The organism is Mesorhizobium sp. LNHC252B00 (genome assembly GCF_000502955.1).
GTDB lineage: Bacteria > Pseudomonadota > Alphaproteobacteria > Rhizobiales > Rhizobiaceae > Mesorhizobium.
This window is the reverse complement of sequence record NZ_AYWO01000032.1, coordinates 1-45177: the sequence shown is the minus strand read 5'-3', so window position 1 is coordinate 45177 and position 45177 is coordinate 1. Positions and strand designations below refer to the sequence as shown.

42 protein-coding genes and 6 pseudogenes are annotated in these 45177 nt (G+C 63.2%); 17 read left to right on the top strand and 31 right to left on the bottom strand.

Annotated elements, in window-relative coordinates; all coding sequences use genetic code 11:
• Nucleotides 1–49 precede the first annotated feature (49 nt).
• The gene (locus X744_RS143895; RefSeq protein WP_023762154.1) at nucleotides 50–394 is read right to left on the bottom strand and encodes a RidA family protein; all 345 of its coding nucleotides are present in this window, start codon (nucleotides 392–394) and stop codon (nucleotides 50–52) included.
• 227 nt (nucleotides 395–621) lie between these two features.
• Here X744_RS143895 and aztA point away from each other — a divergent pair, with 227 nt between their 5' ends.
• The 4 genes from aztA to X744_RS143915 all read left to right on the top strand — a co-directional run bounded on the left by aztA (nucleotide 622) and on the right by X744_RS143915 (nucleotide 3777).
• Nucleotides 622–1443: a zinc ABC transporter ATP-binding protein AztA gene (aztA, locus tag X744_RS143900; RefSeq protein WP_023762153.1), complete on the top strand. Its 822-nt coding sequence runs from the start codon at nucleotides 622–624 to the stop codon at nucleotides 1441–1443.
• Nucleotides 1443–2318 carry a zinc ABC transporter permease AztB gene (gene aztB / locus X744_RS143905; protein WP_023762152.1) on the top strand — a complete coding sequence of 292 codons (876 nt, stop codon included), beginning with the start codon at nucleotides 1443–1445 and terminating at the stop codon, nucleotides 2316–2318. Before aztA ends, aztB begins: the two co-directional genes overlap by 1 nt.
• Nucleotides 2319–2346: 28 nt before the next feature.
• The gene (gene aztC, locus X744_RS143910) at nucleotides 2347–3288 is read left to right on the top strand and encodes a zinc ABC transporter substrate-binding protein AztC (RefSeq protein ID WP_031261049.1); all 942 of its coding nucleotides are present in this window, start codon (nucleotides 2347–2349) and stop codon (nucleotides 3286–3288) included.
• A 150-nt stretch (nucleotides 3289–3438) separates the two neighbouring features.
• Nucleotides 3439–3777, top strand: coding sequence for a TIGR01244 family sulfur transferase (locus X744_RS143915; RefSeq protein WP_023762150.1), 339 nt, complete (start codon nucleotides 3439–3441; stop codon nucleotides 3775–3777).
• 29 nt (nucleotides 3778–3806) lie between these two features.
• Here the strand turns inward: X744_RS143915 and X744_RS143920 are convergent, their stop codons facing one another.
• Nucleotides 3807–4274: an Lrp/AsnC family transcriptional regulator gene (locus X744_RS143920; protein WP_023762149.1), complete on the bottom strand. Its 468-nt coding sequence runs from the start codon at nucleotides 4272–4274 to the stop codon at nucleotides 3807–3809.
• A gap of 137 nt (nucleotides 4275–4411) precedes the next feature.
• Between X744_RS143920 and hppD the strand changes: the two genes are divergently transcribed.
• Nucleotides 4412–5527: a 4-hydroxyphenylpyruvate dioxygenase gene (gene hppD / locus X744_RS143925; RefSeq protein WP_023762148.1), complete on the top strand. Its 1116-nt coding sequence runs from the start codon at nucleotides 4412–4414 to the stop codon at nucleotides 5525–5527.
• Nucleotides 5528–5591: 64 nt separating this feature from the next.
• Nucleotides 5592–5777, top strand: a complete 186-nt coding sequence (locus tag X744_RS1000000172680; RefSeq protein WP_084025672.1) for a type II toxin-antitoxin system prevent-host-death family antitoxin — start codon at nucleotides 5592–5594, stop codon at nucleotides 5775–5777.
• Between the two features lie 169 nt (nucleotides 5778–5946).
• On the opposite strand, the gene X744_RS143930 is transcribed toward X744_RS1000000172680, so the two are convergent.
• From X744_RS143930 to hmgA, 4 genes are all read right to left on the bottom strand, one after another.
• Nucleotides 5947–6234, bottom strand: coding sequence for a hypothetical protein (locus X744_RS143930; protein ID WP_023762146.1), 288 nt, complete (start codon nucleotides 6232–6234; stop codon nucleotides 5947–5949).
• A 4-nt stretch (nucleotides 6235–6238) separates the two neighbouring features.
• Nucleotides 6239–7252, bottom strand: coding sequence for a fumarylacetoacetate hydrolase family protein (locus X744_RS143935; protein WP_031261047.1), 1014 nt, complete (start codon nucleotides 7250–7252; stop codon nucleotides 6239–6241).
• Between the two features lie 92 nt (nucleotides 7253–7344).
• Complete coding sequence (locus tag X744_RS1000000175495) at nucleotides 7345–7581, bottom strand: hypothetical protein (protein WP_023762144.1); 237 nt, start codon at nucleotides 7579–7581, stop codon at nucleotides 7345–7347.
• A 588-nt stretch (nucleotides 7582–8169) separates the two neighbouring features.
• Complete coding sequence (gene hmgA, locus X744_RS143940; protein WP_023762142.1) at nucleotides 8170–9483, bottom strand: homogentisate 1,2-dioxygenase; 1314 nt, start codon at nucleotides 9481–9483, stop codon at nucleotides 8170–8172.
• A gap of 88 nt (nucleotides 9484–9571) precedes the next feature.
• Between hmgA and X744_RS143945 the strand changes: the two genes are divergently transcribed.
• Complete coding sequence (locus X744_RS143945; RefSeq protein ID WP_031261044.1) at nucleotides 9572–10066, top strand: MarR family transcriptional regulator; 495 nt, start codon at nucleotides 9572–9574, stop codon at nucleotides 10064–10066.
• A gap of 94 nt (nucleotides 10067–10160) precedes the next feature.
• Here X744_RS143945 and X744_RS143950 read toward each other — a convergent pair whose 3' ends face one another.
• From X744_RS143950 to X744_RS143965, 5 genes are all read right to left on the bottom strand, one after another.
• On the bottom strand, nucleotides 10161–11294 hold the full coding sequence (locus X744_RS143950; protein ID WP_023762140.1) for a substrate-binding protein: 1134 nt from the start codon (nucleotides 11292–11294) through the stop codon (nucleotides 10161–10163).
• Nucleotides 11295–11360: 66 nt separating this feature from the next.
• On the bottom strand, nucleotides 11361–11633 hold the full coding sequence (locus tag X744_RS0138220; RefSeq protein ID WP_031261042.1) for a hypothetical protein: 273 nt from the start codon (nucleotides 11631–11633) through the stop codon (nucleotides 11361–11363).
• 90 nt (nucleotides 11634–11723) lie between these two features.
• Complete coding sequence (locus tag X744_RS143955) at nucleotides 11724–13307, bottom strand: HD domain-containing phosphohydrolase (protein ID WP_023762138.1); 1584 nt, start codon at nucleotides 13305–13307, stop codon at nucleotides 11724–11726.
• Between the two features lie 109 nt (nucleotides 13308–13416).
• Nucleotides 13417–14451, bottom strand: a complete 1035-nt coding sequence (gene tdh, locus X744_RS143960) for an L-threonine 3-dehydrogenase (protein ID WP_023762137.1) — start codon at nucleotides 14449–14451, stop codon at nucleotides 13417–13419.
• Between the two features lie 51 nt (nucleotides 14452–14502).
• A complete protein-coding gene (locus X744_RS143965) occupies nucleotides 14503–15690 on the bottom strand; it encodes a glycine C-acetyltransferase (RefSeq protein WP_023762136.1) in 1188 nt (395 codons plus the stop codon).
• 304 nt (nucleotides 15691–15994) lie between these two features.
• Between X744_RS143965 and X744_RS143970 the strand changes: the two genes are divergently transcribed.
• Nucleotides 15995–18061, top strand: a complete 2067-nt coding sequence (locus tag X744_RS143970; protein ID WP_023762135.1) for an EAL domain-containing protein — start codon at nucleotides 15995–15997, stop codon at nucleotides 18059–18061.
• 210 nt (nucleotides 18062–18271) lie between these two features.
• Here the strand turns inward: X744_RS143970 and X744_RS143975 are convergent, their stop codons facing one another.
• Entirely contained in the window at nucleotides 18272–18700 is a 429-nt protein-coding gene (locus X744_RS143975) for a MarR family winged helix-turn-helix transcriptional regulator (protein ID WP_031261040.1), read from the bottom strand.
• Nucleotides 18701–18821: 121 nt separating this feature from the next.
• Between X744_RS143975 and X744_RS143980 the strand changes: the two genes are divergently transcribed.
• Nucleotides 18822–19229, top strand: a complete 408-nt coding sequence (locus tag X744_RS143980; RefSeq protein WP_031261038.1) for a hypothetical protein — start codon at nucleotides 18822–18824, stop codon at nucleotides 19227–19229.
• Between the two features lie 133 nt (nucleotides 19230–19362).
• Here the strand turns inward: X744_RS143980 and X744_RS143985 are convergent, their stop codons facing one another.
• The gene (locus X744_RS143985) at nucleotides 19363–21408 is read right to left on the bottom strand and encodes an NADH:flavin oxidoreductase (RefSeq protein WP_023762132.1); all 2046 of its coding nucleotides are present in this window, start codon (nucleotides 21406–21408) and stop codon (nucleotides 19363–19365) included.
• Nucleotides 21409–21505: 97 nt separating this feature from the next.
• Here X744_RS143985 and queF point away from each other — a divergent pair, with 97 nt between their 5' ends.
• Complete coding sequence (gene queF / locus X744_RS143990; protein ID WP_023762131.1) at nucleotides 21506–21967, top strand: preQ(1) synthase; 462 nt, start codon at nucleotides 21506–21508, stop codon at nucleotides 21965–21967.
• A gap of 8 nt (nucleotides 21968–21975) precedes the next feature.
• Here queF and X744_RS143995 read toward each other — a convergent pair whose 3' ends face one another.
• The 4 genes and pseudogenes from X744_RS143995 to X744_RS04600 all read right to left on the bottom strand — a co-directional run bounded on the left by X744_RS143995 (nucleotide 21976) and on the right by X744_RS04600 (nucleotide 26415).
• Nucleotides 21976–22590 (bottom strand): hypothetical protein, encoded by a 615-nt coding sequence (locus X744_RS143995; RefSeq protein ID WP_023762130.1) that lies wholly within the window; start codon nucleotides 22588–22590, stop codon nucleotides 21976–21978.
• Between the two features lie 4 nt (nucleotides 22591–22594).
• Nucleotides 22595–23074 (bottom strand): DUF3828 domain-containing protein, encoded by a 480-nt coding sequence (locus tag X744_RS144000; protein WP_023762129.1) that lies wholly within the window; start codon nucleotides 23072–23074, stop codon nucleotides 22595–22597.
• Between the two features lie 95 nt (nucleotides 23075–23169).
• On the bottom strand, nucleotides 23170–24819 hold the full coding sequence (locus tag X744_RS144005; protein WP_031261037.1) for an ABC transporter substrate-binding protein: 1650 nt from the start codon (nucleotides 24817–24819) through the stop codon (nucleotides 23170–23172).
• Nucleotides 24820–24859: 40 nt separating this feature from the next.
• A pseudogene (locus X744_RS04600) lies at nucleotides 24860–26415 on the bottom strand (trimethylamine methyltransferase family protein).
• Nucleotides 26416–26507: 92 nt separating this feature from the next.
• On the opposite strand from X744_RS04600, the pseudogene X744_RS04605 reads away from it, so the two are divergent.
• Both X744_RS04605 and mutL read left to right on the top strand, forming a co-directional pair.
• A pseudogene (locus X744_RS04605) lies at nucleotides 26508–27409 on the top strand (LysR substrate-binding domain-containing protein).
• 107 nt (nucleotides 27410–27516) lie between these two features.
• A complete protein-coding gene (gene mutL, locus X744_RS144010) occupies nucleotides 27517–29385 on the top strand; it encodes a DNA mismatch repair endonuclease MutL (RefSeq protein WP_023762124.1) in 1869 nt (622 codons plus the stop codon).
• Between the two features lie 294 nt (nucleotides 29386–29679).
• Here mutL and X744_RS144015 read toward each other — a convergent pair whose 3' ends face one another.
• The 3 genes and pseudogenes from X744_RS144015 to X744_RS144020 all read right to left on the bottom strand — a co-directional run bounded on the left by X744_RS144015 (nucleotide 29680) and on the right by X744_RS144020 (nucleotide 31982).
• Nucleotides 29680–30006, bottom strand: coding sequence for a hypothetical protein (locus tag X744_RS144015; protein ID WP_023762123.1), 327 nt, complete (start codon nucleotides 30004–30006; stop codon nucleotides 29680–29682).
• A gap of 58 nt (nucleotides 30007–30064) precedes the next feature.
• Nucleotides 30065–30941: pseudogene (locus X744_RS01000000170245) on the bottom strand (alpha/beta hydrolase).
• 147 nt (nucleotides 30942–31088) lie between these two features.
• Complete coding sequence (locus X744_RS144020; RefSeq protein ID WP_023762120.1) at nucleotides 31089–31982, bottom strand: DMT family transporter; 894 nt, start codon at nucleotides 31980–31982, stop codon at nucleotides 31089–31091.
• A gap of 91 nt (nucleotides 31983–32073) precedes the next feature.
• Here X744_RS144020 and X744_RS144025 point away from each other — a divergent pair, with 91 nt between their 5' ends.
• The gene (locus X744_RS144025; RefSeq protein ID WP_031261035.1) at nucleotides 32074–33000 is read left to right on the top strand and encodes a LysR family transcriptional regulator; all 927 of its coding nucleotides are present in this window, start codon (nucleotides 32074–32076) and stop codon (nucleotides 32998–33000) included.
• On the opposite strand, the gene X744_RS144030 is transcribed toward X744_RS144025, so the two are convergent.
• Nucleotides 32997–33590 (bottom strand): hypothetical protein, encoded by a 594-nt coding sequence (locus X744_RS144030; protein ID WP_031261033.1) that lies wholly within the window; start codon nucleotides 33588–33590, stop codon nucleotides 32997–32999. The two genes, X744_RS144025 and X744_RS144030, sit on opposite strands and share 4 nt — an antisense overlap.
• Nucleotides 33591–33715: 125 nt before the next feature.
• Between X744_RS144030 and X744_RS144035 the strand changes: the two genes are divergently transcribed.
• Entirely contained in the window at nucleotides 33716–33952 is a 237-nt protein-coding gene (locus tag X744_RS144035; RefSeq protein ID WP_031261032.1) for a DUF2093 domain-containing protein, read from the top strand.
• On the opposite strand, the gene lpxK is transcribed toward X744_RS144035, so the two are convergent.
• The 6 genes and pseudogenes from lpxK to X744_RS01000000170240 form a co-directional block, all read right to left on the bottom strand.
• A complete protein-coding gene (gene lpxK / locus X744_RS144040; protein ID WP_023762116.1) occupies nucleotides 33949–34974 on the bottom strand; it encodes a tetraacyldisaccharide 4'-kinase in 1026 nt (341 codons plus the stop codon). The two genes, X744_RS144035 and lpxK, sit on opposite strands and share 4 nt — an antisense overlap.
• 1 nt (nucleotide 34975) lies before the next feature.
• On the bottom strand, nucleotides 34976–36292 hold the full coding sequence (waaA, locus tag X744_RS144045) for a lipid IV(A) 3-deoxy-D-manno-octulosonic acid transferase (protein WP_023762115.1): 1317 nt from the start codon (nucleotides 36290–36292) through the stop codon (nucleotides 34976–34978).
• Nucleotides 36289–37080, bottom strand: a complete 792-nt coding sequence (locus X744_RS144050) for a lysophospholipid acyltransferase family protein (protein WP_031261028.1) — start codon at nucleotides 37078–37080, stop codon at nucleotides 36289–36291. Before X744_RS144050 ends, waaA begins: the two co-directional genes overlap by 4 nt.
• A gap of 5 nt (nucleotides 37081–37085) precedes the next feature.
• Nucleotides 37086–37331, bottom strand: a complete 246-nt coding sequence (locus X744_RS144055) for a DUF4170 domain-containing protein (RefSeq protein WP_013532345.1) — start codon at nucleotides 37329–37331, stop codon at nucleotides 37086–37088.
• A gap of 102 nt (nucleotides 37332–37433) precedes the next feature.
• On the bottom strand, nucleotides 37434–38237 hold the full coding sequence (locus tag X744_RS144060; protein WP_023762113.1) for a 3'(2'),5'-bisphosphate nucleotidase CysQ: 804 nt from the start codon (nucleotides 38235–38237) through the stop codon (nucleotides 37434–37436).
• Nucleotides 38224–39571: pseudogene (locus X744_RS01000000170240) on the bottom strand (TldD/PmbA family protein). The gene X744_RS144060 and the pseudogene X744_RS01000000170240 overlap by 14 nt, the downstream one beginning before the upstream one ends.
• Nucleotides 39572–39738: 167 nt before the next feature.
• Here X744_RS01000000170240 and X744_RS144065 point away from each other — a divergent pair.
• Nucleotides 39739–40155 carry a VOC family protein gene (locus tag X744_RS144065; RefSeq protein WP_023762110.1) on the top strand — a complete coding sequence of 139 codons (417 nt, stop codon included), beginning with the start codon at nucleotides 39739–39741 and terminating at the stop codon, nucleotides 40153–40155.
• 27 nt (nucleotides 40156–40182) lie between these two features.
• On the opposite strand, the gene epmA is transcribed toward X744_RS144065, so the two are convergent.
• Nucleotides 40183–41229, bottom strand: coding sequence for an EF-P lysine aminoacylase EpmA (epmA, locus tag X744_RS144070; RefSeq protein ID WP_023762109.1), 1047 nt, complete (start codon nucleotides 41227–41229; stop codon nucleotides 40183–40185).
• A 114-nt stretch (nucleotides 41230–41343) separates the two neighbouring features.
• Between epmA and efp the strand changes: the two genes are divergently transcribed.
• Nucleotides 41344–41913 (top strand): elongation factor P, encoded by a 570-nt coding sequence (efp, locus tag X744_RS144075; protein WP_023762108.1) that lies wholly within the window; start codon nucleotides 41344–41346, stop codon nucleotides 41911–41913.
• A gap of 52 nt (nucleotides 41914–41965) precedes the next feature.
• On the opposite strand, the gene X744_RS144080 is transcribed toward efp, so the two are convergent.
• Nucleotides 41966–43060 carry an alkene reductase gene (locus X744_RS144080; protein WP_023762107.1) on the bottom strand — a complete coding sequence of 365 codons (1095 nt, stop codon included), beginning with the start codon at nucleotides 43058–43060 and terminating at the stop codon, nucleotides 41966–41968.
• A 58-nt stretch (nucleotides 43061–43118) separates the two neighbouring features.
• Nucleotides 43119–43910 carry an SDR family oxidoreductase gene (locus X744_RS144085; protein ID WP_023762106.1) on the bottom strand — a complete coding sequence of 264 codons (792 nt, stop codon included), beginning with the start codon at nucleotides 43908–43910 and terminating at the stop codon, nucleotides 43119–43121.
• Here X744_RS144085 and X744_RS01000000170235 point away from each other — a divergent pair.
• Nucleotides 43875–44151, top strand: a pseudogene (locus tag X744_RS01000000170235) (TetR/AcrR family transcriptional regulator); the annotation flags it as partial. The gene X744_RS144085 and the pseudogene X744_RS01000000170235 overlap by 36 nt on opposite strands.
• Before the next feature lie 195 nt (nucleotides 44152–44346).
• Here X744_RS01000000170235 and X744_RS1000000172675 read toward each other — a convergent pair.
• Nucleotides 44347–44696: pseudogene (locus tag X744_RS1000000172675) on the bottom strand (adenylate/guanylate cyclase domain-containing protein); the annotation flags it as partial.
• Nucleotides 44697–45177 lie beyond the last annotated feature (481 nt).

Here is a 45177-nt window from a genome sequence, read left to right as displayed (position 1 = left end):
ACCCCGCTGCTTCGCAGCGACCCTCCCCACAAGGGGGAGGGTGAAAAACTCAGATCGCGGCGGTAATAATGATCTCGACCAGATATTCCGGTCCGGCGAGCTTTGCTTCGCCGGTGGCGCGGGCCGGCGTGTTGCCTTGCGGCACCCACTTGTCCCATTCCGCGTTCATCTCGGCAAAGGTGCTCATGTCGGCAAGCCAGACGATCGCCTGCAGGATCTTGGTCTTGTCGCTACCGGCCTTGGCCAGCAGTTGGTCGATTGCCGCCAGGATGTCCCTGGTCTGCGAAGCGACGTTGCCGGTCGGCTGACCGACCTGACCGGCCAGATAGACGGTGTTGCCGTGGATGACGATCTGGCTCATGCGCGGGCCAACGTCGATGCGACGAATGCTCATTGGATGGTTCCTTGCTGTGTCGGTCGTGCCTCTTTAGAGTTGCGGCCGGCCTCGGGCAAGGTCGCCCGGGCAATTCGCCTTGGACCAGCGGCGTGAGACATCCTTACACGGCGAGTTGATCCGGCAGTCGCAATTCCGCCGGATTGGCTTGTTGACTAATGTAATAACATCACATATCCAATCGGCCGCTGACAGCAGCCGGATTTCGCCGCCCCACGGATCGCAGAATGACAAACACATGCCTGACATTCCGCGACCTGACGCTTGGCTACGGCAGCCATCCCGCAATCCATCATCTTGACGGTACCATCCGCAAGGGCTCGCTGACGGCCGTCGTCGGCGCCAACGGCTCCGGCAAATCGACGCTGATGAAAGGCATTGTCGGCGTGTTGAAACCAATGGCCGGCGAGGTCGTCCGCGCGCCTGGCGTTCGCGCCGCCTACCTGCCGCAGCAGTCGGAACTCGACCGCTCCTTTCCGGCACGAGTGGTGGATCTGGTCTCGCTTGGCCTGTGGCCACGGCGTGGCCTGCTCGGCCGCTACACCAGGCAAGATCGCGATGATGTCGCCAAAGCACTGATGGCGGTCGGCCTCGGCGGCTTCGAGAAGCGGCCGATCGATACGCTGTCGGGGGGCCAGTTGCAGCGCACGCTGTTTGCGCGCGTGCTGTTGCAGGACGCTGAGCTCATCCTGCTCGATGAGCCGTTCAACGCGGTCGACGCCAAGACGGTTGGCGACCTCATCGCACTGATCAAACACTGGCACGGCGAGGAACGCACCATCATGGTGGTCGTCCACGATCTCGATCTGGTGCGGCAGAATTTCCCCGAAACGCTGCTTCTCGCCCGCCAGCCGATCGCCTGGGGCGAAACCAGGGAAACGCTGAAGCCGGAGAACCTTTTACGCGCCCGCCGCTTCCACGAAGCCTGGGAAGAGAATGCGCCCTGGTGCGAGCCGGGTGAGGACGCTCATGCCCATGGGCACGATCATCATGGCCATCATGATCACGGGCACGATCATGACCACGGCGTCGGGCCGAGGGCTGCCTGATGGACGCGCTTTACGGTCTTTTCATCGCGCCTTTCGCCGATTTCGGCTTCATGCAGCGGGCGCTAATCGGTTCGCTGATGCTGTCGCTCGGCGCCTGCCCCATCGGCGTCTTCCTGATGCTGCGACGGATGAGCCTGTCTGGCGACGCCATGGCGCATGCCATCCTGCCGGGTGCGGCCGCCGGCTTCCTGTTCTATGGGCTGGAGATCCTGCCGATGACCATCGGCGGCCTGATCGCCGGCGTCATCGTCGCGCTCGGCGCCGGCGCCGTCTCGCGCTTCACCATCCAGCGCGAGGACGCCTCGATGGCGGCGTTCTATCTGATCTCGCTCGCCATCGGCGTGCTGATGGTGTCGATCCGCGGTTCCAGCGTCGATCTCATGCATGTGCTGTTCGGCACCGTGCTTGCGCTCAACAATGAAGCGCTGATGCTGATCGGCGGCATCGTTGCGGTGACATTGGTCAGCCTTGCCATCTTCTGGCGGGCATTGGTCGCCGAATGCCTCGATCCGCTGTTCCTGCGCTCGGTCAGCCGGCTGGGCAGCCCGGTGCATTTCATCTTCCTCGGCCTTGTCGTGCTCAACCTCGTCGGCGGCTTCCAGGCACTCGGTACCTTGCTGTCGGTGGGGCTGATGATGCTGCCGGCCGCCGCCGCCCGCTTCTGGACGGTGCGCGTCGAGCCGATGTGCGTGCTGGCGGTGCTGATCGGCTTTGCCTCCTGCGTCGCCGGGCTGCTGTTATCCTATCACGCGTCGCTGCCGTCCGGCCCGGCCATCATCCTGTCGGCAGGCGTCGTTTATTTCGCCTCGATCCTATTCGGCACGCGCGGCATTCTGCGCGCCCGCATCGTCCATCACCGTCACAGAACGGCCTGATCCCCCGCCCCCTAAAGGAGACCCGTCTATGCTGAAATCGATCCGCGCCGCCCTGGCGATGAGCGTTATAACATTAACTGCCCTTGGCGCATCGTCGGCCTTAGCGGCACCATTGAAAGTGGTCGCCAGCTTCACCGTCATCGCCGATTTCGCCAAGAATGTCGGCGGCGACCGTGTCGATGTAACCACCATCGTCGGGCCGGATGGCGATGCCCATGTCTACGAGCCGAGCCCGGCCGATGCGGTGGCCATGGCCAAGGCCGATATCGTGCTGGTCAACGGCCTGCATTTCGAAGGGTTTTTGCAGCGGCTGGTCGACGCCAGCGCCACCAAGGCCTCGATCGTCACCTTGACCAAGGGTGTTAAGCCGATCGATTTCAAGCCTGAATTCGCCGATGCGGACGCAGCCGAAGGTGCCGGCACCGGCGGCGGCAAGACCGTCACCGATCCGCACGCCTTCCAATCGATTGCCAACGCCAGGATCTATGTGAAGAACATCGCCGCAGCCTTCTGCGCGGCCGACTCCGACGGCTGCGTCAGCTACCAGACCAATGCCGCCGCCTATACCAAGAAGCTCGATGCGGTCGAAGGCGAAGTGAAAGCGGCGATCGCCTCGATCCCTGAAAACAAGCGTGTCGTCATCACCTCGCATGATGCCTTCGGCTATTTCGAACACGCATACGGCCTGACCTTCCTCGCCCCGCAAGGCATCTCGACCGATTCCGAACCGTCCGCCGCCGACGTCGCCAAGCTGGTCACCCAGGTGAAGCAGGACAGAGCGGCTGCGATCTTCGTCGAGAACATCACCAACCCGCGCCTGATCGAGCAGATCGCCAGCGAGACCGGCATCAAGGTCGGAGGCACGCTCTATTCGGATGCGCTGTCGCAACCCGACGGCCCGGCCTCGACCTATATCGACATGATGCACAACAACATCCGCCAGATCAAAGGGGCGATCCTCGGCAGCTGAGTTTGAAGGGTCATCCAACCGGGCCGCATCGGCCCGGTTGGATTTTCTGGCGCGCAATGTCTATTTGGCAGAGAATTCCTTCGGTGCGGATTGCCGCACATGTCGGGGAGTGGCAAGACTGCCGCCTGACCAGTTTGCGAGGATACTGCCATGGAATACCGCGAAATCAGTGAGGACTATTCGGTCTCGGGCCAGATACAGCCGGAAGACGTCGCCGCCATCAAGGCCGCCGGCTTCAAGAGCGTCATCTGCAACCGACCCGACGACGAGCAGCCCGGCCAGCCTTCGGCCGACACGCTCAAGGCGGCGGTGGAAGCCGAGGGCCTCGCCTTCCGCTACATCCCCGTCATCAGCGGCCAGATCACGGCCGAGAATGTCGAGGATCAGGCCGAGGCACTGGATGAGCTCGACGGCCCGGTCTTCGCCTATTGCCGTTCAGGCGCGCGCTGCACCAATCTTTATGGGCTGATCCAACAGTCGAAGGGGTAGATCGGCCGAAGGTCGAATCGGGCCAACAGTCAGATCGGCAGCGCGCCGGTTTCCTTCAGTGTCTCCAGCACGATCGCCGTTTTCACGTGCTGCACGGATTCGTGCGGCAGGAGCACACCGTTGACGAATTCCGATAGCGACTTCAAATCGGGCGTCACCACTTTCAGGATGTAGTCCATCTCGCCGGTCAGCGCGTGCGCCTCCTGCACCTCAGGCAGCCGCGCCACCAGTTCGCCGAAGCGCCGCGCATTGTCGCGGTTGTGAGTGGCCAATGTCACCGAGATGACGTTGACCAGCGAGAAGCCGAGCTTGTCGCGGTCGAGCACCGCGCGATAGCCCTTGATGAAGCCGTCTTCCTCCAACCGCTGGCGGCGGCGCGAGCATTGCGACGCCGACAGGTTGACGCGTTCCGAAAGATCATTGTTGGTCAACCGAGCATCGCCCTGCAAAAGCGCCATTATCTTGCGGTCAAACTGATCAATGCGCGTCTCATCCATGGTTTTTCCCCGCACGGTGCATATTTCGCGCATGAGATGATCATTTCAAGCGTTTGAATGCAAGCACCGTGCACCGGCTCCGCGTTATGATGACGTCAGATGGCCTTTGCAGGCCAGGCCAGACCCGGAGGAATATCATGGGCCCCTTCCCGCACGATGCCCCACCCGCCAAGATCAGCAAGGACAACCCCGCCGGCACCGATGGGTTCGAGTTCGTCGAGTTCGCGCATCCGGAGCCGCAGAAGCTGGCCGAACTGTTCACCCGCATGGGCTATGTCCCGGTGGCCAAGCACCGCACGAAGGACATAACCGTCTGGCGCCAGGGCGACATCAACTATGTCGTCAATGCCGAGCCCGGCTCGCATGCGATGAAATTCGTCGACAAGCACGGCCCCTGCGCCCCCTCCATGGGATGGCGCGTGGTCGATGCCAAACACGCTTTCGACCACGCTGTTGCCAAAGGCGCGACGCCTTACGAAGGCACCGACAAGGCGCTCGATGTGCCTGCAATCGTCGGCATCGGCGGCTCGCTGCTCTATTTCATCGAGACGTACGGCGAGAAGGGTTCGGCCTACGATGCCGAGTTCGAATGGCTGGGCGAACGTGACCCGCAGCCGCAAGGCGTCGGCTTCTACTATCTCGACCACCTGACCCACAATGTCTATCGTGGCCAGATGGACAAATGGTGGGATTTCTACCGCAACCTGTTCGGGTTCAAGCAGATCCATTTCTTCGACATCGACGGCAAGATCACCGGCCTGGTCAGCCGCGCCATCACCTCGCCCTGCGGCAAGATCCGCATTCCGCTCAACGAGTCCAAGGACGAGACCAGCCAGATCGCCGAATATCTGAAGAAGTACAATGGCGAAGGCATCCAGCACATTGCGGTCGGCACCGACGAGATTTATGCCGCCACCGACAGGCTGGCCGAAAACGGGCTGAAATTCATGCCCGGCCCGCCGGAAACCTACTACAACATGTCGTATGATCGCGTGAACGGCCATGACGAGCCGATCGAGCGGATGAAGAAGCACGGCATCCTGATCGACGGCGAAGGTGTCGTCGACGGCGGCACGACCAAGATCCTGCTGCAGGTCTTTTCGAGAACCGTGATCGGCCCGATCTTCTTCGAGTTCATCCAGCGCAAGGGCGACGAAGGCTTTGGCGAGGGCAATTTCCGCGCGCTGTTCGAATCGATCGAGCAGGACCAGATCAAGCGCGGGGTGATCAAGGTGGATGGCAAAGCGGCCTGAAACCTCAAGCTCGTTTGCGGCTCGATCGGCTTTGATCTAAGTTCCGATCACAAGAGGTCGAGCCGTGAACGTCTCCATAACCGAAGCCAGAGCTAAGCTGTCGGAACTCGTAAGGCGCGCGAAGGCCGGCGAGGAGGTCGTGATCACCCGACGCGGTAAGCCGGTGGCGCGTCTTCTCCCCCCTCCGGTGAAGGTGGGCCTTCTGCCACGCATCGGCACTACCTCAGCCGTTGATGGGCCGATTATGTAAGATGAGAATTGGCAACTGGAGCCCCCAGCCTCTCGACCTCTGCCTTCCTTAGTTTGATGTCATAAACGAGCAGGAACTCGTCTAACTGTGGCGGCTTGACCAAGGTGCCGGATAGCATCGCATGCAGGTTGCCGGACATGCGAGCAGGTGATCAGGCAGGTTCATGGTGTCATCCGATTGACCGCACCAGATACAAGCCCGCCCACATAACCACAGATCCGGCAAGAACGATCAGCAAAAGCCGGCTCATCCGCCGCCGCATGACTTGCGTTTCCAGATCCCGCGCGACGTTGATGTTGGTGATGGTGTGGAACATCATCGCCTTGCGCGGAAAGCCGCTGCGGTTGGTCAGGCCGAGCGTGCGCGCCTCGACGCGGTAGCTCAACCGGATCGCCTGGATGAAGGCCGCCAGCAAGGCGAGTGCCCAGACACCGGCCAGCAGATAGTCCCCCGTCATTCCCTCACCTCTCGTATTTCTCGACCTTCTGCTCGATGGCGCCGAAGATCGAATGACCCGTCTTGTCCTTCATTTCGATGCGCACCGTGTCGCCGAAGCGCAGGAACGGCGTCTTGGGTTCGCCTGATACAATGGTCTCGATCATGCGCAGTTCTGCGATGCAGGAATAGCCGGCGCCGCCGTCCGAGACCGGCTTGCCCGGCCCGCCGTCGAGCTTGTTGGAGACGGTGCCCGAGCCGACGATGGTGCCGGCGGCCAGCGGCCTTGTCCTGGCAGCATGCACGATCAGCGCCGGAAAATCGAAGGTCATGTCGACGCCGGCATTGGCCCGGCCGAACGGCTTGCCGTTGAGATCGGCGAGCAGCGGCAGGCTGACCTTGCCGCCATCCCAGGCGTCACCCAGTTCGTCCGGCGTGACTGCGACAGGCGAGAACGCCGAAGACGGCTTTGACTGGAAGAAGCCGAAACCCTTGGCTAGCTCCGGTCCGGTCAGCGCGCGCAGCGTGACGTCGTTGACCAGCATCACCAGCCGGATCGCGGCGCGCGCTTCATCGAGGCTTGCCCCCATCGGCACGTCGTCGACGACAACAGCGACTTCGCCCTCCATGTCGATGCCGAAGGCTTCGTCGACTACCCGGATCGGATCGCGTGGCGGAATGAAGGAGTCCGAGCCGCCCTGGTAGACCAGCGGGTCGGTCCAGAAGCTCGCCGGCATCTCGGCGCCGCGCGCTTTGCGAACCAGTTCGACGTGGTTCACATAGGCCGAGCCATCGGCCCACTGATAGGCACGCGGCAGCGGCGAATGGGCGTCATGCTCGTGGAAGCGTTCCGACGGCATCGCATTGTTCTCCAGCGATTCCGCTATCGTCGCGAGATGTGGGGCGATGCGCCGCCAGTCGTCTAGCGCCGCCTGCAGCGTGCGCGCCAGGAACGAGGCGTCGGTGAAGCGTGTCAGGTCACGCGAGACGACGACGAGTTTTCCGTCGCGCGTCCCGTCCTTCAATGTGGCAAGCTTCATGCGGTTTCCTCTCCCTGTGCGGCTTTGGCGCCGCTTTGGTTTTTTTGCCTTTCGCAGGATCTCTTCCAAAAGCCGGTTCCCACTTTTCGGGATCATGCTAGATCCACAACAAGGCCGTCGCGGGCGATCGTCAAGTCGCCGGCCCATGTTTTCCTGACAGCAGCGACCCAGTCGGCCTCACCGATCTCGGCATCGTCGGCCGGAATGAGGTGATTAAGCACCAGCCTCGTCACGCCGGCATCGCGGGCGATATGCCCGGCTTCTTCGGCAAAGCTGTGGCTGGCGAGCAGATGCTCTCTCAGCCGCCCGCCATTGCCGGTCTTCGCCACCAGCCGCTCGANTTTCCCTACACGACGCTCTTCCGATCTAAAAGGCCGTATCCGCTGAGAACACAACGCTTTTCCCGCCATGCTCGAAGCGCAGGGCAAAACAGTCGGTCACCGGAGGATGCTCGACGCGCAGCGCCGAGATCTTCAAGCCACCCTGCTCGGCCACATGGCCTTCGCCGAACTCAACGATCGAAACCAGTTCGCGAATGTCCGGCCGGCCCTCGTCGACGATGCGGATCTCGATGTCGAACTCCAACGACTGACAAAAGCGCCGCCAGTAGTGGCCCGTGCCGGGCGGGCCGAACACGTCGACGGGTGTCGCCAGCCCCGCCGTCCAGGCGGTGTGGATCAGCGGTCCCAGTTCCAACACATGGTCGGAATGCAGATGAGTGATGAAGACCAGGTCGAGCGCCTTCAGGCTGATGCCGGCATCGACCAGACCGCGCGTGACGCCGAGACCGCAGTCGACGACGATGCTGCGGCCGCCGATCTGCAGCAGCGACGAACTCGGCCACGGTCCGCCCGGCCGCAATGCCGGACCACCCTTCGAGCCCAAAAGCACCAGTCGGTCCGCCATTGGCTCAGTGCTCAAGACCAGTCGCCCTCCGGCGTGCCGTTAAAGCGCTTCTTCAGGTCGGACCAGCAGTCGATGTAATTGTCCTGCCGGGTTTCCAGTTCGGCGCCGTAGCGGGTCAGCATCTGCGGAAAGCGGGTCTCGAACATGAAGGCCATGGTGTTGTCGAGCTTGACCGGCTTCAGGCCCGCGCGCGAGGCCTTTTCGAAGCCAGGCGCATCCGGTCCATGGGCCAGCATAAGATTGTGCAAGCTGATGCCGCCGGGCACAAAACCCTCTTCCTTGGCGTCGTATTGACCGTGGATCAGCCCCATGAACTCGCTCATGATGTTGCGGTGATACCAGGGCGGCCGGAACGTATCTTCGGCAACCAGCCAGCGCGGCGGGAAGATGACGAAGTCGATGTTGGCGGTGCCCTCCTCGCCGCTCGGCGCGGTCAGCACGGTGAAGATCGACGGGTCGGGATGGTCGAACAGCAGCGCGCCGACGGGCGAAAAGGTTGCCAGATCATATTTGTAGGGCGCGTAGTTGCCGTGCCAGGCGACGACATCCAGCGGCGAGTGACCGATCTCGGTGACATGGAAATTGCCGCACCATTTGACGACTAGCCGGCACGGCGTTTCCTTCTCCTCGAACCAGGCGCAAGGTGTCTTGAAATCGCGCGGATTGGCCAGGCAGTTGGCACCGATCGGACCACGATCCGGCAGCGTCAGCTTGGCGCCGTAATTCTCGCAGACATAGCCGCGCACTTCGGCATCGACCAGCTCGACCTTGAAGACCAGCCCACGCGGCAGCACTGCGATCTCGCCGGGCCGCAGCTCGATGACGCCCATCTCGGTGACGAAGCGCAAGGCACCGACTTGCGGCACGACCAGCAACTCCCCGTCCGCGTTGAAGAAATGATCGTCCGCCATCGAGCGGTTGGCGACGTAGACATGCGCTGCCATGCCGGTCTGTCCCAGCACATCGCCCGCAGTGGTGATGCTACGCATGCCGGCAATGAAATCGGTGGGCTCTTTCGGCATCGGCACCGGATTCCAGCGGTATTGGCCGAGCGCCAGTTCGTGATCGCCGACATTGGGCGCGCTCTTCCACAAGGGATAGCTCGCCGGTTTGAAGCGGCCGGTGTGCTTGACGCTCGGCCGAATGCGGTAGAGCCACGAGCGCTCATTGGTGCCGCGCGGGGCGGTGAAGGGCGAGCCTGAAAGCTGCTCGGCGTAAAGGCCATAGGCCGGCCGCTGCGGCGAGTTACGTCCTTGCGGCAACGAGCCAGGCAGCGTCTCGGTTTCGAAGTCGTTGCCGAAACCCGGCATATAGGAAAAGGCCATTGCTTCCTCCCGGAATGGATCTCAATTGACCAAACTGGTTTCATTTGTAACCATCGAAAATGTAACCATCAATGGCGGCTTTGAAAAAATGGCGATCAAGAGCGAAGCGTCCGACGCGCCTGAAATTCTCAATCTGGAAAATTTCCTGCCCTACCGGCTCTACCGGCTTGCCGACGCCGTCAGCCGCGAATTTTCCCGAATATACAAGGACAGTCACGGCCTGACGCGGCCGGAATGGCGTACCCTTTCCGGGCTTGGGCAGCATGGAACGATGACCGCGACTGAACTCGGTAACCAATCGGCCATGCACAAGACCAAGGTATCGCGCGCCGTGGCTGAACTCGAACGGCGACACTGGCTTACCCGATCCGCTGACGAGAATGACCGCCGCGTCGAACATCTGGCGCTGACCAAGGCCGGCCTTGCCGCCTATCGCGAAATGGTGCCGCTTGCGAAGGCGTTCGAGCGGGAATTGCTGGACAAACCTAGCGCAAGCGAGCGTGCGGCGATCTCGAACGGATTGGCCGCGCTGGAGGCCGCCCTGGCGTCAACCCAGGGCCAGTTGCGGAATGACATCGAATAGGCGCAAGGAACAGCCCTTGTTGGCCCGGTTGGATGGCGAGGGCGGCATCTACTCGCCCTCGCCACTTGGAGCAACATTGATCGACGCCGCGGATTCAGTCGGCGCCGATGACTTGGCTTTCGCCGGCAAGCATCCGTTCGTTGGGATCGATCGGTCCAAGGTTCTTCACGATCCGGAAGCGACCGCTCTGTGCCTGCGCAATGTACATGTTCATGCGAACATGGTGCTGGCCGGGGACCATTTCGGCCGGGCCACCCGGTCCCTCGCTGATCCGGGCGTGGTCGAGCGCCCGGATAACCGCGTCGCGCTCGACCGAGCCGGCTTCGTTCACCGCCGCTTCCCACATTTTGATCGCCCGGTAGTGGCCGGTGCAGCCGCTGCCCGCGGTCAACATCGCGCTGCCGGGGAATCGGTCCTGGTAGCGCCGCAAGAGCGCCCGGCCAAACGGATCCTCGAGTTCCTGATAGTAATCGAGGCAACTGTAGAGGCCTTCGATCTGCTCGGACGGCACGAGATTGAAGAAGTTCTCGTCGAAATAGGTGCAGATGAACTTGCCGCCTCGCTTGCCGAAACCAGCCTTGTGCAGCTCGTCGAGAAACGGCGTCAAGCCCGGCGGAACCAGGGTGTTGAAGACCACTTCGGCGCCGCTCGCCATGATCTGCTGCACCGTCTGCCGGAAATCGACGGTATCGAGCGGAAAATACTCCTCACCGACGATCTCGCCGCCATTGGCGCGAACCACCCGGCTCGCGGCCTTGTTCAACAGATGGGGCCAGATGTAGTCGGCCGAAGGTAGATAGAACTTCTTCGCCCCGGTGCTCTTCATGAACCATGGGATCAGCGGCTCGACCTGCTGCGCGGGCACCGGGCCCGTGCAGAAGATCAGGGGATCGCTTTCCTGCCCCTCGTATTGCTCGGTGTAGATGTAGAGCGTCCTGCCGCGCGCGACCGCCTCGCTCTTGATGGCTTGGCGGGTCGAACTGTAGATGCCTCCGACGACCAGATCGACTTTGTCGACATCTATCAGTTTCGCGGTCCTTGCCTTGGCAACGCTGTCGGTGGTCTTGCCGTCCTCGATGATGACTTTCACCGGCCGGCCCAGCAAGCCGCCCTTGGCGTTGATGTCATCGACGAGCATGGTCGTGAGGTTTGCGTTGGCTATGCCCATGAAGGACAACGGGCCGGTGAGTTCGGCGATAAGGCCGATCTTGATGGGTTTCTGGTGCATCTCATGTCTCCGATCTCTGGGGTTCGTGGGTGCGCGCCGCCGGTAGCAGGCGGCGCGAAAGGCACGTCAGGCCTCATAGTGGCCGAGCAGCATCGCCGCTTGCGGCTTGCCCACGTGGCCGGCCTCCTGCAGGATTGCCGGCACTTCGGGATCCGATACGAAGTTCTTCCAACCCTCGGCATCCCAGTCGAAGATTGCCCAGACGCGGTCGGACTCGCTGGGGTCGCGGAACACGGTCGCGCCGTTCGAACCGTGCAGCCGGCGCTTGTCGGCGCCCTTGGTCGAAAAGATATGGATGAAGCGGTCGACGTCCGCCACCTTGGTCGTTGCGAGAAGCATCTGATTTCCTCCTGTCGGTCGCGGCCACCATTGGTCCGTCGACAGGATCACGATGCGCGCCTCGGAGCAGGTGCACATGGGGAGGATTCCCTATGCCGATGACTTCGTCTCGCCCGGCCGGACAAGGCCGTGCTCGACCGCATAGAGTGCCGCGGCGGCGCGGGTGGTCACACCGATCTTGGCATAGACGTTCTGGATATGGTGATCCGCGGTCTTGGGCGAGATATCCAGGTTCCGCCCCGCTTCCTTGGCGGTGAGGCCGGCGGCGATCAGGCGCAACACCTCGATCTCACGTGGCGTCATTCCAGCCAGCGGCCGATGCGGCGCCCGGCGTGACCGCTGGCCGGCGAAGGACAGCACGGCCTCGGCGGCGTCGGGGCAGATACTGCCCTCACGAACGGCAGCGCGCAACTGCGTCGCCGCGGCGTCGCTGGACAGTGCCCTGCGGTGAGGACGTTCCTCCCGCGACGTTTGGAACGCTTCGGCAGCGGCCAGGATTCTCGCCGCCGGGGACAGGTCGGAACCACCGACCTTGCGGTGATAGCCAGAGCCGTCCAGGCGTTCGTGATGGCGCAGGACGAGTGAGGCCATTGCCTCGCCCTCGCGGCCGAACGAGGCCAGCGCACGCTCGCCGTAATAGGCGTGCAGTTGGGCTGCGTCGCGCTCGCGGACCGACAGCGGACCATTGCGCATCCAGGTCGCCACCGGCACGACAAGTTCGCCAATGTCGTGGATGCAGCCCGCCCAGCGCAGCGCACGGACGTCGGCGGCGGGCAGCCCCATCTGTCTCCCCGCTCCCTCAGCCAGTTCCGCCACCATCCGCGAATGGCCTTGTGTGAACGGCATGCGCATGTCGATCATGTCGGCGATGGCGAGAAATGCCTCGTCGCAGTCCGCCTCATCGAGCGACACCGGCGGATCGGGCTCCAGCGCTAAAATCGTCTCGCGGTCGACCGTCACGCCGATGCCTTCCATCAGCACCGCAGCGTTTGCCGCGACAAGCCGGGCCAGATGAGCTGCGTAAGGGCCGTCGCCGCGGCTGGCGACAGTTTCGGCCATTTCCACGATCCCGACGGCATCGCTAAGCGCAATGACATCCTGCGCCAGAGTGATCAATTGGACGGCCGGCAGCACCTCCTCGCCGCTCAGTCCACGTGGCAGACCCTTGCCGTCCCAGCGTTCGTAGATCTGTCCAAGATTACGGCCCATCTCCCCGGACAAGCCAAGCCGCTCGCCGATACGCTGCGCGACCTCGCAATGCGCGATCAGCACCGGGCGGGCCACCGCAAGTGCCTGCGACATGGCGGCCTCGACCGCCTTGGCCTGCGCGTCAGGCTGGAGATCGTAATAGAACCGCTTGAAGGCCTGTACGAAGACCCTGCCCAGTTCCGCACGATTGCCCATGTCGAGACCGACAAGGTCCTGGCGGAGCGCGATTTCGTCGCCGAAGGTTGCCGACAGAAGATCGGTATCCGCGTTGCAGCCAACATAGCGAAGCATCGACTGATGGTAGGCATTGCGCCGAACCTGCTCGGAAACGCCCGCACGATCTGCGATCCGCATCGCAAGCACGCAGGATTTCAGCGCGAAGTCGCGAGAATGACCGGTTGCGAGGTCCGAAGCATAGGCGAGGACCATCATGAAGTCCGCCCGGCGGATCGAGACGTTTGTCATCGCCCACCTCCCAATGGGCATGCTAGTCCCGCGGGCCGTCAATACCTAGCGGAAAATCCCACGCACGCCGTCAGCCGGCTGGCTGGTTTCAGATCCTCGGCGCCAACGCCTACCAGTCCATCACCACCTTGCCGGAACTGCCGCTGCGCATGGCATCGAAGCCGGCCTGAAAGTCGTCGATGCCTATGCGGTGCGTGATCAAGCCGGAGACATCCAGCGGCCCCTGCACGAGCGCGATCATCTTGTACCAGGTTTCGAACATCTCGCGGCCGTAGATGCCTTTCAGATGCAGCATCTTGAAGATGACCTTGTTCCAGTCGATCTCGAAACCGGTGGGCGCAATGCCCAGGATGGCAATCTTGCCGCCATTGTTCATGGTGTCGATCATGTCGCGGAAGGCGGGGGCGGCGCCCGACATTTCGAGGCCGACGTCAAAACCCTCGGTCATGCCGAGCGCCGGCATGACGTCACGCAGCTTTTCCTGCGAGGCGTCGACGACATGCTGGACGCCGAGCTTTTTCGCCAGCGCCAGCCGCACAGGGTTGATGTCGGTGATCACCACCTTTCGTGCGCCGACGCATTGCGCGACGAGCGCGCCCATGATGCCGATCGGTCCGGCCCCGGTGACCAGTACGTCCTCGCCGACCAAGTCAAAGGACAATGCCGTGTGGACGGCATTGCCCAGGGGATCGAAGATCGCGGCGATCTCGTCCGGCACATCGTCGGGGATCGGCACGACATTGTGCTGCGGAATCGCCAGATACTCGCCAAAGGCGCCCGGACGGTTGACGCCGACGCCGAGCGTGTTGCGGCAGAGATGCCCTCGCCCGGCACGGCAGTTGCGGCAATGGCCGCAGACGATATGACCCTCGCCCGACACGCGCTGGCCGACCTTGTATTCGGTGACAGCGGCGCCGAAATCGGCGACGGTGCCGACAAATTCATGGCCGGTGACCATCGGCACCGGCACCGTCTTCTGCGCCCACTGATCCCAATTGTAGATATGGACGTCGGTGCCGCAGATTGCCGTCTTGCGGATCTTGATCAGCACGTCGTTAGGGCCGATTTCCGGCACCGGCACCTCTTCCATCCAGATGCCCGGCTCGGCCTTGGCCTTCACCAGCGCCTTCATCATGTTCGACATGCTTTTGTCCCTTGAATCTCTTGATCCGGAATGGCTTTCGATTGCGGCCTTTCAGGAAATCACGCCCAATTCCTTGCCGACCGCTTCGAATGCCTCAACCGCACGGTCGATGTCCGCGGCGGAATGCGCCGCCGACATCTGGGTGCGGATGCGCGCCTGGCCCTTCGGCACCACCGGGAAGGAAAAACCGATGACGTAGATGCCACGCTTCAGCATGCGAGCCGCCATCTCCTGCGCCAGCGTCGCATCGCCCAGCATCACTGGAATGATCGGATGGTCGGCGCCGGCCAGCGTGAAACCGAGCTTGCCCATCTGCGACCGGAACCGCGTCGCATTGGCATAGAGGTGCTCGCGCAAGGCATCGCCATTGCGGATCAGGTCGAACACCTTGATCGAAGCGCCGGCGATCGCCGGCATCAGCGTGTTGGAAAAAAGATAGGGCCGCGAGCGCTGGCGCAGCCAATCGACCACCTGCCTCTTGCCAGAGGTGTAGCCGCCGGATGCACCGCCGAGCGCCTTGCCGAGCGTCCCGGTAATGATGTCGACCCTGCCCTCGACGCCACAATGCTCGGGCGAGCCGCGGCCGTTCTGGCCGACGAAGCCGACCGCATGGCTGTCGTCAACCATCACCATGGCGTCGTATCTTTCGGCAAGGTCGCAGACACCCCTGAGATTGGCGATGATGCCATCCATCGAGAACACACCGTCGGTGGCGATCAGCCGGAAGCGGCAGTCCCTGGCTTCCTTCAGGCGCACCTCCAGATCGGCCATGTCGTTGTTGGCGTAGCGGAAGCGTTTGGCCTTCGACAGCCGCACGCCGTCGATGATCGAAGCGTGGTTCAGCGCATCGGAAATGACCGCGTCCTCTTCACCGAGCAACGTCTCGAACAGGCCGCCATTGGCATCGAAGCAGGAGCCATAGAGGATGGTGTCTTCCAGGCCGAGGAAGGATGAAATCGTCGCCTCGAGCTGCTTGTGCTCCTCTTGCGTGCCGCAGATGAAGCGCACCGACGCCATGCCGTAGCCATAGCGGTCGAGCGCCTGCTTGGCCGCATCGCGCAGGTCGTCGCTATCGGCAAGGCCGAGATAGTTATTGGCGCAGAAGTTGAGCACTTTCTGCCCGCCGACCTCGATCTCAGCCGACTGGGTCGAGGAGATCACGCGCTCGGATTTGTAGAGGCCGGCCGATCTGAGCCCCGCGAGCTCGTTGTCGATGTGGGAAAGGAATGCTGCGGTCATGGTTGGGCCTCGTTCGATGTGGGCCGACTGTCGTCTCGTCCGAGCTAAAAATCCATCGCAAAAACGACCGGATCGGTGGCAAGCGACCCGATGTGGCCCCGATGATCACAAAAGCGACACTACAACAAATGGTGTTGGCCGGTGACCGCTCGAATGCCGGCATGACGCTAAACGGGCCGATAACCATTTCGCGATCTTTCCACGTCCCAACCTTGCCGGACGGCTGTGGATTTCCAGACCTGTTAATGTTTGCAGGCCAGTCTTCGCAGCAGGAATCCGTTGGCGAAGAGGACCGCCCCCGAAAATGTCGCAGCAGCCGGCGCAGACCGTTTCAGGCAAACTCATACTGCTGATCAAAGCTGGCTACTGGCTGGCCCTGCTGATCATTGCCGCCATGGTGATAGCCTCCTTCATCCTGCTGCAGCAGATGATGGCCACCCAACAGCACAACAACACCTTGCTCGACATCGTCAGCACGCAAAAGACGCTTTCGCAGCGCATCGTCTTCCTGGCCGGCGCAACCGGTGCTGCTTCGCGTGACAAACAGCCGGCGCTGGTCAGCGCGCTCAAGCAGGCCACGGGGGAGTTCGAGACCAACTACGATCTGCTGCTAAAGCAGACGGGAGCCGACCCCCAATCGCCGGCCAAGCTCGATCCGAGGTCGATCGACAGCGTCCTTTTCGCCAAGCCCTTCCACCTCGACTATTTCTCGGTCGGGCTGATCGCCAATGGCGACCGCCTGATCTCGGCCTATGAATCTCAATTCAGCGGCAATGGCGGCTACAAGGGCGGCGGCGAGCGCGTCAATCTCGATGCCTCCGTCGCCAATGCGAACTTGTCGGGCTACGCCGCGCTTGGCCAGCGCATCAGCGCCGATGCAGACGAGCGTTCCGAGAAGCTGCTCGCTCTCCACCGCACGCTGTTCTACGCCACCCTGGGCGTCATCATACTGGTGGCACTCTTCATCTTCAGGCCGATGTCGAACGCCATCCTGCGCAAGACGCATGAGCTGATCGACGCGCGCAATTCGATGGCCTTCATCGCGGTGCATGACGGCCTCACCGGCCTGCACAACCGCACGTTCCTGACCGATCATTTCGACACGCTGATCAAGGGGTCACACCGCCGCCGGGAGCGCCTGGCTGTGATCCAGCTCGACCTCGACCGGTTCAAGCAGATCAACGATACGCTAGGCCATGCCGCAGGCGACTATGTGCTGGTCGTCACCGCGCAGCGCATGCGCGATTCCTGCCGGGCGTCGGATTTGTGCGCGCGCCTGGGCGGCGACGAGTTCGTCATGATCCTCGGCGGCGCCGGCGGCACCGAAGACATCAACATGCTGGCGCGGCGCATCCTGGCGCATATCAACGAGCCGATCGTCTTCCAGGGCACGACCGTTCTCCCGGGCGCCAGCGCCGGCATCGCCGTCTACCCGATCGACGCCGACAATGCTCAGGATCTGCTGGTTCATGCCGATCTGGCGCTCTATTCCGCCAAGAAGCTGGGCGGCGGCAACTTCTCCTTCTTCTCCGAAGAGTTGCGCCGCGAGCTCGACTATCGCAAACAGCTCGAGCACGACATCAAGGTCGCCATCGCGGAGCGGGCCTTCCAGGTCTATTTCCAACCGCAGGTTTCGCTGACCAACGGCACGATCAGCGGCATCGAGGCGCTGGTGCGCTGGAACCATGCCGAGCGCGGCATGATCCCACCGGGCGAATTTATCCCGGTCGCCGAAAAATGCGGCTTCATGCCCGAGATCGGCCGTATCGTCATCGCCAAAGCGATCAACGAAGCCGCCGAATGGAACCGCGCCGGCATTGCCTTCGGCCGGCTTGCCGTCAATGTTTCCGGCACCGAACTGCGCGAGCCCGATTTCGATGAGTTTCTTTTCGAGACGCTGGAAAAGGCCGGGCTGCCGCCACAGAAACTGTCGCTGGAAATCGTCGAATCCGTTATCCTCGACGACGAGAAGACGGGTATCGCCGCCAAGCTGCGCCACATCAGGGCGGCCGGCGTCCACCTGGAACTCGATGATTTCGGTACCGGTTATGCCTCGCTAAGCCATGTCAATCCGAACGAGATCGACCGGCTGAAGATCGATCGACGCTTCGTCCAGAACATTCATGAGAATGGCGACAACTCGAAGATCGTGCGCGCCATCACCGAGCTTGCCCGTGGCCTCGGCATCTCCATCGTCGCCGAAGGCGCCGAAACCGAAGCCGAACTCGAATCGCTGATGGCGATCGGCTGCGACCAGGTGCAGGGCTACTCCATCGCCTTCCCGATGCCGCACGACAAGGCGCTGGAATGGCTGACTGCCCGCATGCCGAAGAAGGCCAGGCTGACGGTGCTGCAGGGAAGCCTGGCATAGGCGTCGCCCAAAGCGTATCGCGCTTGAGCGGAACCGAGCGACGCGCTTTGTTATCCCAAAACCGCTGCGCACTTTTGGGCGAGATGTTCCAGGACGGCTTCGACGCAAGACGAAGCTGACCAACCTGATCACCGCTCTGAACCTGCGCCATTACACTTTTGGAACAATCCGGGGCTACGACGACTGAGCCGATGAGCCGGGCCCGCCCTCCTATCCCCCGACATTCGCCCGCAACGCCGCCAGAACCTGCGCGAACTCCGCCAGCCGCTCGTCGGACAGTCCGACCCGTAGCCGCTTGTCAAAGGACAACGCAGCCTTGCGCAAGGTCTCGAACATCGCTTCTCCCGCCGCGGTCAGTTCGACCAGATGAACCCGGCGGTTCACGGGATCGCGGCGGCGTATCAGCAGGCCCTGCGCCTCCATCGCATTGAGATGGTGGGTCAGCGTCGCCCCCTGAATGCCGATCATGCCGGCAAGCTCGCGCTGATTGGCAAGCTTGCTCGATTTGACCGACAGCAGAGTGAGCCAGACGGGCAACGTACCGCCCGCTTCAACAAGAGCAGCATCGAAGGCTTGGGCGACAAGTTTGGCGGTGCGGCCAAGATTCATGCCGACTGGCGGGCGGTCAAAGGGAGACATCGTCGGACACTAGGCGGTGTTCTCCGTAGAGCGAACTGGGTGACAGTCTTATACATTGACATCTAATCATTCGATATCTAATTTTATGACGGACGGCGGGCAAAAAAGAGGAAATGCGGTCATGCAATATGTCTACATCGTCGTCCTCGGTCTTCATGTCATGGCCGGCGTGTTCTGGGCCGGCACCACCATCGCTGTCGGCCGCGATCCGGAAATCCGGGCGGAACGGTTCTTCCGGCCCCAAATGGGCGCGGCCGGCCTGGTTTTCCTCACCGGCATACTGCTTTGGTATTTCTTCCATCAAGGCCTTTTCGGCCCGATGGAGAAGGTGTTGGCGCTGGGCATCGCCACGGCTCTAATTGCCGCCGGCGTCCAGGGCGCGCTGGTCGGTTCTGCCACCCGGCAGCTTGCCGGCACCGATGCGGCGACGGAAGCACAGTTGCGCGCGAAAATGACAAGAGGCGAGCGCATCGCCGGCGGTCTACTGGTTATCACCGTGCTGTGCATGGCCGTCGCGCGGATGGTCTGAGGCGCACAATTTCACGGAATCGCATGTTGTCTGGCGACGAGCCAATGACGTGCGGGCGCGCGGTCGGACCGAAGTACACGGGCTCTCGTACGCAGGTCCGACCGCGCGCCACCGATTCTCGCGATAACGAATTTCAAATCCGCAAGCCGAACCTGATGCCGTCATAGATGGCGGCATGGATGTTGCGCGAGGCGACCGCGTCGCCGATGCGGAACAGCACGAAGCGCGCTTCTGGATTGCGCTCGGGAAAGATGTCGCCACCACTCACCAGCCGCTCATAGTCGATCGCGCCACCGTTCTTCGACAGCGGCTTCAGCGAGAGATAGAGATCGTCGAGCGGCAGCGTGCCGTGCTCGACCACCACCTGGTCGACCCTGCGCTCGCCGCGCCAGCCATCGGCGAAATCCGAGCCAAGTTCGGCGACCAACAGGTTGCCCTCGCGCCTCACCGAGCGCAGCCGGGTGTTGATGGTGATGGTGACCCCCTTTTCCTGGAAGGCGCGCATGTATGGCACATGGTTCATGCCACCCATTTCCGGTGCGAAGAAGCGCTCCGGCGAAACAAGCTCGAGTTTCGAGCCGGCATTGGCGATCAGTTCGGCCGCGCCCATGCCCTGATGGCCGCCATTGTCGTCATAGAGCAGCACGTTTTCGGCCGCCTTGACGCTGCCGGCCATGATGTCCCAACTCGAGGTGACCAAGTTGTCACCAGCTGTCAGCGGCGGGTTCTGCGGCAGCCCGCCGGTGGCAACCACCACAATGTCGGGCGACAGTGCCAGAACGTCGTCTTTCTCGGCCCAGGTGTCGTAACGGATCTCGACCCCGAGCCGGTCGAGTTCGGCCAATCGCCAGTCGATGATGCCGATCAATTCCTTGCGCCGCGGGTTCTGCGTCGCCAGCCGAACCTGGCCGCCGGCCTGTGACGATGCTTCCAGGATCGTGACTTGATGGCCTCTCTCTGCCGCGACTCGCGCCAGTTCCAATCCGCCGGCGCCGGCGCCGACGACGACGACTTTGCGCTTAGGTCCTTCAGTCTTGACTATGATGTGCGGGATGTCGGCCTCACGGCCGGTCGCCGCATTGTGGACGCACAGCGCTTCACCGCCTTCGTAGATGCGATCGAGACAATAGGTGGCGCCGACACAAGGGCGGATCTCGTGCTCCCTGCCCTCCATCACTTTTTTGACAATGTGCGGATCGGCGATGTGGGCGCGGGTCATGCCGACCATGTCGAGCTTGCCGGTGGCGATGGCGTGCCGCGCGGTGGCGACATCGGAAATGCGCGCCGCATGGAAGGTCGGGAATTTTGTCGCCGCCCTCACCTCGCCGGCGAAATCGAGATGCGGCGACGAGCGCATGCCAGTCACCGGGATAACCTTGGTGAGTGCCGCATCGCTCTCGATCGAGCCGTGGATGATGTTGAGGAAATCGACCTTGCCGGAGCCGGCCAGCCGTTTTGCAATCTCTATGCCTTCCGCCTTCGATAGGCCTTTTTCGAAATCTTCATCGGCGACCATGCGGATGCCGACGACGAATTTATCGCCGACCGCCGCACGGACGGCATCGAGCACCATGTTGGTGAACCGTAGGCGGTTGTCCAACGAGCCGCCGAATTCGTCGTCGCGGTGGTTGGTGGCCGGCGACCAGAAGCCGTCCATCAGATGGCCGTAGGCCTCGAACTCGATGCCGTCGAGGCCCGCGGCGTGGCAGCGCTGGGCCGCTGACGCATAGTCGGCGACGATGCGCTCAATGTCCCAGTCCTCGATGGTCTTCGGGAAAGCGCGATGCGCCGGTTCGCGCACGGGCGAAGCCGAGAGCACCGGCAGCCAATCAGCCTTGTTCCAGCCGGTGCGGCGGCCGAGATGGGTGATCTGGATCATCACCTTGCAGTCGTGCTCGTGACAGGCGTCGGCGAGTTCGGCCAGCCACGGCACGATCCTGTCCTCATAGACATGCAGATTGCCGAAGGCGGCCGGACTGTCGCGCGAAACGATCGCCGAGCCGGCGGTCATCGTCAGCGCCATGCCGCCCTTGGCCTTTTCGGCATGGTAGAGCCGGTAGCGCTGTTTCGGCATGCCATCTTCGGAATAGGCCGGCTCATGACTGGTCGACATGACCCGGTTCTTCAGCGTCAGATGTTTGAGCTGATAAGGCTGGAGAAGCGGATCGCTGCTGTTCATCGTCTTCCTGGAGTTTCAAATTGTGCTAATGAGCGGCAAATTTCGTTTTCGAGCATGTCGTCCCCACATTTCCCGGCATGCGATAAGGATCCCGCTCATGATCGACACCAAAACCCTCACCCAACTCGGCGCCCACGTCGAGACGCCACAGAGCCCCGAAGCGGCGGTCCTGGAGACCGTGCCGTTTGCGCGCGGCGATGGGCCGCCGGCGATCGTGCGCTTCACCTGCCCGGAATTCACCTCGCTGTGCCCGGTCACCGGCCAGCCGGATTTCGCCCATATCGTCATCGACTATGCGCCCGATGCGCTGCTGGTGGAATCCAAGTCGCTCAAGCTGTTCATGACCTCGTTTCGCAACCATGGCGCCTTCCATGAAGACTGCACCGTCGTGATCGGCCGCCGTATTGTGGCGGCAACCAAGCCCTTGTGGTTGCGCATAGGCGGCTACTGGTATCCGCGCGGCGGCATTCCGATCGACGTGTTCTGGCAGACCGGCGCGCCGCCCGAAGGCGTCTGGCTGCCTGACACCGGCGTCGCGCCCTATCGCGGGCGCGGCTAGCTCGCTCATCATTCGCACTGATATTGGCTGAGTGCCCATTCACCGGTCACCGACAACAGATCCGTGATCTTCCAGTCGCCGTCGACCTTCTTGAACTTCCACTCCAGCCGGTGCGGGTTGCCAGCGATGACGAAGGCGACGATGACCTTGGCCTGGTCGCCACTGATCGCCTCAAGCGTCTTCAGGCTCTTGGCGATCTCGGCCTTGTCGTAATCAGCGTTGTCGAGCGCCATGTTGGGGTCGAGGCATTCGCCCTGCCCGGATTTGCGCAAGGCGTCGCTCTTGTCGAGCACGGTTTTTGCCGGATCGATGAAATGGCTGCGCTGCGCCGGATCGATCTCCAGCCCAGCCTGATCGTAAAACGGCCGCACCACAGCGGTCGGGGATCCCGGCAGGATGGGCGCTGCCGGCGCTGCCTCGGCTGGCGACCGCCCTACCGGCGGCGTTGTCGGTTCCACGGCCCCGCCGGGCGCATTTGCCGGCGGCGCCCCGCTGTCGCCCGGCGCGGTGTCAGCCGGGGTGTTTGCCGGCGGCGCACCCAACAAACCTTGGGCGGCGGCACCGCTCAGACTCACCGCCAGCAGGCAGATGGTCGAGAGTGCCAGGAACGGGCGATGGGCCATCGCATCACTCCGCTGTCTGGCCGGCCATGCATTCCAGCGCGCTGAGCTTCCAGTCGTTGGTCTTCGAGGCAATGTCCGATATCTTCCATTTGCCTTCGATCTTCTTGAGCGACCACACCATTTCGCGTTTGGAATCGTCGCCTTCGGAGAAAAGGCTGAAGGACGCTGTAACCTCTGCATTGTCGCCATCCAGCTTCTCAGACAGTTTCAGCGTCTTCGAGACGGTCTTCTGATCGAAATCCTGGGCGTCCAGGCCAGGATCGAAATCGATGCAGGCGACCTCGTCCGGGTTCTTTTTCGTTGCCTGGTCGTTCAGGTCGAAGAGTTTCGTCACCGGCTCGGTGAACCGATCCCGGTATTGTTCGTCGGCCTCGAATTTGACCGCCGGAACATAGAAGAACTTCACGGCGTTGGACGCCGGTCCGGCGACGGCGGCCGCCGGCAAGGCTATCGAAAGGGCGGCAACGAGCACTGTCAGTCTCATGCAGAATCTCCAGCTTTTGATGGCTTGAGCCTATCAATACCACGTATCCTGCATATCGGCTTTTCTTCGGCTCATGAAGCCCCGCAACGCTTGTTTCAACCATCCAGCCAGACGTTCTGCAGGTCCATCTCGAAGGTCTGGTGGACGCCGTAGTTCTTCACCTTCTTGTTCATGTGGCTGTAGAGCTTCTGCCAGAACGGCTGAACGATGACGCCCGAATCCTGCAGGATCTGTTCGACGTCCTTCATCACTTCGCGGCGCTTCGCCACGTCGATGAGCGAGAGAGCCTGCTTGAGCTTGGCGTCGAAATCGGGATTCGAATATGCCGTTTCATTCCAGGCCTCGCCGGTGCGATATCCCAGCGCCAGCACCTGGACGCCGAGCGGGCGCATGTACCAGATCGTCATCGAGTAGGGATATTTCGTCCAGTCGTTCCAGAAGGTCGAACCCGGCAGCACCGTGCGCTTGACCTTGATCCCGGCATCGCGCAGCTGGCCGGCGATCGCGTCGCCCGTATTCTTCTGCCAATCGTCCTCGACGGTGATCAGTTCATGCTCGAAGTCGGCCTGCCCGGCTTCCGCCATCAGCTTCTTGGCGCCGGCGGCGTCACGTGTCTTCTTGGGCAGCGGGTAATATTCCGGGTGGATCGGGGCGACGTGATGGTTTTCGCCGGGGGTGCCTCGCCCGGCATAGCCAAGTTCGAGAACCGCATTGTTGTCGACGGCCATTTGCAGGGCATTGCGCACCCGCTGGTCGTCATAGGGCTTGTGGGTGATGTTGGTGCGGGCAACGAGCGTCGTCGCCGTCGCGACCTCCGATTTCACCAGGCCCATCTTGTCGAGTATGTCGATGAAGTCCGCGGGCGTCTCGAAATTGAGGTCGATCTCGCCGGAGTCGAAAGCATTGACCGAAGCGTTGAAGTCGGTGCCGTAGTCGATGAATTCGACACTGTCGAGCGGCGCTTCCCCACCCCACCATTTGCCGTTCTCGCGGCGCTTGACCACCGCCTTCTGGCCGACATCGTATGAGACCAGTTCGAACGGCCCCGTGCCGATCGGCTTCTTGATCGGATCGGCGCCGTCGGTATCGAAGTTGCGATGAACAACCAGCGCGGGATAGTCGGTGAAGTTCGGGATCAGCGAAATGTCGGGTTCGGCGAGTTTCAGCTTGACCGTGTTGTCGTCGACCTTGGTGATCGCGCCATCCCTGGCCTTGCCGGTCTTTGCGTCGATCAGCGCGCCGACGCGGGCGGCCATCGAATTGCCGGCGACGCCTTTCTCGCACCAGCGAGTCAGATTGTAGGCGACGTCATCGGCGTTGAAAGCATCGCCGTTGTTCCAGGTGATGCCCTTGCGCACGTGCAGCACGTATTCTGTGGCATCGTCGTTGATGTCCCAGCTTTCGAGTAGAACCGGCTCGAATGTGAATTGCCTGGTGTAGCGGACAAGCGGCTCCAGCCAGCAGCGCGAAATGTTGGCCAGTTCCACCCAGTCGTAAGTGCGCGGATCCTTCTGCCCCTTCACCGACATGGAAACGCGCAGCGTTCCGCCTTTCTTTGCCTCCTGCGCCACCGCCCGATCGGGCACGGCTAGGCCGATCATGCCGTAGGCAAGCGCCGTTGACGCGCCGAAGGCGCTTGCCAGCGCCAGGAATTCGCGCCGGTCGACACGACCGGCGCGTGCTTCGGCGGCCATTGCTTCGATGGCGCTCGGCACGTGATCGCTATTGCTCCTGAATAGGGTCATTGTTTCCTCCCGTCTGGTCCCTTGGTCTTGGTTCGTCGCATCAGCTGACGCTGTCCGGCAGCTTCTCCTCGCGCCGCGCGATAAAGTCTGTCAGGCCGTCGGCGATGCCTTCGTCGAGCTTCGGCTCCTCATAATCCGCCAGCATGTTGCGTGCCTTTTCGCGGCCGCGCGTGTCATGGTCCTTCGCCCCTTCGGCCTTCCACTGTTCGAACGAATTGAAGTCCATGATGGTGGGCATGAAGAAGGCGGACTCGAAATGTTCGAGCGTATGCTGGGTGCCCAGGAAATGGCCCTGCGGCCCCACTTCGCGGATCGCCGCCATCGCTTCCTTGAAATCGTCGAACGGCAGCCCGCCGGCGTATTTGTACCAGCCGACAAGCTGTTCGCAGTCGGTCGCGAATTTCGAATAGCCGCAAGTCAGGCCGGCCTCGAGCCATCCGGCGGAGTGCCAGATGTAATTGGCCCCAGAAAGAATGGCGGCATGCATCAGCATGTTCGCCTCGTAGCCCGCCTGGGCGTCGTTCAGCTTCGATCCGACATGGAAACCCGACGTGCGCCACGGCAGCCGGTATTTCCGCGCCAGCGCACCCATCAGATACATCATCTGGGCCGCCTCCGGCGTGCCGCCCATGGGAGCGCCGGTCTTCATGTCCACCGTCACCATGAACTGTCCGTAGACCTGCGGCGACCCAGGGCGCAGCAGCTGCGTGAACGCGACGCCCGCCAGCGCTTCCGCATTGACCTGCGCCACCGCGCCCACGGCGGAGGCCGAGGTCGAGGCGCCGCACAGTGCGAAGGGCGCGAGGATCAGCGGCTGGTTGCTCCGCGCATAGACCTTCATCGCGTCCAGCATGGTGGCGTCCCACACAAGCGGCGAATTGCAGTTGGTGATTGACACCAGGACCGGGTTGTCGCGGACATAATCCTCGCCGAACACGATGCCCGCCATCGCCATCGTGTCTTCCGCCCGATCCTTGGACGTGACGATGCCCATGAACGGCTTGTCGGAGTGCTTCAGCGCTGAATGGATTATGTGGAGGTGACGCTTCGGCACCGCAATCTCCATCGGCTCGCAGATGATGGAGCTCGATGAATGCAGCGCCGGCGCCATGTAGGCGAGCTTGTGGAAATTGTTGAGGTCGGCGAGCGTGCCGTAGCGCCTGTTGTTGTCGAGGTCGCGCACATAAGGCGCGCCGTACATCGGCACGAAGATGGAGTTGTTGCCGCCCACGCGCACCGAGCGCTGCGGATTTCGCGCATTGAGCGTGAATTCCGACGGGACCTTCGACACGAGCTCCATCAGCAAGGCGCGGTCGATGCGGACCGGACACGTGTCTCCGAAACGTCTGCCCCCGCGGCCTTCCAGATCGCAATGGCCTCGTCGTCGCGGAATTCGCATCCCACCTCTTCGAGGATCGAGAGCGACTCCTCATGGATCAGCTCGACCGCCTCATCGGGAACCATCTGATAGACAGGGATCTTGCGGACCAGCGTCGGAAACGACATTACCGGCGCTCCGCGCAGCGCTTTGCGCCCCAAGCGGCCGCCACTTCGACGATTGGCGTGTTCGGTCACATCAGGGGCAGGTGCGTTCATGGCAACTCCATTCCACTCATTGGCACCAGCCTAACGGGACAAAATGGCGATGTGACGCTGGAAAATCCTGATCTCTTGTATAAGCTGAGCTTATGCGAAGCCTGCGCCACCTCCTGCCCTCGGCCGGCAGCCTGATCGTCTTCGAGGCGGCCGGGCGTCTGTCGAGCTTCACCGCCGCCGGGCGCGAACTCGGCATGACGCAGGCTGCCGTTCCTACGCGGTGCGCGGACTGGAAGAACAGCTCGGCGCCAAGGTGTTCCAGCGCCGCCATCGCCAGGTCGTCCTCACCGAGGCCGGCGAGCGCTTCCACGCCGATGTCTCGCTCGGCCTCTCGCATATCCGCAAATCGGCGGAGGATCTGCGCCTGCAGGCAACCGGCGGCCACGTGACGCTGGCCGCCTCGACGGCCTTTGGTTCCTTCTGGATGATGCCGCGCCTACAGCAGTTCCGAGACGAACTGCCGGGCATCGACCTGCGCATCCAGACCGCCGACCGCGATCTCGATATCATCGCCGAAGGCATCCCTCTCGGCGTGCGCGGCGGCGAGCAGCGGGATTGGCCCGACTATCATTCGCTGCCGCTGGCGGACGAGGAAATCTTCCCCGTCGCCGGAACCAGCTACGCGGCAAAGTTCGGCCTGCCCAAATCGGTGGCGGAACTGGCCACGCACCGTCTCATCCATCTGGAAGAGCCGTACCGCGAGGCGGCCAGTTGGGACGAATGGTTCGTGTCGGCGGGCGCCAGCCTAAGCGACACCGCGCGCGGCCTGCGCATAAACGACTATGGCCTGGTGATCCAGGGCGTGATGGAAGGGCAAGGCATTGCCCTCGGCTGGCGGCATCTTGCCGAGCGGCTGCTGGCATCAGGCCTGCTGGTGCCGGTGACGGATCATGTGCTGAGGACCGGCAAGGCCTTCTACGTCGTCTGGCCGAAGAACCGCGAGCTCAGCGACAACGCCAGCAAGGTGCGGGACTGGCTGGCCGCGCAGGCGTGAGGGACAGTGCCTCCCAGTTCCTTGAAAGTCGGCGGGACAGCATCACCGCTATTCCGCCGACATCGAATGCTTCCTCATCGCATTCGAATCCGCCTATAGTGGACGGCATGCCCATCCGCCAACTTTCCGAAACGATGATCAACCAGATCGCCGCCGGCGAAGTCATCGAGCGTCCGGCAAGCGTGGTCAAGGAACTGGTCGAGAATGCGCTCGATGCCGGTGCCGGGAGGGTCGAGATCGTCACGGCCGGCGGCGGGCTGAACCTGGTCCGCGTCACCGACGACGGCTCCGGCATTCCAGAACCGGAGCTGGCGCTGGCGATTGCCCGCCACTGCACCTCCAAGCTCACCGAGGATATCAACGATATCCGCTCGCTCGGCTTCCGCGGCGAAGCGCTGCCGTCGATCGGCTCGGTGTCGCGGCTGTCGATCCGTTCGCGCACGGCCGCCGGCGACAGTGCCGCCGAGATCGGCATCGAGGGTGGCCGCGTCTTGCCCGTCAGGCCGGCTGCTGCCAATCGCGGGACCACCGTGGAGGTCCGCGACCTGTTTTTTGCCACTCCCGCCAGACTCAAATTCATGAAGGGCGAACGTGCCGAAAGCTCGGCGACCAGCGACGTGGTCAAGCGCATCGCCATCGCCTTCCCTGCCGTGCGCTTCACGCTGGCTGGTTCCGACCGCTCGACGTTGGAACTGCCGGCGACCGACGACGGCGCGGAAGGCAGTCTGCGCCGCATCGCCCAGGTGATGGGCGCGGACTTTCCCGACAATTCGATTGCCATCAACGCGATGCGCGAAGGCGTGCATCTGACCGGTCACGTGTCGATCCCCTCCTTCACTCGCGCCAACGCGCTGCAACAATATGCCTATGTCAACGGCCGCCCGGTGCGCGACAAGCTGATCGCCGGCGCCATCCGCGGTGCCTATGCCGACGTCTTGCCGCGCGACCGCCATGCGGTGACGGTGCTGTTCCTGTCGCTCGATCCGGCCATCGTCGACGTCAATGTCCATCCGGCGAAGGCCGATGTGCGCTTCCGCGACCCTGGCCTGGTGCGTGGGCTTATCGTCGGAGCAATCCGGCAAGCACTCGCCGATTCCGGCATTCGTGCCGCGACCACGGGCGCTGCCGGTATGATGGCGGCCTTCCGGCCCGGTGCCGCATCCTACGGCGGCTCGGCAAACGGCCACCGCAGCTACGACGCGGCCTACCGCGCGTCAGGTACGTCCAGCTTCGATGCGGCCCGTTCGCCGCAGCGGCCGCTCGACATGGGTTTCGAAGGGGCTGGCTTTGAGCATCGCGGTTTGCGCGAAAATGATCAGGCTGCGTTCGATGCCGGTCCGCTTGCCAGCGCCGATGCGCGCGCCGGACAGGGCGAAGCCGCCGAGACATTGCTTGGCGCGGTGCTGGGTGCGGCGCGCGCCCAGGTGCATGAGAACTACATCGTCGCGCAGACCAGGGATTCGCTCGTCATCGTCGACCAGCACGCAGCGCATGAGCGGCTGGTCTACGAGGCGCTGAAAAATGCGCTGCATTCGCGCCCCGTGCCCTCGCAGATGCTGCTTCTGCCTGAAATCATCGACCTGCCGGAAGAGGATGCCGAACGGCTGGCGATGCATTCGGAGACGCTGGCCCGCTTCGGCCTCGGCATCGAGCGCTTCGGCCCGGGCGCCGTCGCAGTGCGCGAGACGCCGTCGATGCTCGGTGAAACCAACGTCCAGCAATTGGTGCGCGATCTTGCCGACGAGATCGCCGACAACGACACGGTCGAGACGCTGAAAGAGCGGCTGGACAAGATTGCTGCGACCATGGCCTGCCACGGCTCGGTCCGCTCCGGCCGCCTGCTCAAGGCCGAGGAGATGAACGCGCTGCTGCGCCAGATGGAGGCGACGCCGGGTTCCGGCACCTGCAACCACGGGCGACCGACCTATATCGAACTCAAGCTTGCGGATATCGAGAGGCTGTTTGGGCGGCGTTAGTTCAGTTCTGGGAAAGACGATGCAGGAAGAGCGTTTGGTCGGCGAAAGAGCAGACCGTAGGTGCCAGTGTTCACCAGCAATGCCGAGACAACCGTTCGCCGCGCTCGCCCCGAATGCGGCGCCGGCTTCACGCACGGCAATCGCCAGCATCGCAGCAGCCAGCAGGTAGCGCATCGCCGCCAACAGAAGTGGGGGGTAAGTCATTGAGACCGAACTTGATCGCCGTCCAGGTCAGCCCCCACATCAGCGACATCACCGCGAAGAAAGGTGAGGTTGCGAATGACCACGTGGCCGTCAGCGCAGTCCCTGCCTATCGACGAGTATCCGATGGACATCGATCCGCTTGGGCAATTCTATCAGGAACTCGGCATCGCGGTCCAAATGGTGGACTTTGGTCGGTTCGCCTTTGGTGAAGGCGGTCATCGCTTGCATATCGGCCCAATAGGAGATGGTCGTGAACCACGTCTCCTCGCCGCGGTCCTCGCGCAACAATTGGACGCCGAGCGCGGTCTTCTCGAGGGGTGGAATACCCTCGGCGCGAATGTATGACTCATAGGCGTCGGCAACCTCGCGGCGTGTGCGACCGCGCCAAATGCGCGCGATTGTCGGCTTAGTCGGCATGATAAACTCCTTCGCACAGACGGGCACGGGCACTGCGAACCCCAACCTTGAGCGACGATCAGGCGTGGACACGTGCCAAAAACTCGCGAATCAGTGGCAGGGCATCGTCGAAATGTGTCTCCAGCAGCCAGTGGCCCGCGCGATCGATCAAATAACAGTTCCGCATCGGGCAGATCGCGATGATAGGCCCGGGCGGACGCTGCCGGCATATAGCCGTCCTCTGGCCCCCAGACGATCAGCGTCGGCGGATGATAGGCGCGCAGATAGGCTTGATATCGCGGGAACCAGGCAAGGTTGGCCTCCAGTTTCTCCATTAAATCGACGGCGACCTGTCGACGGACGGGTGTGTCCATCAATGGCCAGTGAAGTTTCCACAGATCGGGCGGCACGCGCATGGCGACGTCGTCCGCCACTTCGCCGATGAACTCGGCGCGAAACCCGTCCTCGCTCACCGCCGCCTCGAGTGGGCGGTGCTTGTCGGGCGTCTTGTCGGCCCACCAAGCTTTGATCACGGCGTATTTGGGACCGAGGACGTCCTCGTAGATATCACCGTTCTGGATGATGAGCGCGGTGACCCGATCCGGATGCGAGATCGCGTGCCGGAGTCCTATCTGCGAGCCATAATCATGCAGCCACAAGGCGTAGCGCTTGAGACCGAATGCATCAACAAGTTTGGCAAGCACGTCGGCATAGGCGTCAAAATCATAGCCGAAGGCGGTCAGATCGGGTGTGCCGCTGTACCCGAAGCCCGGCCAGTCGAATGCAATCGTCCGCCAGCGGTCGGCGAGCGCGGGCATCAATTGGCGGAATTGGTATGAGGAACAGGGATAGCCGTGCGGCAAGAGCAAGACAGGTGCTTCGGGTGGCCCTGCCTCGCGGTAGAAAATGGATAGATCATCCAGTTGCATGCGCCGGTGCGTCGTTGCACCCACCATTCGGGCCTCCGTCGAATAAACACCGGCAAAACGCGTCTAGCCGGGGTTCGTTCCGGGATTTATCGGAGCGCAAGGGACACTGGCCGATCAGGTAGACGTCGGAGGGTCGGGCTTCAGCATTTCTTTGGAGTCGGACAACTCCAGCATTCATCTCTTCAAATTCACCACGATGACGCCGCCAAGCGCCAGCGCGCCGCCCAGGATGCCGAGCAGCGTCGGCACTTCGCCCAGCCAGAAGAAGCCGATCAGAGCAGACATGGGCGAAACCAGGTAAAGGAAGTTCGAGGCGCGTGCCGCGGGCAGACGCGACAGTGCGGTCGCCCAGGCGGCATAGGCGATCAGGCTGGGGACGATGCCGAGAAAGATCACAGCGCCAAGGCCTGCGGTGTCAGCAAGCGCCGCCTGCGAAAAGGCTGACGGCAGGAAGGGCGACAGGCAGAGTGCGCCGAGCACCATGTTCGAAGCCGAAATGGTCAACGGATGATGGCGGGCAAACAGCGGCTTCTGGACGATGGTGTTGACGGCCGAGCATAAGGCCGAGCCAAGTACCAGCAGGGCACCGGCGTTGAAATGCAGTCCCTGCCCGTCTGCCGTGGCGATGATGCCAATGCCGGCGAAGGAAATCATCGTGCCGAACCAGGCCATGCCCGAGAAGCGCTCGCCAAGCAACGCCATCGCCATGATGGCGGTGAAGATCGGGCTGACATTGATGATGAAGCCAGCGGCACCTGCCGAAACGGTCAGTTCGCCGAAATTGAGCATGACGGTGTAGAGTGCGACGAAGATGGCGCCGCCGAAGACGAGGCGCCACACTTCGTCGAGCCTGGGCAGCGCCGGCCGCTTGACCGCGAGGAAGATCGCCGCCGGCACCGCGGCGATGGAAAAGCGCAGGGCGCCGAGTTCCAGCGGCCCGAAGGCGGCAAGACCGGCACGGATCGCCGGAAAGGCTGACGCCCAGCCAACCACCGTCAGCGCCACCGCAATGGCTGCCGTGGTGTCCACCCGCTGTGTCGAATTCAACGTGCCCGTGATTGCACCCATCTCACCGTCCTCGTGTTCTTCGGTCCTGAAAGGCAGAAAACGCCTTTTCGGGCCGGTTGACAAACGACCAAATCGAGGATCACCTGTGACTATGGATCACAGCTCAGACACAATGGTGCCGCTCGAAACGCTGCGCGCCTTCGACGCGGCGGCGCGAACAGGGAGCTTTTCGGCGGCGGCCGAAAAGCTCAACATCACCCACGGCGCCGTCAGCAGGCAGATCGCCAAGCTCGAAGACTGGCTGGGACTGAAAGTCTTCGATCGTGGCGCGCGCGGCGTTTCGCTGACCATCGAGGGCAACCGGCTGCATCTGCGCACAGCCGAAGCTTTCGCGCTGATTTCCAGCCATTCCGACCGCTGGGTCGAACCGCGCGGCACCGCCGTGGTGCGTCTGACCTCGATCCCCTCGGTCAGCGGGCTGTGGCTGATGCCGCGCATGGCAGCGCTGGAGAACGATCCCTCCAAGCTGCGCATCGTGCTGGATGTCGATATACGTCAGGCCGACCTTGCCGACGAAGGCATTGACCTCTCGATCCGCTGCGGCCGCGGCGGCATTCCAGGCCGCGTCTCGGTGCAGCTCTTCGAGGAACATGTCTTCCCCATCGCCTCGCCCGAGCTAGCCCGCGAGATCGGTCGCGGCGACCCTGCCCGGCTGCTCAAGTTTCCGCTGATCAACGATTCCGATGCGTCGGCCTGGCGCGCCTGGTTCGCCGCGCAAGGCATGGACTACCGCCCGCGCCCGCAGGACCGTCGCTTCGAGGACTACAATCTGGTGCTCGACGCCGCCGCCTATGGGCTCGGCATCGCGCTGGCGCGTCCGCCGCTGACCGGGCATCAGTTGGAGTCGGGCCGCATCACTCCCGTCGACGAGCCCACCGCCCTCAATCCGGTATCCTACTGGCTCGACCGGCCGATGGGACGGCCACGGGCCGCCGCGGCGGAACTGGCGCGCCGTATCGCGGTGCAGGCAGGACTGCCGCCGGAAAAGATGGAAGCCTTCATCGATGCTGAGGGTTAGCGTAGCACCAGAAGGACGAACCCGACGATCGCCGCGACCAACAGCCCGGCAGCCAACGACGTTAGCCCGACGCTCATCTGCCTGCTTTCGGGTTGCGCCACGTCGTTCGACCGGGAAGCCGCCCGCCCTCGTCCTGCAACCGCCTTGGCCACCGTCGCGCGGCGCAGGGCCGGAACCTCAGGTGAGAGGAGCGCAAGCCATGGCAGTGCCGTGGGCTTTGCGGCGGCTTCCTCATCGATCCTTGCCGGCGGCGGCGCCAGGCCACGTCGTCTGTCGCCGTCGGCCGATGTCCTCGCCGCAGTCGCTGCGGCAACCCCGGTCGTTTCGCCGTCCGGCTCCGCGAGCGCCAGGTAGGCCTGCAACATCTCCGCCGATGCTGTCTGCTGGGCTCTCGCCGTTGTTGCCGGCAATATCAGCATAGGCAGTGACGGTGTCGCTGCCGGACGCACGGGCGCGCCGGATGGCGCCGGCGGCGCCACAAGCGCCTTAACGAGGGCGGCTTTTACCGGATTGGCCCTCGCCGACGGCACGGCCTGCGGCGTTATTGCTTCCCGAAGCAAGGCGGCAAGACGAGCAGAGGAAATATCCATAGCGCCCTGTCAACAGCGTTTTTCTTTCCAACATTAGGGGCTCAGCATTGTCTCAGGCTTGTCACATGCTTGACCTCGCCGGAAATTTATGGCGATGAAATCCCCATGAACCTCGGCGTCCCTGCATCATGAACCGTTTCGAAGGCCCCGGCGGCAGCAAGGAAGCCCGCATCCGCTATCTCGATGGCGATTTCCAGGTTACCAGCCCCGGCGCATTCGTGCGCTGCGCGGTGACCGGCGAAAGCATTCCGCTCGATGAGTTGAAATACTGGAGCGTCGCCAGGCAAGAGCCCTATGTCAGCGCAACTGCATCCCTGCGCCGCGAAATCGAGGTGCATCCGGAGCTTCGAAAGCGCGGTTAGCCCCTCATCTTACGCTGGCGCCAGGCATCGAGCGTTTCATCGATGATGCGCGCGGGCACGTGATCGAGTTCGAAAACGGTGTCGATCTCCAGCACTTCGAGCCGGTCGAGAAAGTCCTGTGAGGCGCCGTGCCGCAGCCGCGCGGCGTCTTTGGCGGTGGTGATGAGGCCAAGCCCCTCGGCGCGTGCGGTCGCCGCCAGTTCGGCAAGTTCATCCTCGCCATAGAAATGATGGTCCGGAAACGGCCGAGTCAACGCCAGCTCGCCGCCGGCATTGCGCACCGTGTCGAAGAATTTCTCGGGGTGGCCGATGCCGGCGAAGGCCAGGAGCCGCTTTCCGGCAAGCCCTGCCTTGCCGGTTGGTTCGGTATGGGCTTCGAAGATCGCCCGGCCGGCGCGCGCCGCCTGGCGTACCACGGCGTCAGCGGCGGTGCCCTCGCCCATCTTCAACAGCCCGCTGGTGAAGACCAGTTGGTCGACGATTTTGGCCCGGAGCGGACCGCCCGGAATGACACGGCCATTGCCAATCCCGTAGCGCGCGTCGACGACGACCAGCGCGTAGTCGATATGGATGCGCGCGCTCTGGAAGCCATCGTCCATGATCAAGAAATCGCAGCCATGCTTTTCCAGCAGCAGCCGGGCGCCGGCGGCGCGGTTCGGCGTCACCGCCACTGGCGCGTGTTCGGCCAAGAGCAGCGGCTCGTCGCCGACATGCCTGGCGCTGTCGTGATTGACATCGACGACATGCGGCTCGGCGAAGGAGCCGCCATGGCCGCGCGACAGGAAGCCGGGTTTCAGATGCATGCGTTTGGCCTGTTGGGCGAGCGCGATGGCCACCGGTGTCTTGCCGGTACCGCCAACAGTGAAATTGCCGACGCACAGAACCGGTGCCTCGATTTTCTCACGCTTGGCCCGCCGCATGCCCCGACCGGCGGCAAGCGCATAGATGGCCGACAGCGGCGACAGTGCCAGGACCCGCCAGTCCGGCTCTTCCCACCAGAATGGTGGTGCTTCGGAAGCCACGTTAGCGCCCGTTAGCGCCCTTCAGGCGCGATTTGATGACCAGCGGCTGGATGTAAGGCTCAAGGGATTTCAGCGTGCGCGCCAGCGCACCGCGCATCTCATCGACGGTCGCAACGCCCGCCGCCATCATTTCGTGGCGCGCCACTTCGTTGGTCAGGAGGAAATTGACGGCGCCGGCCAGCATGTCGCGATCGCGCACCAGCTTGGCGCCGCCGCTGTCGAGCAGACGCTGGTAGGCCTCGCGAAAATTCTGCACATTGCGGCCGGCGAGAACCGCGGTGTCGAGCATGGCCGGCTCCAGCGGATTCTGGCCACCCTCCGAGGTCAGCGAGCGGCCGACGAACGCGATTTCCGTCAGCCTGAGATAAAGCCCCATCTCGCCGATCGTATCGCCGAGCAATATATCGGTGTCGGCAGTGATCCTGTCGCCCTTGCTGCGCCGCGCGACCTTCAGGCCCATGCCGGAAATCTGCGTGGCAAGCACCTCGGCGCGGGCGGGATGACGTGGCACGACGATCGTCAGAAGACCAGGGTGACGCCTGTGCAGTGTCGCGTGGACTTCCGCGGCGACTACCTCCTCGCCGTCATGAGTCGAGATCGCCGCCCAGGTCGGACGCGCGCCGATCTGCCGCCGCAGCGTCGCCAGCACCCGTTCGTCGACCGGCGGCGGCGAAGTATCGACCTTGAGGTTGCCCGACACGGTGACCGGCCTGGCGCCGAGCGCGAGGAAGCGCTCGCCATCGACATCCGACTGCGCCACCACATGAGCCAGATTCTCAAACAACGCCTCGGCGATGTTTGCCCGTTTCTTCCACGACCTGAACGAACGGTCGGACAGCCTGCCATTGACCAGCACCTGCGGCACGCGGCGCGCGCCAAGCTCGAGGATGGTCATCGGCCAGATCTCGGATTCGGCGATGATCGCCAGATCCGGCTGCCAGTGATCGAGGAACCGGCTGACCGCCGGCTTGAGGTCGAGCGGCACATATTGGTGGATGATGCGATCACCGAGCCGCTCGTCGGCGACCTGCGCCGAAGTGACCGTGCCGGTCGTCAGCACGATGTTGACGCCGTAGTCGAGAATGCTTTCGACCAGCGGCACGACGGCTATTGTCTCACCCACGCTTGCAGCATGGATCCAGATCACCGGACCTTGGGGCCGCGGGCGGCCGGCGACGCCATAGCGCTCGCGGCGGCGATAGCGGTCTTCCTTGCCGCGCGAGGTGCGCCAGGCGACATAGGGCCCGACCAGCGGATAAGCGGCCGCACCCGCGAAGCGGTATGCCGACAGCATGGCTCGCGCCCAGCGACCGCTCATCGTGTGGCGTCCACAAGACGGTAAGCCTCAGCGGTCGCGGCATTGAGCGCGACTGTCACTTCCTGGCGCTTGCGCTCCATTTCGGCGTCGTCGGCGCCAGCCGCCACGAAGATCGGTGGGCCGATGACGATCGACGAGCGGCCGAATGGCAGGTTGATGGTGGTCCTGTCCCAGCTCTTCTCCAGCACCTTGCGGCGGCTGGTGGTGATGGCGACTGGCACAAGCGGCCGGCCCGAGAGGCGCGCCAGGAGAACGATGCCAAGCCCTGCGTCGCGCGGTGTACCGTGCGGAATGTCTGCGATCATGGCGACGTTCTTGCCGCTGGCGAGCGACTTTTTCAGGGCGATAAGGGCTCTTGCCCCGCCCTTGTCGAGATGCCTGGCATTTTCACGTCCACCTGAACCGCGCACAGCCTCGATGCCGAATTTCTCCAGCATCAACGCGTTGAGCTCGGCATCGGCGCTGCGCGAAACCATGGCGACCAATGGCTTGCGCTTGGGGTAGTAGGCTGGCGTCAGCAGGTGCTGGCCGTGCCACAGGGCGATGATGCCGGGCTCGAACTCGGTATAGTCACCGCCCGAAAACTGCGCCGACCCTTCGACGACGCGATTGGTGAGGCGCACGAACCGGACGAACTGGGCGAACAGGCTGGCGATGGCGTTCTTGACGAACCGCGATTCCGCCAGCGGTTGGCGAATCTTGCGCCAGAAGGCCTTGGTCGTGCGGCTGCGTCCCCTGCCCGTGGGCGAGGCCTCTCCCGCTGGCCCTTTCGCCAGATCATGCTCCATCGAAGTCAACCGGCAGCCTTGTTGTCGGGGTCCAGCAGCCGATGCAGGTGAACGACGAAATAACGCATGTGGGCATTGTCCACGCTGGCTTGCGCCTTGGCTTTCCACGCCGTGTGCGCGGATTGATAGTCCGGATAGATGCCGACGATGTCGAGCCCGTCGAGATCGCGGAATTCGGTGCCGCCAAGCTTCTTCAGTTCGCCACCGAACACCAGATGCAAAAGCTGTTTCTTTCCGTCTTCCGCGGCCATGTCGGTCCTTCACATATCGTGAGTTTGTGACAGGTCTAGACCAAAGCCGCCGACTTTGGAACCTTAGAGCCTGATGAATTCATCTCGTTCAGGAAAGCGCTTTCACGCATCCAGCCCGGCGATGACGCCGGCGAGCACGGCCAGCAGTTCGCCGCTGCCGGCGGCGAGCACGCCGTGACGGGTCACCTCGCCGGCATAGAGCGGGGCGCGGCCATGCTGGTCGAGCAACTGGCCGCCGGCCTCGCGCAGGATGAGATCGGCGGCCGCAATGTCCCAGTCATGCGCGTTCGGCTTGACGAAAGTGGCATCCAGCGCGCCATTGGCGATCATGGCCAGTCGATAGGCGAGCGAAGGACTGTAGGGCGCCCGCTTCAGCCGCGCCTGCCATTCGGCAGGCATCAGGTCGGTCAACTGCTTGAGCCCGGAAATCTCGGCCGTATCCGCCAGCTTGCGCACCGCAATCCGCTTGCCGTTGCGGAAGGCGCCCTGACCGGGCAGCGCCCAATAGGTCTCCTCCATCGCCGGACATTCCAGTACGCCGGCCAACGAGCGGCCATGCTCGACGACGGCAACGCTGACGCACCAGGTGCGCTGGCCCTCCAGGAACCCGCGCGTGCCGTCGATCGGATCAACGACGAAGGTGCGGCGTGCCGAAAGCCGAACCGGATCGTCGACTGTTTCTTCAGACAGCCAGCCATAATCCGGCCGCGCCGCCAGCAGCGTTTTGTGCAGAAAGGCGTCGGCGGCGTGATCGGCCTCGCTGACCGGCGATGTGCCGCCCTTCATCCAGACTTGTGGGCTGTTGCCGAAGTAGCGCATGGCGATGACACCAGCCTCGCGGGCGGCATCGCGCAGCAGCTCCAAATCCTCGGTGGCGCCGGCAGTGGTCAGGTCATGCTCCGGCAAGGGTCATCCCTTCGATCAGGAGCGTTGGGGCGGCGGTGCCGAAATTGCGGTCAAGATCGCTTGCCGGCACCATGTTGAGGAACATGGTCTTCAGGTTCGAGGCGATGGTGACCTCGGCGACCGGATAGGCCAGTTCACCATTCTCGATCCAGAAGCCCGAGGCGCCACGGCTGTATTCGCCGGTGACCATGTCGACGCCCTGGCCAAACACCTCGGTGACATAGAACCCGGTCTTGAGCGATTTGATCAGCTCTTCCGGCGAGCGCTCGCCGGGCTCAATGGCGAGATTGGTGGAGGATGGCGAGACGGAAGAGCCGCTGCGCGCGCCGCGCCCGTTGGTGACGAGGCCAAGCTCGCGCGCGGCCGATGTCGACAGGAACCAGTGATTGAGCACGCCCTTCTCGACCATCAAGAGCTTTTTCCCCTCGACNGACGCCTTCGCCGTCGAATGGACGCGAGGCCTGGCCACGCCGCCTGAGCGGCTCGTCGGTGACGGTGATGGCGGATGCGGCCACCTGCTTGCCCATCATGTCGCGCAGGAACGAGGTCTTGCGCGCGACCGAGGCGCCGTTGATGGCGCCGCCAAGATGGCCGGCGATGCCGCGCGCGACGCGCGGATCGAACACCACGTCGACCGGCCCGGTCGCCGCCTTGCGCGCCCCGATGCGACGCACCGCGCGTTCGCCGGCCTTGCGGCCGATATCCTCGGGTGTATCCAGATCGGCAAAGTGCTGGCGCGAAGAGAATTCGTAGTCGCGCTCCATGCCGGTGCCCTCGCCGGCAATGACGCTGGCCGAGCGCGAAAAACGCGAGCCGACATAGTGGCCGAGGAAGCCGTGCGAGGTGGCCAGAACCAGCCCGCCCAGGCCCGCACTGGCGCTGGCGCCGGCCGAATTGGTCACGCCCTTGACGGCAAGGGCTGCCGCTTCCGTCGCAAGGGCTGCTTCCTTCAACTGGTCGGCCGACACTTCGGTGGCATCGAACAGGTCGAGATCGCGCGTCTGTTTGGCGAGCAATGCCGGGTCGGCGAGCCCCTGGTAAGGATCCTGCGGCGACACTTTCGCCATCGCGACGGCACGCTCGGCGAGCATCTTCGGATCCGAGGCCGCCGTCGCCGAGACACTCGCCACCCGGCCACCGACAAAGACGCGTAGCGCGACATCCTCGCTCTCGGACGATTCGGTGCCCTCGACCTTACCGAGACGCACCGACACACCGGTCGAGCGGCCTCGCACTGCCACCGCGTCGGCGGCATCGGCGCCGGCCTTTTTGGCAGCCTCGACCAGAGCCGCGACGCGGTCGGTCAATTTTGCTGCGTCTGATATATCGGTCATGCCTGAAATCCTGCTGGTGCGGCCGACGTCCGGTCGTTGCCCACCCATCTATTGTTCCGGTCCGGCTTGTGCAATGGCATAGGCTTCAATCAAAATGCAGGGTTGAGGGTTCAAACCGCGAACCCCGCGACGCATAACCAGTCCGCAGCCTGCTCGGAGCATTTTCGATGACGCCCTTCCATCTCGCCTTTCCTGTCCGTGATCTCGATGAAACCCGCGTTTTCTATGGCGAGGTGCTGGGCTGCGCGGTCGGCCGCTCGTCGGTGACCTGGGTGGACTTCGACCTGTTCGGCCACCAGATGTCGGCGCATCTGCGGCCGCAGGCAGCACAAGCCCTCAGTGACGGCAAGGTCGACGGCATCACCGTGCCTATCCCCCATTTCGGCGCTGTGCTGCTGATGGACGACTGGCAGCGCCTGGCAACGCGACTGGAGGCGCGCGACGATATCGACTGGCTGGAACGGCCGATGGTCCGCTTCAAGGGCGAGCCCGGCGAACAGGCGACGCTATTCATCCGCGACCCCTCGGGCAACGCACTGGAATTCAAGGGCTTCCGCTCGTTGGAGCAGGTTTTCGCGCATTGAACAGGTCAGGAACGGCTGCCGAGTGATTCAGGACGCAGCGACCGGCGTCCAGATGACGTCCTCGATCTTCTGAGCGCCGGTCGCCAGCATGGCCAGCCGGTCGAAGCCGAGCGCGATCCCGCTGGCCTGCGGCATGATGGCCAGGGCGGCGAGGAAATCCTCGTCCAGCGGATAGCGCTCACCGTAGATGCGCTGTTTCTCATCCATCTCGATGACAAAGCGCCGGCGCTGCTCCTCGGCATCGGTCAGTTCGCCAAAGCCGTTGGCGAGTTCGACGCCGCAGCAATAGAGCTCGAAGCGCTCGGCAACGCGCGGGTCGATCGGGCTTGGCCGCGCCAGCGCCGCCTCGGCCACAGGATATTCGCACAGGATGGTCGCCCGCCCCTGGCCGAGGAACGGTTCGACCTTTTCCACCATCACCCGGCTGAACAGGTCGGCCCAGCTGTCGTCGGGTGCGGTGCGCAGGCCGGCCTCGACCAAGGCGGCATAAAGTGCGTCGCGGTCGGTGTTGCCGTCGATGGCGACCGTGGCCAGCAGGTCGATGCCGGCATGGCGGGTGAAGGCATCCGCAACCGTCAGCCGCTCCGGCTCGGCGAACGGATCGCAGTCGCGGCCGCGGAAGGAAAAGCGCGTCGCCCCTGCCCTTGTCGCGGCAAGCGCCAGAAAGGCAGCGCAATCCTGCATCAGGCTCTCATAGGCCTCGCCCACCCGGTACCATTCGAGCATGGTGAATTCGGGATGGTGCAAGGGGCCGCGCTCGCGGTTGCGGTAGACGGGACCGAAGCTGAAAATGCGCTGCTCGCCAGCGGCAAGCAGCTTCTTGCAGGCGAATTCCGGCGAGGTGTGGAGATACAGCGGCGACCGCGCGCCGTCCGGCCCTATCGCTTCCGTGGCGAAGGCCGCCAGATGCGCCTCGTTGCCGGGCGAGACCTGCAGGGCCGCCGTTTCCACCTCGACGAAATCATGGGCGGCGAACCAGTCGCGCAGGCTGGCGGCGATGGCATTGCGCAGCATCAGCCGCGGGCGGCGGTCGGCATGGACATGCGGCGTCCACCAGGGTGAAGCTTCGGTCATGGGGCCCAGATCATGGTGGAAGGGGGCTGGCGGCGGCGGCCAAGATGCGGTAGGCCCCCATCCAGCGCCGCACAAGCCGGCAAACGCCAATCAACTATCGCAGGATTTAAAACCGTGGTGAAAGTCATCGCCAGTTCGCTCCGCAAAGGCAATGTCGTCGAAAAGGACGGCAAGCTTTATGTGATCCTCTTTGCCGAAAACATCCATCCAGGCAAGGGCACGCCAGTGACGCAGCTCGACATGCGCCGCATAGGCGACGGAGTGAAGGTTTCGGAGCGCTACCGCACCACCGAACAGGTGGAGCGCGCCTATGTCGAAGAGCGCGAGCACACCTTCCTCTATCGCGACGGCGAAGGCTTTCACTTCATGAACCCGGAAACCTACGACCAGGTAGCGGTGTCGGAAGCCGTGGTCGGCGACATGGCGCCTTACCTTCTGGAAGGCATGGCCGTGCAGTTGTCACAGTTCAACGGCATTGCCATTTCATTGGTGCTGCCGCAGCGCGCTACCTTCGAAGTGGTCGAAACCGAGCCGACGACCAAGGGACAGACGGCCTCCTCATCCTACAAGCCGGCCGTGCTGTCCAACGGCGTGCGCACGCTGGTGCCCCCGCACATCGCGCCGGGCACCCGCGTGGTGGTGATGACGGCCGATGGGGCTTATGTGGAGCGGGCCAAGGACTGAGGGGCTCCTGTCACGTGGGATGGCTGCCTCGCAGCCGCCGCCCTCCGATAGCTCATGGGCGGCTTGAGGCGGCGATCGCGGGATAGTCGGTATAGCCAGCGGAGCCGCCGCCATAGAGCGTCGCCGAGTTGAATTCCGTCAGCGGCGTGCGCGTCTTCAGCCGTTCCACAAGGTCAGGATTGGCGATGAACGGGCGCCCGAAGGCGAACAGGTCCGCCTTGCCCTCGGCGAGCCGCGACGCCGCGAGTTCGAGGTCATAGCCGTTATTGGCGACATAGGTATTGTTGAAGCGCCGGCGGAGCGATCCGAAGTCGAACGGCGCGACATCGCGCGATCCGCCCGTGGCGCCCTCGACGACATGGATATAGACGATGCCCAAAGCGTCGAGTTGATCGACGATATAGTCGAACTGCGCCTGGGGGGCGCTGCTCGAGACGCCGTTGGCGGGCGAGACGGGCGAAATCCGGATGCCGGTGCGCTCTGCGCCGATCTCCTCGACCACCGCAGTCGCAACCTCCAGCATCAGCCGGGCGCGGTTCTCGACCGATCCGCCATAAGCATCTGTGCGGACATTGGCACCGTCCTTGGCGAACTGGTCCAGCAGATAGCCGTTGGCGCCATGAATCTCGAAGCCATCGAAACCGGCCTCAATGGCGTTCGCGGCTGCTTGCCGGAAATCGTTGACGATCCCCGCAAGCTCGTCGAGCCCCAGCGCGCGGGGCTCCGAAACCTCGACAAAGCTGTTGTTCACGAACGTCTTGGTCGCGGCCCGGATTGCTGAGGGCGCCACGGGCGCGGCGCCGTTCTCCTGCAGATCGACGTGCGAGACGCGACCAACATGCCAGAGCTGCAGGAAGATACGCCCGCCCTTGGCGTGCACGGCTGTCGTGACCTTGCGCCAGCCGTCGATCTGAGCCTGGGAGTAGATGCCGGGCGTGTCCTGGTAACCTTGTCCCTGCCGCGAGATCTGCGTGGCCTCGGAGATCAGCAGGCCGGCGGAGGCCCGCTGGCCGTAATACTCGGCGGCAAGATCGCCCGGAACCAAGCCCGGGCCAGCGCGATTGCGCGTGAGGGGCGCCATGACGATACGATTGGAGAGCGTCAGCGAGCCGAGAGAATAAGGCTCAAAAAGTGCTTTGTCGGTCATAGGTCACCTTGTTTGTCCCCGCCGCGACGAGGTCGTTATCAAATGGATTCGTTGGTGCTCAGGCGACCTTGCGGTACCGCTCAGCGGGATGTTCGTTCCGATAGTTCGGAAGCATGGCCTGGCGCGCAGCCTGAAGCGCGTCCCACTGACCGGCATCGGGAAGTGGCGGGATGGTCACCGGTTCGCGGCGGTCAAAGCCGACCAGCGCCGCGTCAACCAGATCGTCCACCTCCATGACGTTGGAGAGCGTGTTGATGTCGGCGCCGACGTGGCCCCAGATCTCGGTTCGCGTCGTGGCGGGCAGCACGGCTTGGACGTAGACGCCCTTCGGCTCAAGCTCGAGGCTGAGCCCCTGCGACAGAAACAGCACGAAGGCTTTGGTTGCGCCGTAGACCGTCATGCCGAACTCCGGCGCCAGCCCGACTACGGAGCCGATGTTGACGATCGACCCTGCACCCGCCTTCGCAAGACGCGGGGCGATGGCGCTGGCAAGTCGCAGAAGCGCGGTCGTGTTGAGCGCAACGAGCCGGGCGACGTCATCGGTGCTCTGCTCGATGAAGCTTCCGCCGATGGCCGTTCCGGCGTTGTTGACAAAGATCCCGATGCGGGCGTCGTCGCGCAGCCTCGTCTCCACCGTTGCAAGCTCGGCAGGCTGCGTAAGATCAGCCTGGATGATGTCGATCGCAACGCCAGTTTCCTGACGGAGCCGGGCTCCCAGTGCTTCCATTCGTGCCACGTCACGGGCAACCAGCACGAGGTCGTGTCCGCGGCGGGCGAACCGTTCGGCATAGGAAGCGCCAACGCCGCCGGCAGCTGTCCGACGGCGGGTCTTGCCGCGGCTGTCCGCCATCAGACCCCGGCTGCCCGCTCAGCCATGACAGAGGGCCTTCGATAGCAGATCGACCATTGGCAAGGCGCTCCCGAAGCTGGAAGCGGCGGACAGACGCCGCGCGGCGATCGGAAGCTTTGCGGCGATGGTGGGGGCAGTGATCCTCGCCCGGGCGATCGACGATCCCGCGCTGTCGGATGAAGTGCTTGAGCAGACGCGTGCCTGGGTCGATGCCGGGATCAGCCAAGTGTCTGCCAGCTAGGTGGTCTGCGGCGGGAGTGCTCTTGTCGAGAGCAATGCGGCTATCGTCGGTGGTTGGGTGGCTATCTTGCAGAATATCGCACCGCAGCGTGCAATCAGGGGGATTCGCGAACCAAGAGGATTTCGAACTTCCCTGTTGAGGCAACCACGCTGTCGCCGGCAGCCGCGAGCGGCTGCGGCTCGTGCGCATGGGCTTGGCCTTGCCGTCGGTCGTAACACGGTATGCCTCAACCGGCTCCGCGATGCTCTTGACCTTCTGCAGGCCCATCGACTGAAAGCCGAAAGCCAGCTTCTTCTCAACCTCGCGCGACCTTCGCCGAAACCCAGATACCGCCAGGCTCAGCAAGTTGTTCTAGTCGCGCCGCGATATTTACGCAACGAAACCGCGCATTCCATCGCCTCGATGACAGAAGAAAACTCCGCCAGCAGACCGTCGCCCATCAGCCTGAAGATAGTGCCATGATGACGCGTCACTGTCGGCTCGAAAAGTTCCTTATGACCGGCGCGCACCCGCTGATGCGCACCTGCCTCGTCTCGCTCCATCATGGTAGAATATGACCGGGCAGGCCAAAAACCTGCATGGGGTTCTCCTATGATTCGAGCTTCGCAACCCGAGTTACGGAGAACCCCTCCTCAACTGCAAGAATCTCATATCTGTCTGAGCGCGGTCAGCGACTTGATGGGGGCCGTAACCGGAATGGCAGCTTCTGGCGCCCGCATTCAAGCAGATGGGATTTTCTCTGCCTGACCACACACGACAGCCAACATCACGGCTAAGAGGTCGGTTTGCACTAAAACCGAAGTTCCGAAGCATATCTCAACCATCGGATGGAGCGGGATTGGCACCGCCGTGAACTCGTGTCCGCGCCGGTTTTCAAGTCCCGTGCCTTGGCTAAAACTTCGTGACTGAACGGATTCATGCGACGCCTTAGGTTATTGCTTCCATCTCGTTTTACTAAAACCGCTGCGCACTTTTGGGCGACATATACTAGTGCCCGGTTCCCGCAGCCTTTTGCCGACGACACTT

Bases quoted from the DNA above. Each gene is read 5' to 3' on its own strand.
- X744_RS143895 (WP_023762154.1), bottom strand. From the start codon at position 394: ATGAGCATTCGTCGCATCGACGTTGGCCCGCGCATGAGCCAGATCGTC.
- aztA (WP_023762153.1), top strand. From the start codon at position 622: ATGACAAACACATGCCTGACATTCCGCGACCTGACGCTTGGCTACGGC.
- aztB (WP_023762152.1), top strand. From the start codon at position 1,443: ATGGACGCGCTTTACGGTCTTTTCATCGCGCCTTTCGCCGATTTCGGC.
- aztC (WP_031261049.1), top strand. From the start codon at position 2,347: ATGCTGAAATCGATCCGCGCCGCCCTGGCGATGAGCGTTATAACATTA.
- X744_RS143915 (WP_023762150.1), top strand. From the start codon at position 3,439: ATGGAATACCGCGAAATCAGTGAGGACTATTCGGTCTCGGGCCAGATA.
- X744_RS143920 (WP_023762149.1), bottom strand. From the start codon at position 4,274: ATGGATGAGACGCGCATTGATCAGTTTGACCGCAAGATAATGGCGCTT.
- hppD (WP_023762148.1), top strand. From the start codon at position 4,412: ATGGGCCCCTTCCCGCACGATGCCCCACCCGCCAAGATCAGCAAGGAC.
- X744_RS143930 (WP_023762146.1), bottom strand. From the start codon at position 6,234: ATGACGGGGGACTATCTGCTGGCCGGTGTCTGGGCACTCGCCTTGCTG.
- X744_RS143935 (WP_031261047.1), bottom strand. From the start codon at position 7,252: ATGAAGCTTGCCACATTGAAGGACGGGACGCGCGACGGAAAACTCGTC.
- hmgA (WP_023762142.1), bottom strand. From the start codon at position 9,483: ATGGCCTTTTCCTATATGCCGGGTTTCGGCAACGACTTCGAAACCGAG.
- X744_RS143945 (WP_031261044.1), top strand. From the start codon at position 9,572: ATGGCGATCAAGAGCGAAGCGTCCGACGCGCCTGAAATTCTCAATCTG.
- X744_RS143950 (WP_023762140.1), bottom strand. From the start codon at position 11,294: ATGCACCAGAAACCCATCAAGATCGGCCTTATCGCCGAACTCACCGGC.
- X744_RS0138220 (WP_031261042.1), bottom strand. From the start codon at position 11,633: ATGCTTCTCGCAACGACCAAGGTGGCGGACGTCGACCGCTTCATCCAT.
- X744_RS143955 (WP_023762138.1), bottom strand. From the start codon at position 13,307: ATGACAAACGTCTCGATCCGCCGGGCGGACTTCATGATGGTCCTCGCC.
- tdh (WP_023762137.1), bottom strand. From the start codon at position 14,451: ATGTCGAACATGATGAAGGCGCTGGTGAAGGCCAAGGCCGAGCCGGGC.
- X744_RS143965 (WP_023762136.1), bottom strand. From the start codon at position 15,690: ATGACCGCAGCATTCCTTTCCCACATCGACAACGAGCTCGCGGGGCTC.
- X744_RS143970 (WP_023762135.1), top strand. From the start codon at position 15,995: ATGTCGCAGCAGCCGGCGCAGACCGTTTCAGGCAAACTCATACTGCTG.
- X744_RS143975 (WP_031261040.1), bottom strand. From the start codon at position 18,700: ATGTCTCCCTTTGACCGCCCGCCAGTCGGCATGAATCTTGGCCGCACC.
- X744_RS143980 (WP_031261038.1), top strand. From the start codon at position 18,822: ATGCAATATGTCTACATCGTCGTCCTCGGTCTTCATGTCATGGCCGGC.
- X744_RS143985 (WP_023762132.1), bottom strand. From the start codon at position 21,408: ATGAACAGCAGCGATCCGCTTCTCCAGCCTTATCAGCTCAAACATCTG.
- queF (WP_023762131.1), top strand. From the start codon at position 21,506: ATGATCGACACCAAAACCCTCACCCAACTCGGCGCCCACGTCGAGACG.
- X744_RS143995 (WP_023762130.1), bottom strand. From the start codon at position 22,590: ATGGCCCATCGCCCGTTCCTGGCACTCTCGACCATCTGCCTGCTGGCG.
- X744_RS144000 (WP_023762129.1), bottom strand. From the start codon at position 23,074: ATGAGACTGACAGTGCTCGTTGCCGCCCTTTCGATAGCCTTGCCGGCG.
- X744_RS144005 (WP_031261037.1), bottom strand. From the start codon at position 24,819: ATGACCCTATTCAGGAGCAATAGCGATCACGTGCCGAGCGCCATCGAA.
- mutL (WP_023762124.1), top strand. From the start codon at position 27,517: ATGCCCATCCGCCAACTTTCCGAAACGATGATCAACCAGATCGCCGCC.
- X744_RS144015 (WP_023762123.1), bottom strand. From the start codon at position 30,006: ATGCCGACTAAGCCGACAATCGCGCGCATTTGGCGCGGTCGCACACGC.
- X744_RS144020 (WP_023762120.1), bottom strand. From the start codon at position 31,982: ATGGGTGCAATCACGGGCACGTTGAATTCGACACAGCGGGTGGACACC.
- X744_RS144025 (WP_031261035.1), top strand. From the start codon at position 32,074: ATGGATCACAGCTCAGACACAATGGTGCCGCTCGAAACGCTGCGCGCC.
- X744_RS144030 (WP_031261033.1), bottom strand. From the start codon at position 33,590: ATGGATATTTCCTCTGCTCGTCTTGCCGCCTTGCTTCGGGAAGCAATA.
- waaA (WP_023762115.1), bottom strand. From the start codon at position 36,292: ATGAGCGGTCGCTGGGCGCGAGCCATGCTGTCGGCATACCGCTTCGCG.
- X744_RS144050 (WP_031261028.1), bottom strand. From the start codon at position 37,080: ATGGAGCATGATCTGGCGAAAGGGCCAGCGGGAGAGGCCTCGCCCACG.
- X744_RS144055 (WP_013532345.1), bottom strand. From the start codon at position 37,331: ATGGCCGCGGAAGACGGAAAGAAACAGCTTTTGCATCTGGTGTTCGGT.
- X744_RS144065 (WP_023762110.1), top strand. From the start codon at position 39,739: ATGACGCCCTTCCATCTCGCCTTTCCTGTCCGTGATCTCGATGAAACC.
- epmA (WP_023762109.1), bottom strand. From the start codon at position 41,229: ATGACCGAAGCTTCACCCTGGTGGACGCCGCATGTCCATGCCGACCGC.
- X744_RS144080 (WP_023762107.1), bottom strand. From the start codon at position 43,060: ATGACCGACAAAGCACTTTTTGAGCCTTATTCTCTCGGCTCGCTGACG.
- X744_RS144085 (WP_023762106.1), bottom strand. From the start codon at position 43,910: ATGGCGGACAGCCGCGGCAAGACCCGCCGTCGGACAGCTGCCGGCGGC.